Consider the following 49,021-nt stretch of genomic DNA (forward strand, 5'->3'; position numbering starts at 1 on the left):
CTGGCCAGCGTGGCTCGATTTTGTCAGCGCACTTCAGAGACAGGACACTAGGCGGTAGTAACAAAAAAGGCGGCGGTCGTCCTTGCCGACCGCCGCCCCAGTGTCGAAACGATTCCGTCGTCGTCTTATTTCGTGCGCAACTTTCTCCAGGCTGCCAGACCCGCCAAGCCGGACCCCAAGAGCAGCCACGTGCTCGGCTCGGGAACGGCAGGAGTGTCGCTCAGTGGAAGGCTAATCTGAAGGACGGCCGGACCCCCGCAGCACTCTCCATACACCAACTGAAAGGGGAAATTCCCCGTTGGGCCGGTATACGTCAGGGTCGTTGTCGTGGGCGAAGTGGGCCCCGGGCTAAACCCAAGGTTCACGCCACCGATGATCAGCGTCAGTCCATCATCATGGGTCACGGTAAACGTCTGGCCGTTCGTCACGGAGACGAAGCCGGTGAAATTGAGCAGAGTCCCATAGGTGCCGTTGTCCATGAGCGAGGCCAGCGTGCCGGGCGTATTCTCCACGATGCTGAACGCGGCACTGCTCGCAAGCCAGGCCCCGACCGTCGTGCTGGTTCCGTTAAAGTTGAATGGCGAATTGACTGAGAAGGTCACGTCCGGCGTTGTCCCCGGCACGTTCGCCGGGATAGCGTTCTGTGAGATCGCCTCAGGCACGTGCCACAAGCTCCCGCTGATGGTGTTCGCGTGTGCTGTGCCTCCCATAAGCAACAGCGCAAAGGCCAATGCAACTACCTGCCTCATTACGTGTCTCCTTTCGATCAAGACGTTGATGTACAGAAACAATGGCTTTGTTCGTGCCTTAAACCAGCAGATTCAATGCCAGTTAAAATATCTAGATAGTATCGGTAGTTGGCCTTCTGATCGCCTGGCCAATTTGTAAAGATAGCCGACACCTTGGGAAAGGAGGATGATGGGACATCAAAAGAGTTGAAACACCATGGAGAAATAGGTCTTTACATCCTCGTCGAGTGTTAAAGAAATTGACACCTGCTTAGTAGCCTGGGCTCAGACCAGCCTTTTGCTTGCATCTGCAGTCAACGTGAAACGATCGGGCGAGAAAGAAGATCAATCCGGAGGGCGATCGGTCCGCGGGAGAGCTGCCTTTTGGGGGCGCGTGGAGCAGGCCTGCTCCCTAGAATTACACTAAATTGTTCGCTCTCGTGCGCAGCTCGTCTTCGAGCATGGCACCGTGCGCTTCTCGAAGTAGATAGGGCAGGAGGACGATAATAAAGACCCGGCCATACGCCGGAGGACCTGAGATCGAAAACACTTCATTGGCTAGCGTATCAGACACATCTTCCCACAGTGCCAGGTCGAACGGTTTGATGACCGGCAGCATGTCGTGTAGGAAAGCCCGCGCCTCGATGGAAAGCGGCTGGAGCCAGCCTTCACGTTTCCCGACCTCACAGTAGAGACGCTTGAAAAGCATGTCGTGGTCACCGTCAGGTGCCAGCCCCAGCTCGAGGCACAGTTCTTGGAGCGTTTCGTGGCTGTACTCGGTCAGATAAAACAGTGTTTGCCGATGAAGACTTTCGGCAGGCAGGGTGATGCGGTGCCGGTTGTGACGAATACGCGCAACCTTCTCCTCGATGCTGCCCGTGAAGGGCAACCCGAGATCTCCGAGCCATTCGGACAGTTCTTTGGAAACGAGGAAGTTCAGGTAAGAGCTCAACACGATGTCCCGAATCTCTGCCCGCCGGCGGTCGCTCCCGGATGGCGCCGGTACCCGAGGTGCGGCTTCGTTTCCGACTGCGGAGTGGAGACGGTCCAACGTATCACTCAATGAAGCGGCCCTCTTCGATCCCTCGTTAATTCACGATCCATACCGTCACCCCTTTGGCCTCATGCAAGAGTTGGTCGGTGACGTCGCCGCCCAGTATCCGTTTGAGCCCCGATGTGCTATGCCGGCTCACCACGATCGTCCCATAGCCGCCGCTGCGCGCTTCATCGATGATGTTCTGGACCACGTCCTCTTCGTGGCCGAACTTCAATGTGACCCGGTCAAGCGGAAAGCCGACCTTCCCGAGCGTTTCCAGCGCCTGAAGCAGGATTGGATATTCAACCGCGGTCTCAGCCCGGATCCACTCTTCCTGTTCGGCTCGCAACTGCCTGCCCAAGGTCTCTTCGACCTTTGGATTCTCCGACCCCCCATGCTCCAGCAGTTCGCGGGGGAGCGGTTTAAGCACATGGAACAACGTCACTTGTACGTCGCGGGCTTCACGCAGCAGTGAGCCGACGTATTTCACGGCTCGCTGTGAATGCTCGGACCCGTCAACCGCGACCAAAATCCGTGTCACAAGCTCCTCGGGAGATGGTGAGAGAACTCGCCATCCAAAGGGCGACTGCAAGGATCGAGCACGGGCTACCGAGAAGGTACCCCGTGCTCCACGTGCTGAGAATCTTTGGTTGTTCAGCCCGATCGTGCGGTGTGCGGCACCCGGTTATGGGAGTACCGGCATTCCCACTTCGTGAACCTCGAACGCACCCCTCATTTTTGCCGATGGCGTGCAGCCTTGCTGCTGAGGGTGACCAACGAGGCTATTGAACGGGAACCCACCCGCCGGCGAGCGGGCCATTGTGACGTGGTGGAGTCAGGTCATGCATCCGGACCTCCTCCTGTGATGGCTCAGAAGAGGAAGCAACGACGAATCGCCTCTGCTCTTCATGAACCGATGACGATCAGTGTTCTCACCCTAGTCCCGCTAGAGCATCCCTGTCAATCTGGTGCTTTTCTGGACTCCATCACATGGCCGAGCGATCGTCTGTTGCCGTTAGCCCGGCGAGCAGACGAAGCGTCGGGATCGTCTCAGAGTAATAGCGAACGACGTCGGAGACCGAGAGAATGCCGATGACCATCTCGTCTTTCGTGACGCCCAAATGACGAATCGCGTGGTCCTTCATGAGCCCGATCGCGGTCGTGATCGGCTCGCTGCCCTCGATCGTCATGACCGGTTTGGTCATGCATCGATTCACGGTCGTCGACGAAGGGTCCCAGCCTTGCGCCACCGCTTTGCGGGATAAATCGGTATCCGTGATGATGCCGACGTAGTGCGATCCGTTCGCGACGAGCAGCGACCCAACTTTCCAGCTCTTCAGCAGCGTCGCCGCTTCCTTGAGGGTCGCATCGAGCGCGACATGGCGAAGGTCGGTCGACATGTAGTCGGCGACGCGTGGCTGACGACGGCCTTTGAACGCCTGCAGCGCTTCGAGTTCCGAGATACAGCTGTCGAGGACCCGTTTGCGCTGCTGCAGGCTTTCCCGTTCCACATCGTGCGCCCCGTACTCCTGGGCCTCTTCGGGAAGATTCACCAAGCTCGCGGCTTCAGCGAGCTTGGCGTATTGATAGGCCTCCAATAATTCCGATGTCTCTCCAAAGACGTCGCTGATCAGCTCTTCCGTGCCCAGATCGAAGTCACTCAGCGACGCGGCCGCCCCTGCGCTTCGCCTGGACAGAAACGACTGGAGCGAGGCGAGCTGCTGTCGAAATCGTTCGATGTCCCGTTCAAGAAACAGCCCACGAGCCAGTCGGCTCTTGATCTTGGCCTGCATCATGATCCTCCCCGCTAACTCTCCATCATTTCGAGCCTAGCATCAAACTCATGGCCGCACGCCAGGCAGCGAATACAATCGCGTTCGACGGTCACCTCCTCCGTCCGGACCCCCATGCCGCCACAGTCGGGACAGCGCGCGAGGTGCGGTTGGTGGTCATGCAGCGTCTCATACCGTGACCCGCGCAAGCAGTAGACGGCCTCGCCATTGAGTTCCCACGGCCGACCCGCCTTGTCGATCTCGGGCAACACCAGGTAATGACGCCGGGCATAGTCCGCCTGTGCTTCGCGTGTCGGGAGCCCCGCCTGGATCAACTTCCCGGTCCGCGCATCGTACAGTGCATCTCCCTTCACAACCGCCTTCGTTGGTCCCATGTGTCCCTCCTGATCAACCAGTGAACAAACCGTACCGTTTTCAAATGATGAAAATTCCGTGCCCCGCGTGATTCACGGCTATTGTCGAACTCGCTTGGAGTGAGCGGCTTCTCATTCGTCGGAAACGATCGAAAGACAAGACACATTGGTGATGACGCGACAGCGATGCGTTCGGCGAGAGAGGTAGTGATGCTGTCTTGTCTCGACGAAGCACCGCTGACATGGTGGAATTCAGCAATCGAATGGTGGTCTTGAGCCAAGGAGATGCGGGTTGCTGAGAGAGCGGGCTTCATGCAAGCCCCGCACCATGCAAGTCAGATTACCTGACAGGAGAGGAATGCTTGCCACGGCCTCCTGCTACGCATTTGTGTTCAGCCGCGTCGAATGATATGAATAGCAAGAAGCTGGAGGCGTTCGATGCCACAGCGCGGGTCCGCTCCCTGTTCCTCCCTCCCTGTTCGTGCCATCCGTGCGTTGGCGTTCTGCTTCATGCTCACGTTCATCACGTCTCTTCCTGTCGCTCGCGCGACGCCGCAGCTCGTGACTGCGGATGGCGAGTACCGCATGGGCGATCGCGATACCAAGGAAGAGGCGATGCGACTCGCGGTGGAGGCGGCCAAACGACACGCGCTCGAGCAGGTCGCGACGTATGTCGAAAGCGTGACGGTGGCGCATGGACTCGACCTGACGCGCGATGAGATTCGGTCCTATACGGCCGGCGTGGTCGTCGTGACGCAGCAATCCGTCACCACCCGGCTGGAAGGCGAGGCGATCGTGTTTCATGCCGAGATCACGGCGCAGCTCGATCCCGATGAGGTCATGCAGGCCGCGCACGCCTTGCGGCAGAACGATGAGGCGCGGCAACAGGTGACCTTGCTGCAAGCGGAGGTGGAGCAGTTGCAGCAGCAGTTGGGGGAGGCGAACCAGAAGCTCGCGGCCGCGACGACTCCGGAACAGGCGCACTTCGCGAGCCTCGAACGAGAGGAACTCTTAAATCGCGTGCAGTCTGACGAGATGCTCACCCGCGCGTGGACGAGCGTCGCATATGGGCCGGCGGTACCGTGGCCGTACGTGCAGGGGTTGTGGGGGCAGGCGTGGATGCTCTACCCCGCGAACCCGCATCTCGTCGTGCTGCAACGGGTGCTGCCCGTCGCGGCGCCGGCCGCCACCGCCCCGCGCGCCGTTGCCTCTGCCCCCGCGCCGAGCTTCATGAGGGCTTCACCGGCTCCGCCGCCCCGTGTTGTGCCGACCCCGCCGCTCTCCACCTTCCGCGGCCCACACCGTCTCCCGACGCCGCATGGATCGGCGCCAGGGCCACCGTCCGTATCGCGGCAGCCCTATGTGCCTCACACCGTCGTCCCTCACCACAGCGCCCCCCGCATGGCGCCCCGCGGATTCAGTGGAGGCGGACGCGGCGGAGGTCGACGATGAACATGCGATGGCGAACGACGGTGACGCTTGTCTCGTTGTTCCTCGTCTGCATTGTCATCGATGCTTTTGTTGCCGCTGCGGGCGTCGACTCCTCCGACGACCACTACATCATTGGGGTCGGCCGAGGCGATCTCTCCAAAGGATCGATCGTGTGTCAGCGTGTGGCGGAGCTCGCCGCGCGTGCCGATGTGGCAAAGCAGATCCGCGTCTCGATCACGGAGCGGATGGTCGATCGGCTGCGCGAGCGAAGCGGCAAGCCCGCCGAACAAGACATCGAGCTGATCCAAGAAGAAGAGGTCCGCGAAGTCCTGCGCGATGTGCGCATCATCGAGCATGTCGTCGACACGTCAGCAGGGATCTGCACCGCTCGCGCCGCGTTGCGCCGAATCTCCACGAACGAGCTTCCGCCGGATAGCTCGTCGCAACCAAACGAGCACCCGCTGGAATCCAAGAAATAGAATTCGGCTTCTGACACAGCCCTGCCGTCGTCCCGACTTGTTCTTCGGGGCAGACCTCCATATATGGAAGACGATCGTTGAGGAGCTTTGAGAAGCCAAGGAGGACGTGTGTCGCGATTCTCGCTCGTGTTGCTCGTTGCGATGGCCGGATGTTCGCAAGCCGTGACGATTCCACCGGCGGGGCAAGATACGGCGCCGAACATCACGATCAATGCGTTTGTCGTGCAGCAACCGCAGGGCTACAGCGGTGATGTCGAGCCGGGCAAAGAGAATGTCGGAATGACGACATCGGTCAGCGTCACGGAAGGCGCGAAGGTTCAGTTCAGCGGCAGCGCGAAGAATCCCGGCGGTGCGCAGCAGTTCACCATCACGGTCAAGCAGGCGGGAGAAACGCTGTATATGGCGACCACAACGGCCGCTCCCGACGCAAGTGGTCAAGTACCGAATCTTCTGAGCATCGTCGGCACGGATGGCGCTGGAGGGTCGGGGGGGCAGCCGATGGTCGTCACGCTCAGCACGCCCGTGATTCTGACGGCCTCGGCAACGAATTTTCATGCGATGAGCCAAACGATCACGGTGACGTACAACCCGGCGGCCACCAATGTGGTGGTCGGCGGCGGGGGAACCGGTGGGCAGCCGCCGCCTCCGACAACCGGTCAGCTCTTCCTCACCGCGAATCATGACCTCGGCCCGTTCCAAACGACGACGGCCCCGCCAGGCTTTTGCCAAGCCACGTTGACATGGACGCTGATGCCGATCACATTGACGGGGACGACGGGTACCGCCACTCCGTACAGCAATACGGTGACCGCCGATCCCGCTATTACCTGGCTGCACGATGCCGCCTCCAATCTGTACACCGCGCGCTGTGGATACGGGCAGATGGTGGGCAACTTGCGAACCGGAACGTGGACGGCGGCGGTGACCGGCAATGGCGCGGGAGGCACCTGGCAGGCCCAGTGTCAGGCCATCGTGTCGACCGGCATGAACAACCAGATGTTCCGATGGGGACAAAGCGGCTGTCAGTGACGAGCCGTCCCCATACAGGACAGGGACGTGAAATATGGGACAGATGAAGGGTGTCCAGGTATCCAGGCCCGGTGCTGCGTTTGAGGTGGTGGCGCGAGAGGTGCCGGTGCCGGGAACAGGGGAGGTGCGGATCAAAGTTCAGGCCTGCGGCATTTGCCACAGCGATGTGTTCGTGAAAGAAGGTCAGTGGCCCGGCCTTCAGTATCCGCGGATCATGGGTCACGAGGTGGCTGGTGTGATCGACGAGATCGGGCCCGCCGTGCCGATGTGGAAAAAAGGGGATCGCGTGGGGGTGGGGTGGCACGGACGTCACTGCGGCTATTGCTCGTCCTGTCGTCGCGGCGATTTTATCACGTGCGCAAATTTGCGGATCACCGGATTCCACGATGATGGAGGCTACGCGCAGTATATGCTTGCGCGAGCGGATGCGCTCGCGAGAATTCCCGACTCGTTGGCGCCCGCGGAGGCGGCCCCGCTGCTCTGTGCCGGCATCACGACATTTAACAGCCTTCGACATAGCGGCGCACTGCCGGCGTCGGTCGTTGCAGTTCAAGGTCTTGGCGGGCTCGGCCATCTCGGCATTCAGTTCGCCAGCAAGATGGGTTACTACACGGTCGCCGTCGGTCGGGGGCAGGACAAGGAAAGCTTGACGAGGCAGCTCGGGGCGCACCGCTATCTGGATACGGCGAAGGTGAATGCGGCCGAGGAGTTGAGCAAGCTGGGCGGGGCGGCGGCGGTTCTCGCGACAGCGCCGAGTGGCCGTGCGATGTCTGATCTCATCGGCAGACTGGGAGTGAACGGCCGACTGATCGTCGTCGGGGCGTCAGCCGATCCCATCACCGTCATGCCGAGTCAGCTCATCGGCAACCGATCGGGAATCCACGGCTGGCCGTCCGGCACCGCCCGCGACTCCGAAGACACGCTCAACTTTTGCGCATTGACGGGAATCAGGCCGATGATCGAGACATTTCCGTTGGAGCAGGCGGCTGCCGGCTACGAGCGTATGTTGAGCGGGAAAGCGCGGTTTCGCGTCGTGCTCACGATGGCCTGAGGGCGGCGCGGGACGCGCGTGACGAAGCAAGGAGTGTGTCATGAGGGTTGTGGTCATCGGGGCGACAGGGACGATCGGCAAAGAAGTGGTGAAGCAGTTGTCGGGGCGCCATGAGGTCGTCCGTGTCGGGCACACGAGCGGCGACTATCAGGTCGATCTCGCATCCGTCGGGTCCATCAAGAAGCTGTTCGAAGCCATGGGACCGATCAATGCCGTCGTCTCAACCGCCGGTGCGGCGGTGTTCAAACCTTTTGATGAGTTGACCGATGCCGACTATGCGCTCGGGCTGTCGAACAAACTGTGATGGGTCAAGTCAACCTCGTCCGCACGGGGCTTCACGTCATGCGCGATGGCGGGTCGTTCACCCTCACGAGCGGCGTCTTGAGCCTATGCGGACAGCGTCGAAGGCAAGAAGACGGGAGCCGTCATCGAGCAGAAAGGATGAGCGGGGGCGATCCAGAGCCCACGCAATAAGCTCGCTTTAAAGAGAATACGTGTATTTCTGGCTGATTCGGTGTCGCATACCTAGACTTGACTTCGAACAGGCCGTGATTATCTCAACCACGCCTTGAAATGAGCGAGGTGTAGGATGAGAACTCGATACTATGCCCGCGCCCGGGCGGAATTGCGCGAGATCGCGCGGTGGTCGAGGCTGCTACAGGAAGAGGATCAGCTTTTCGAATTCTTCAGTCCAAAGCGCCGGGCCGAGGAGGCCGAGGGAGTTGGAGCCCAACCCGCAGACGCTGAGTAAGCAGATCGGTCGGCGTCCGCTTGTGGTCTAGGAGGGAAAGTCGGTCACTGTCTCCTCTTTACCCCATCATGATGGGTGGCCCATGTCCGTTACGCTGCCCTCCCTCTCTATGGCGTGAATCTCTTCATTCCGAGTCGTTACGCCTTTACCGCGATTCCTCACGAGGCCGGTCTTTCCAATTCTGATACTTAGGTGGGAGGCGGCGCGCCATAGTTGCCTGGCTCGCCTGGTCGGCCTAGAATAGCGCGGTCTGAGTGCGACCGCTCTCATTTGTAACCGAAGGAGGCAGCATGTTGTCTCGAATGCTCGTGGCTGTGGTCCTGATCAGTGCCGGTCTTGCTGTGCCGGCGGTCGAGGCCGGTGATGGACTCTTCGACCGGCTGATGGACCGTGCAACGGAGAGCGCCAAGCGCAAAGCGCAGGACCGGGTCGATCAGCACATCGATCAAACGATCGACAAGGCGATCAACAAGACCGAAGATGCCGTCAAATGTGTCGCCACTGATCAGGAGTGTATGCGGCGCGCGAAGGAACAGGGGAAGAACGTCGTTGTCGTGGATACCGCCGCCTCGGCAGACACGATGAAGTGCGTCGCGACCGATGGCGACTGCTTGAAGCGCGCGAAGGAGCTGCGCAAGAAGGTCGAGCTCGTCGACGAAGAGGAACTGGGCGATACGATGCGCTGTGCCGCAACCGATGCGGCTTGTCTGAAGCGCGCAAAGTCGATGGGGAAGAAGGTCGAACTTATCGACTGAGCGCGACATGCCTGACAATGGTCGCTTCCTAGCCCTTGACTCTCGCCCCGTTGCCCTGTATGGTGTAGCGGATCACATCGGAACGGTCCGACGATGATGATCGTGAATCAAAGCGGACCTCGCGATCGCATCGCGACCAGGTCCAGTTCGGAGCGGACTCCCTCCTGATTCTGTCTCCCCTCGGTTCTCTGATCCCGTGACAATGCGATCAAACTGAAAGGATAGTACTGTGCAGACGACTGCCATCAACGATTTTCACGCCCTTGGTTTATCCGAATCCCTGTTGCGGAATCTCACCAAGGCCGGATTTTTTCAGCCCACGTCGATTCAGGCGCAAGCCATCCCCTACGGTGCGGCGGGACGCGACGTCATCGGATGCGCGCAGACGGGGACGGGGAAGACAGCCGCCTTCGTCATCCCGATGATCGAGCGCTTGGCCCTTCTCCCCAAGGGGCACCCGCATGGCTTGATTCTCGTGCCGACGCGTGAACTCGCCATGCAGGTTCAGGAGACGATCGACAAGTTGACGTCCCAGACGCGCATGTCCGCGACGACGATTGTCGGAGGGGCCGATATGCAAGCGCAAGTGCGTGGGCTCCGGCAGCGCCCGGATATTCTCGTCGCCACACCGGGCCGGCTGCTCGATCACATGTGGAACGGGACGATCAACGTCGCCGCCATTCAGATCCTGGTGCTCGATGAAGCCGACCGCATGCTCGACATGGGGTTTGCAGCCCAGATCAACCAGATTCTGGACGCCTTGCCCGAAGAGCGACAAACATTGTTGTTCTCCGCGACAATGCCGAACGATTTGACCCGCCTCGCGCAAACCAATCTTAAGAATCCCGTCCACGTGATGGTCGCGCCGCCCGCGACGACGGCGGACGGCATTGCGCAAGGGGTGCACCATACGAACCACCACGAGAAGACCGATCTTCTGCTGTCGCTCTTAGGACAGGATCGAGAGACGGTCCTGGTCTTTACCCGCACGAAGCATCGGGCCGACCGGGTGGGCGAGGTGCTGATCAAGGCCGGGCACAAGGCTACGGTGCTTCATGGAAATCTGTCTCTCTCCCAAAGACGGCGCGCGCTGGACGGGTTCAAGCGCGGAACGTTTCGCGTCCTCGTGGCGACGGATATCGCAGCGCGTGGGATCGATGTGGCGAACATTGGGCACGTGATCAACTATGATATGCCGAATTGCGCAGAGGACTATGTGCATCGCATCGGACGAACCGGGCGCATGAAGGCCATGGGGCGCGCGACGAGTTTCGTCACGGCAGAAGACCACGGACAGCTTCACGCCATCGAAAAGTTATTGGGATCCCGTGTGCCGTTGGCCAAAGGCAGCCGGGAGCCGGTGGCCTCCCATCATCTCAACGTTCGGCGAGACGTGCGACCGAGCCATCCCTCGAGGAGATCTTCGAGATCGAGAGGGGCGGGTCCGAGGCCGGGGGCGCCTTCCGGTCATCACGCCCGTCCTCGGCACGATCATCCACACGGGGCGCCAACGTCGTCCCGGTGACTCTGAAAGTCGCGGGTATCGGCGTTTCCGTCGATGCCCGCGGCCGTCTGCTGCACGCCTGCCATTGTCACTCCGCCGTCCTTACCACGTGATTTGCACGGTGAACTGGAAGCGCTGGTCGCATCCGGTATGGAGCAGAAACCATCGCTCCGTGATCGTCGGCGGGACGCGAGAGCCGTCCAGAAGGTTCTGAAAGCGGAACACCATGTCGTCATAGCCGAGGCCGATGTTGAAGCCCGTAGCGCCCGGCATGGGACTTCGCGTGACTGTGGCGAGCTGAAGGCCGGCCGCGCCTCGGTAGCTGAACAACGACAACATGAGCGTCGGGGCGGGAAGGGCGGGATCGGACAGGATCACCGTCCAGAAGCTGTCATGTTCGCCGGTGACTCCGTCTTCGGCCGAGCCGAGGCTCAAGGCCAGGAGGAGGATGATCGCGAATCGAAAGGGGCAGGACATGAAAGCCCCGGCGATGTTGAATAATGGAAATCACCAAGGGCAATTTCATTGCCATCCTTGCTTCCCATTGAACCATCAAGACTTCGCCAGCTCCATCAGGCAGCGGTGTCAAGTTTTCCGCTAGCAGCGCTCACGACTCTCGCCCAGGAGTCCTGAGGCAAAGACTCACAAAATCAGCGGGTGGATGGATCTTGCCGCTGAAGCTGCTGTCAAATTTTCCAGCGACGACGAACGACGTAACGGCCTGTCCATTATTCTCCTACATTTGCTTCCCGGTTGCGGGAGTAGGGTGGGCTTCCCGACCAAAGGAACGATGTATCGGAGTGATGGGCCGGCTCTTTTTGCGCGGCGAGCAGATAACGGTGCGTGCGCATGGCAGAGATCACAGCGGCTGCCAATGCTACATCGGCAGCCGCTGTGATCAAGTTTCTATCGTCTGGCGCCGCGGCGCACCAAGACGCTCACACCGATGAGGCCGGATCCCAGGAGGAGCAGGGTCGCCGGTTCAGGGACCGGGGTGACCGAGGGAAAGAAATTTCCCGATCCTTCGATCTGGGCTCCCGTAATCGTGCCCCGCGTCATGCCGCTCGCGTTCGTGTTGTTGCCGTTGAAGTCGGCTTGGTTGAGTCCCAATACGAACGGCCCGGTGAAGAACCCGCCGACCTGATTGAAGTTCACGCGGACGTGAAAATCGCCCTTCGCCAGATCGGGCCCGAAGAAGTGAGCCTGGCCGTCGATCAGTCCGGCTGATTGACCGACCAATTGTCCGTTGGCGAACAACTGCATATTGAAATTCGTGAACGTCGCGTCCAGTCCCGTAGTATCCAGAGGGACGACCGTCCCGTTCCCGCTGAACGTACCGGTGAGCGTGTACCCCGGGGTCGTGTTCAGGCCGCTGTTGATGACGGGTGTCGTGAAACCGGTTTTGAAATTGCTGAACGAGGCGGTGCCGGTCTCCTGAAAATTGCACGGATTCGCGACGGTGCAGGTCGCTGCCCCACCCGTCGTCTGCTGATTGAGCGTCGCGTGATAGCTAAAGTCGATGATTTCGGCGGTAAACGACGATTGCGGCGCCGGTGGTGAGAGCGCGCCGGGATTGACTTGAAACGGCGCTCCCATGGCGACCGCTGTTGTCAACACCACACTGCCCACCACACCAAGGGTCAGAGTCCCGCGATGGTTCATCATCATGATCATGCCTTCCCTCCTTTCCATGGCGTAAGGGAAAAGCAGTGGCCATGCCAACAGCTAAGGCATTGAAACTAGTCGCGCACCTCAGCGGAAGGTGCGCGAGCTGTCAAGGATGCCGTCACCATTCGCCCCCGCGCCGCCTCCTTGGCGAGTAAAGTCTCGATCCGATTCCCGCGTGATCAAAGGGATGTCTGTATCAGAGCGCATCCTAGTCCTAGGTACAACAACGATAGCAGTTCTCGTTGACACTCTCGCGGGTCGGGAACTCCGGCTGTTCTTCTTCGCTGCCCTCGCGGGCTAAGGTGGTCAGCGTAGGGACATAGGCGGCAGACAGGCGCCGAGGGTCTGCTCTACAATCCCTCAGACTTCTCAACCTTCGATGAAGGAGCGTGGCATGGAAGCAAGCGCGGCCGTCGCGCGGAAGACCGAGGCGCCACACCCGCGCCCGGTCCGGACATTGGCGATCGATATTGGGGCGACCGGGATCAAGGCCGTCATGCTGAACGAAAAGGGCGATCCGATTTCCGAGCGCCAGCGGATCAAGACACCGGGCAACGGGATGCCGGGAGCGGTGCTCGACGCCGTGACGGCGTTGGCACAGGAGCAGGGCGAGTTCGATCGGGTGTCGGTTGGATTCCCGGGTGTGGTGCACGAGGGCATCGTGAAGGAAGCACCGAATCTTGCCGAGGAGTGGAAGGACTTCAACATCGCCAGCGTGCTCGAAGCTCGCTTGAACCGGCCGGTCCGAGTCGCGAACGATGCGGACATCCAAGGCTTCGGGGCGATTTCAGGCGTCGGCGTCGAATTGGTCCTCACGGTCGGAACGGGGGTCGGCTCCGCGCTGTTCGTGGATGGGCGCCTCGTGCCCAACGTCGAAGTGGGACGGCGTAAACTCTCCGATGCCGAATTACAAAAGGTCGGGAAGAAGAAGTGGAACAAACGCCTGAAGAAAGCGATCGCCAAGCTCGAGGCGATGTTTCATTTCGATCGGCTCTATATCGGCGGGGGCAACAGCCGCCATGTCGACGTGGCTGAACTGCCGGCCAACGTCACGCTCGTCTCGAACTTGAACGGCTTGATCGGCGGCATCGGACTGTGGGAGCGGCCATTTCGTGCCGCCTCGGCGGTTCCCGACACCGCCTCGGCTCGCGCTAATCGGGCCGTGTCAGCATGAGATGGTAGTCCGCCGCCTGCCGGTAGAGGGCGGCGCGATATTCGATCAACGCTTCCATCGACGGCAGATCGGCGGGGAGCCAGATGAGCCCCCGCGGTTCTCGCTGGCGGTGCCGTTCGATAATGTCCGAGGTTGGCGCATCCAGCCAAAGCACGATGCCGAAGCGTTGCAGGTGCGCAATGGCGCGCGGGCGATAGATGATCGAACCTCCGGTGGCGATGACGGCGGGCTTGGATTGAACCGACAGCACGGTCGACTCTTCCAGATCGCAGAACGATTCCGGTCCCTGCTTTGCAAGTAAGTCTTCCAGCGAACACCCGACCGTTTCACATAACAACGCGTCCGTATCGATGAACGGCAGTGCCAGTTCCGCCGCCAGTCGGCGACCGTATGTGGTTTTGCCGACGGCCGCCATACCGACGAGGACATAGGCGGCGGGAGTGGGCAAGATCCGCGAGGAAAGGCGAGTGGCACCGTACCGAGTGAGGACCTGCTTCATGATGGCGGCATGGTACTCGATGAGCCGCGCCAGTTCCAGGCCATCGTGTCGAGGGAAGGGCCGAGGGATTGATAGACAGCTATATAGACGGGTAGCAGATCGCAGACTCGATCGAAGGAGTACAGGGGAAGAGCTTAAGACATCCGCTGACAATCGGCACCGACTACGGCCTCTCTTTTTCTCGTCTACGCAAAAGTACAATACAATTTGATGCGAGTGCGGGAACGCATGATCGTGGCGGCGGAAGATCCGGTGCTGGTGCGCCTACTGCCGGAGACCGTCAGCCTGCAGCTACCGTACGTGCACGCCGAAACGCATCGCTCCACCGCGTCCGCATTGGACCGCCTCCGGGAGTGTCCCACTAGCCTCGTGCTCGCCGATCTTTCGATGGCGGATGCCGGATCGGCCTTGCTCCGTGAAGCCGCGCGCTGCGCACCGGAAACACCGGTGATCGGATTGGCCCCAGTCGGCGAACGGACGTCAGCCGAGCAGGCGGTCAACGATGGTGCGTTTGACATTGTGTGGAAGCCGATCGATCGGGTTGACCTGCTCCACAGTGTCCGAGCCGCACTCATGACATATCGCCTCCGGCAACGGCTCGCGAGCGCCGAACAGAGCGTCCAGCGCCTTCAAGGCTTGCTGCGAGCCGTCGAGGACCGGTTCCGCGAGGTGGATCAACTTCAGCGCGCGTCCTTCGAAAAGGCGAAATGGGCGGCAACCCAAAGCTGCGTGTTGTCGCAACAGGCGCTTGAACTGATCAAGCGACGTCTTCAGTATCGCGAGCAGGTCTTACAGAAGCACCAGGCCGAGCTCGAGGCGCGAGTGCTCGCGGCGCGTGAGCGTGCAGCTTCCCGCATTCACGCCGTCTCTCCGATGCGACCTCCCAGCGGCCGCACTTCTTCAGGCGCAGTCCCTACATCTTTCAGCGGTCCGAGCCGATAGCCGGACGCCCACCGGGTCATCCAGAATTTCGGAACAGGGACGTCGTACGAACACGATGTTCGCGATCGCGGCAGGGTTTGCTCACGCACGCCGGGTGCCTTGTTTGGCAGGTACATGAGAGTCAAAACCTCCCGATGACCTCGAGGAACAGCGACACGGCGACGCCGGATGCGCCCATTCGTACGAACATTCCGCAGCGGCTCGATCGCCTTCCGTGGTCACGCTGGCATTGGCTCATCGTTGCCGCCTTGGGGATCACCTGGATCCTCGATGGCCTGGAGGTCACGATCGTCGGCGCCCTCGGCGCCGTCCTGACCCATCCGACGACGCTCAATCTTACCGAATCCGAAGTCGGGCTCACCGCCTCCGCCTATCTCGCCGGCACGGTCATCGGCGCCATCGTGTTCTCCTATCTCACCGACCGTCAGGGGCGAAAGCGATGGTTCATGATCACGCTCCTCCTCTATCTCGGCGCAACGGTGCTCACGGCGTTGTCGTGGGACCTATGGAGTTTCCTGTTTTGGCGTCTGCTGGCCGGCGCCGGTATCGGCGGCGAATATGCGGCGATCAATTCGGCCATCGACGAGCTGATCCCCGCACGCGTCCGCGGTCATGTGGATTTGGCGATCAACGGCAGCTGGTGGATGGGCACGGCGATGGGGGCGCTGTTGACGATCCCCTTGTTGAATCCGCAGTTCATCGCCGAGACGGTGGGGTGGCGACTCTGCTTCGCGTTGGGGGGCGTGCTCGGCATCTCGATCCTCTTGATCCGCCGGATCGTTCCGGAAAGCCCGCGTTGGTTGATGACGCACGGGCGCGTTCAGGAGGCCGAGGCCGTGGTGGCCTCCATCGAACACGAGATCGCGGGGCGAGAAGGCAGGACATTGCCCGAGCCGCGCGGCAGCCTCACGATTCATAGGGCCGCACATGCCACGTTCGGGACGGTGGCCCGCGAACTGTTGCGGAAGTACCCGACACGCACGTTGCTCGGGGTCACCTTGATGGTGACTCAGTCGTTTCTCTACAACGCCATCTTCTTTACCTATGCCCTGGTGCTCACGAAGTTCTATGGCGTGCCCTCGCATCGCATCGGGTTATACGTGCTGCCGTTTGCAGTCGGGAACTTCTTTGGGCCGCTGCTCCTCGGCCGACTCTTCGACACCGTCGGGCGAAAGCCGATGATCGCCTTCACCTACGGCTTCTCGGGGCTCCTGCTTGCGCTGACCGGCTATCTCTTTTCCGAAGGGATGCTGACCTCGACGACCCAAACCCTCGCCTGGTCGGCGATCTTCTTCTTCGCCTCTGCCGGCGCGAGCGCGGCGTATCTGACGGTGAGCGAGGTGTTCCCGATGGAGATTCGCGCGATGGCGATTGCCGTGTTCTTCGTGATCGCGCAAGGTGCCGCTGTGACGGCCCCGTGGCTCTTCGGCCTGTTGATCCAAACCTCGGCCCACAGCGTCTTCGTCGGCGACCTCGTCGGCTCGGCGTTCATGATGGTCGGCTCGGTCGTCGCGCTGCTCTTCGGCGTCAATGCTGAACGACGCTCTCTTGAGCACATTGCGACGCCGCTCTCGGCTCAGCCGGCCATGACGGCACCGACCGCTCCAGCCCCCGCCCAATCGTCGGAGCCTTATCGCGACACGATGGGATGATGCGGCGTTCGTCGGACACTCGCTCACCGGCGGAGATGACAGTCGGCGTCCCTGTGTGCCGCTATCATAAACAGCAGGAACTGAAGGGAGGACTGCATGGCGCTATTTTCAACAGAGGGATCCAACGAGCCGACGGTCGTCGATCTCCTCAGAAAGGATCATGAGACCGTCAAACAACTATTCCGAGACTTCGAGGCGGCGGAGGGGATCGGCGAGCAGGGCATGATTGCTCAGCAGATCTTGAAGGAGCTGGAGGTGCATGCGGCGGCCGAGGAAAAGGTGTTCTATCCCGCGGTGCGCGAAGATTCTCCGGATGCGGGCAGCAAGCTCGACGAGTCGCGCGAAGAACACCATCTTGCCAGACTCCTGATCCGTGAGTTGACGAAGATGACGCCCGAAGACGAACGATTTTCCGCCAAACTGCGGGTGTTGGCGGAAAGCGTACGGCACCACATCAAGGAGGAGGAAGCGGAAATTTTCGCGCGCGCGCGAACCGGCAAGCTCGATTTGATCGATTTGGGCCGGCGGCTGCAGACGGAAAAACGGACGGTAGAAGCCGCGCTCGACGCGCAACCGAAAGCCGAGAAGGCCAAGCCGCGGCGAAAGAAGACGCCGACGACCTCGGCTCGATCGCGGTCACCTCGGTCGAAAAGTTCCGGGCGGAAGTCGAAACGACGAGCCGCCTAACAGCCTTGTACGCGTGCATGTGCTGCGTCCCGTGACGCCGTCATTGGTGACGGACGGATTCGCCTTTGACGCACACCGGCCGTTGGGGGAGGGCTCATCGTCAAGCGGTTGGACTCGCCGGACCTGTGGGGCGAGCGCCATGAGTCTGGACCCGATGCATCCGCGGTAGCGATCGTTGGAAATCCAAGACCGCTCTTTCGCGAACCGGCCAAGTCCCGGTGGCCGCCGCGCTCGCCTAATGATGTCGTGGTCGTCAAGTTTCAGAACTGGACGGCCGGCGGATACTGCGAGAGCCACGGCGAGCGGGTTGACATAGCGCGAACTACCGTGCGGCGCGAACAGCCCCTCACCCTTCAGGCGGCATCGCCCGGCCTTCGTCCACACCGGCCCGGCCCGATGAATCATCCTCGCATTTGCTCCGTGGGCCCCCCGGCGATCCCGAGCGGGATGTGCTGCTCGATCAAATCGATCGGCGCGAGGATCGGGCCACATTGGGCATCCTTCAACTGCGTGGTCCGCAGTTCACCGTCGATCAGCTCGATCGGATGATATGGCCGGCAATAGGACTCATAAAAGGCGATCTCATGCGCTACTACATTCACGTGGCGCCCCGCCTGCTCCCGTTTCTTCAGGATCGACCGCTGTCCTGGCGTCCGTTTCCCAAGGGATTGGACCGGCCGAGCCGATTTCATCAGCGGGTGAAATGGGCGACGCCACCCGGCGTGCGTGGAGGTCTTCGAGGGAAAAGACAAGGCATTCGAACGGCGATTCGTGGGCGGCTCGCTGGCGACGCTCCTCTACATGGTCGAGCACCACGTGATTTCGATGGATCCATGGCTCTCGCATGTGCAGTCTTCGGATCAGCCGGACCTTGCCGTGATCGACCTCGATCCCATGCCCGGTGTGCCTTACAAGACCGTGCGAACGATCGCCTGCCGTCTCCATGACTTGCTTGACGAGGCGCGAGTGCCGCATCTCGTGAAGACGTCCGGTCTCTCGGGATTGCATGTGTATATTCCGCTGGCCGAAGGGACCGACTATGAGAACGCGCGAATCGTCTGCGAGGTCTTTGCGACGCGGATTGCGCGGGATGATCCTGAGCAGGCGACGGTGGCGCGCGCGATCCGGGATCGGGGGAGGCGCGTCTATCTCGATTGTCTGCAGAATATGCGGGCCAAGACCGTGGCAGCGCCGTATTCGGCGAGACCAGGCCAGCGGGCAACCGTTTCCGCTCCGGTGACGTGGAAGGAGCTTCAAGAAGGCGCCGAGCTGGAGGATTTCACGATGATGACGATGATGTCACGGCTGGAAGCGGGGATCGATCCATGGCGGTCCTGGCGGACGATGAGGCGGGTCGACGTCCAGGCGCTCGCGCGGCAGCCCGGTACCAGGGATGGCAAGGGGGGACGCTGAGGGCTTACCGTTTCGGCGGAAAGACGTACTCGGCCAGCTCGAGCTGCTCGAGGCCCTGCTTGATGAGCGCCCCGACGTCGAACGTCCGCTCGATCCTTCGCACATGGTCGAGGTCGGCACGGGTAGTCGGGTGCGGCGGCACGAAGAGCCGGCAGCAATCCTGGTCCGGTTCGATGGAGGTCTCAAACGACCCAATCCGGTTCGCCTGCTCGGTAATTTCTACCTTATCCATGCCGATGAGCGGCCGGAGAACCGGCAGGCCCGCCGCCTCCTCCACCACGCTGAGGTTCTGCGGCGTCTGCGAGGCCACCTGCCCCAAGCTGTCACCGGTCACGAGCGCCCAGCACCGCTCCCGACGCGCGATCTCCTCGGCGATCCTGATCATCATCCGGCGGTAGAGGACGACGCGATACGCCGCGGGGGCGGCGAGGACGATCTGCCGCTGGAGATCGCCGAACGGCACGAGATAGAGCCGGGCGTGCAGTTGGTACGCCGTGAGGAGCTCGACGAGCTCACGAACTTTTTCCTCCGATGCGCGCGAGACGTACGGCCGGCCGTGGAAGTGCACGAACACGACCTTGCAGCCGCGCTTCATCATCCGGTATGCCGCGACCGGTGAATCAATACCGCCTGAGAGCAGGCAGGCGACCTTTCCGCTCGCACCAATGGGGAGCCCGCCCGGTCCCGGTTCGTGCTCGAATGAGAGATAGGCCTCTTTGTGCAAGGCTTCGATTGCAATGGTCAGCTCTGGATCGCGCAGCTTCACCTTCCGCCCGGTGATGGCGCAGACATGCGCGCCGATCTCGCGGTCGATGTCCATACTGGTCATCGGCAGGCGCTTGTCGGAACGCTTCGTCGAGACTCGGAATGTCGCGAAGGTCTGGGCGCGAACGGCATCCGCCACCGCTTGCTTCAATGCATCGAGGCGATGGGCGGGATCGTCGCCAAATGGGACCGATTCACTTAGCGCAAAGTTCGCCACGCCGAACACGCGACCCAAACGATCGCGCACAGCCGGCCACGAGGCGTCGGGCGCAAGGTTGACGCGAATGCGGCCTTGGAGCACGTCCACCTGCTTGCCACCGACATCGCGCAGCGCCAGCCGCAGCTGCCGCACCAACCGCTGCTCAAAGAACGGCCGGTTCCGTCCCTTCAGCGCCAGTTCATGATAGTGAACGATCGCGCAACGCATAGTCGAAAAGACGTTCGAAGTCTAGGTTCGAGGTTCGAAGTTGAAGAATGGTCCTTTTTCAGAACCTCGAACCTTTTACTCCGCCTCCAGCCCTTCCAAATACCGTTCCGCATCCATGGCCGCCATGCAGCCGGACCCGGCGGCGGTAATGGCTTGCCGATAGCGGGCGTCCTGAACATCGCCGGCGGCGAAGACGCCCGGAACGTTCGTCGCCATTCCGTGTTTGGTCAAGATGTAGCCCTGCGCATCCATATGGAGCTGGCCGGCAAAGAGGTGAGTGTTCGGCCGGTGCCCGATCGCGACGAAGACCCCGGCACATTTGACTTCCGACACTTCGCCGGTCACGACGTTGCGCAGTCGGACGGCGGTGACGTTCTGGTCGCCGAGAATTTCATCGACCACCGAATTCCAGATGAAATGGATTTTCTCGTGCTTGAACGCGCGGTCCTGCATGATCTTAGAGGCCCGCAGCTTGTCACGGCGGTGGACGACCGAGACCTTCGAGGCAAAACGTGTGAGGAAGATCGCCTCCTCCATGGCCGTATCGCCGCCGCCGACGACGATCAATTCTTGTCCTCTGAAGAAAAAGCCGTCGCACGTGGCGCAGCTCGACACACCGTGGCCCATCAATTTGCTTTCACCCGGCACGCCCAACCACAGGGCGGAGGCGCCGGTCGCGATGATCAGTGTCTTCGTGGGGATGTGCTCCTCCCCATTCAGCGTCAGCGTCAGCGGCTTGCTGGTGAGATCGACGGCCGTGATGTCGCCGGAGAGAAATTGGGTTCCGAACCGCGTCGCTTGTGCCCGCATGTCGCGAATGAGGTCCGGACCGAGGATGGCATGTTGAAATCCGGGGTAGTTTTCGACCTCGGTCGTCAAGGTCAGTTGACCGCCCGCCTGCGTCCCCTCAATCAATAAGGGCCGCAAGTTCGCTCTGCCCGTGTAAATGGCGGCCGTCAGTCCGGCCGGTCCGGAGCCGATGATCACCACGTTGTGCATGCCGGCACTCTAACATAGTAGAATGAAGCGTTGCATCGGCGGCCGTTGTGAGACGATCGGTCGGGGCTGCTTGACAAGGGTGGCGGCGGCGTTATCTTTTGAACATGCCCGGCAGGGAACTCACCTACGACGAGAAGAAAGCCGCGGAAGCGGCGTTTCGCGGTTTGCCCGTCGATCCTTCGTGGTCATCGGCCGCGCGGAGCGTCTATCAAGGCATCGTCAACGCGCTGCACGGGCAGCCTTCGACGGCGGTAATGTCGTCGCAATCTGCCGGTGAGCCGGCGAGCGACGCCAGTGGCCATCTCGATGAGATTCGCGAGGCGAATGAGAATCAGGAGCCGGCGCGTCGAATGTTGAACCGTCAGGAGGCGATCGAGGCGGGGATTTTGGTCGACGTGTCGTCGATTGCCGAGCAGATCGGCCTCCGGCTCTCCGTCGGCATTACCAAACCGTTATGGGATCATGGCATCACGGCAGCCGGGCAGGTGAGCGAGGAAGAATGCCGCTCGCGCGTCCGTGACGTGCTGATCGCCTTTCGGCTTTACATTGAGCATGCCGAGATTACCGCACCGTGGATCAAGTTCCCCGCGCTGCTTTCGATCCCGCCCGACGCCGAGCCGCAAGTCTGCTCGCTCGTCGCGATCGCGCATCGCGACTCGACGGCGCCGCGCGCGGTGACGTTGCTGTTCCCCGACGAAATGTCCGGCCTGTCGATCGCCGAGTAGGTCTGCTCGAACCCTCTTCCCGCGCGTTCCTGTTGCCAGTTCGACGAGCTCCGCATAGATCTGTTTCACGTTCCGGCGTACGGTCTGGATCGGCTGTGTGCCGTCGATGACATAATCCGCGCGTGCAATCTTCTCTCGAAGCGGCATCTGGCTTCGAATGCGCTGCACGGCTTCCGCGTGACTCAGGCCGTTCCGTTCCGCGAGGCGCCGGAGCTGTGTGAGGCGGTCCGCCGTCACGACGACGATGCGATCAACCCGCTCATCGACGCCGGCCTCGAACAACAGGGGCACATCGTAGATCACCACGGCATCCGGTCGTGTCCGGAGAATCGCCCGGGTCCGCCGTGCCTGTTCGCGAGCGACGCGTGGATGGATGATGCGGTTCAAGGCCTTGAGCCGATCTGGCTTTGCGAAGACGATGGCGGCCAGGCGCTTGCGATCGACCGCGCCTCCGGGAAGGAGGACGTCCTTGCCGTACCGCCGAACGATGTCGCGCCAGGCCGGTTTGCCGGGCTGCACGACGTCGCGTGCGAGTTGGTCTGCGTCGATGAGCGAGGCGCCGTGTTCTTTGAAAAGACGAGCGACGGTGCTCTTGCCAGTCGCGACACCGCCCGTCAGGCCGACGAGGATCATGCACGCGAGGATAACACGGGCTTTCCCCCGTCACAACGACAACCGCGGGCTTGACTTCGTTCCGATCCAGCCTGTATCACGCAGCATGCTTCAGCTCGCGAGAACCGTCATCGTGTGCCTTGCGACTGCATATTGTGTCGCCAATTCCGTTTGCGGCGCATCGGATCGTGAGCCGCGCACGCTCATCGTCGCGCGCGACGGCAGCGGGGAGTATCGATCGATTCAAGAGGCCGTGGATGCGGCGGGTCGCGGAGACACGATTCGGATCAAGGCCGGGGAGTACCAGGAAGACGTGACCATCCACAGCAAGGACGGCCTGCACCTCATCGGCGATGGCGTGGATCAGGTGAAGATCCTCGGACTCAACCGAGTGGGGTCGTTCCATATCGGGAAGTGGCCGTACGGCGCGACCAACATCGAGATCAGCGGCATGACGATTCAAGAACGCGGCGGCCTGGCCGTCGGGATCTTCAACGGCCGCGACATCGTGCTGCACGACATGACGATCCACGGCATGGTGTTCGGACAACAGGTCCAACGCGTTCGCATCGAGGACTCGAGGATCGGTGGAAGCGAAACGACCGGAATTCAGTTCGCCGATTCAGACGCGGTATTGAGCGGCAACGTCATTCACGACAACGATCACGGGGTGACAGTCGCGGGGAAATCGACCGTCCGGGTGGAGCGGAACGTCATCGTGCACCATCTGTTCGAGGCGGTGGTCATCACCGATTCCGCCAAGGCACTAGTGGTGAGCAATACCATCGTCAAAAACGGAGGCGGCATTGCGTTTCTCCAGCGAGCAGAAGGCGAGGTGACGGGCAATGTCATCGGCTTGAACAAGATCGGGGTACTGATCGCTCCGACGAGTCGTCCGATGCTCTCGTACAACGCGCTTGATAATAGTGAGCAGAACTATGCGTTCACTGGATCTCCGCCGATCCCGGCGCCTCAGCTCAAAGGGGAAACAGATTTGACCGTCGAGCCCCGGTTTGTCGATTCGGGGCGTGATGATTTCCGGCTCCGCGCCGACAGCGCGCTCCTTGGCGTTGGGCGATTCCCGTACTTGGGCGCACTGCCGCCGGCCGCCCTCCACTAATGGTATCGGCCTCCGCGCCTACAGCCTTTACCTCGTTCCCTCGCCTTTGACATCGTGTGGTATGATGATTTCAGAAGGCGGCGAGAGGAGTCGCCGCCGAGGAGGTGTCGATGGCCAGCTTCCGGTCGGAGTTCGAAAAAATCGATCCCGAGGGCATGCCGCCGCTCGATGAGATGGAGGCAGGACGACCGGTCGGTGCGATTCTCCCCATGTCCGAAGACGCCCAAGTGGCCTTGCGCGACGGGATCGAACTCGTCGACTTCTTGCTCCATGAAGAGGAGGTGACGTGGAATTAGCGTATTGCTCCGCCATGTAAGATCCGTTTTCCCCCAGATTCCGTTCTTGCTCGCCCGCCTGTCACAATCCATCGAAACCTGACACAATAGCTCGGACAGCGTTCCCCTGGCCGTACACTTGCGATTGCCATGGACGTACAGGCTCTGTTGAAGCAGGAGTGGTTGGAGGCCGATGGAAACGGCGGCTTTGCCTCCGGGACCGCCGCCGGCATTCGGACCCGGCGCTATCATGCCTGGCTGCTCGTTGCGACCACGCCGCCGTCCGGCCGTATGGTGCTCGTCAACGGTGCTGAGGTCTGGGCCCGTACTGCCGCCGGCACGTTTGCCCTGTCCTCTCAGCAGTACGCGCCCGATGTCGTTCACCCCGACGGTATCCAGCGGCTCATCGCCTTTGATAGCGAGCCATGGCCTCAATGGCGCTTTCGAATCGACGATGAGATCGTGGTGGAGCAGCAGTTGTTCGTGCCGCACGGACAGCCAACTGTTGTGGTCGGTTGGCGTCTCGTGACCCGGCATCCTGCCATCGATCTTTTCGTTCGTCCGCTCGTATCGGGCCGCGATTACCACGCGCTTCACCACGAAAATCCGGTCTTTCGGTTCGATGGCGAACCAGCCGGAAACCGCATCATCTGGCGCCCGTACCCCGGAGTCCCGGCGATGACTGCCATCGCAAACGGCTCGTACGCGCACGACCCCGTGTGGTATCGCAACTTTCTGTACGAGCAAGAGCGAGAACGCGGCCTGGACCATTCGGAGGATTTGGCGTCGCCCGGGCTCTTCCACTGGGAGCTGTCCGCAGGCGATGCGTGGCTGATCCTGTCTGCCGAGTGTACCGGGGCTAGCGTGCCGAAGCCGACTGACGTCGGCCTTCTAGCGACCGACCTCCAACAGAACGAAGCGCGGCGGCGACGGGCGTTTCCCACGGCGCTACACCGCGCTGCCGAGGCCTATATCGTCCAGAGTCGACGGCAGTCCAGCGAGTCAACTGACGAGGCCGAACACGGGCTCACGATCATCGCCGGGTATCCGTGGTTCACCGATTGGGGGCGCGATACGTTCATTGCGCTCCGTGGGCTGTGTCTTGCTACGGGGCGTTTCGATGTCACGCGCGCAATTTTATTGGAATGGGCGGGTGCGGTGTCCGAGGGGATGCTGCCGAACCGGTTTCCGGATGCGGGGATTGCGCCGGAATACAACGCCGTAGATGCCTCCCTTTGGTTCATTGTCGCCGTCTATGAATTGCTGAAGAAGCCCGTCGGTCGCATCACTCCAATCGACCGCCGCCGTCTCGTGGACGCCATCGATGCAATCTTGACCGGGTATACCAAAGGCACGCGCTATCGGATTCATGTTGATCGTGATGGCCTCTTGGCCGCCGGCGAACCGGGCGTCCAGCTCACATGGATGGATGCGAAGGTCGGTGATCGCGTCGTCACGCCCCGCGTGGGGAAGCCGGTCGAGGTGGAAGCGCTGTGGATCAACGCCCTGTGGATTGCCTCGCAGCTCACCGGCGGCCGTCTCGATGAATATGAGCGGGCGATCACCGCCTTCACCGAGCGTTTCTGGAACGACCGCCGCGGCTGCCTCTATGATGTGATCGACTGTGACCATCGCACAGGGATCGTTGATGCGACGATTCGCCCCAACCAGATATTCGCCATCGGCGGCTTACCGATTCATATCATACGAGAAGCGCGTGCGCGTCGCATCGTGGATCTCGTGGAGGAGCGGCTCTGGACGCCTCTCGGGCTCCGCTCATTGGCGCCCGACGAGCCGTGGTACGTGGGGCACTATGATGGCGGAATGCAGGAACGGGACGGGGCGTACCATCAAGGCACCGTCTGGCCGTGGCTGATGGGGCCGTTTGTCGAAGCGTGGGTCCGTACCCGGGGGAACACGGAGGCCGCCCGCCGGGACGCGACGCGGATGTTTTTGCCCGGCTTGCGTCAGCATCTCCATGACGCGGGACTGGGGCACATCTCGGAGATCGCCGATGCAGAGCCGCCGTACACGCCGCGCGGCTGTCCGTTTCAAGCCTGGTCGCTTGGAGAATTCCTGAGACTTCAAGAAGTCGTCTTGCGCGATCCTGGCGCCGCGCCGAGACCGGAGGTCGCTTCGGATGCGAAGGAGGGCTGATGATGAGCGAACGTAGTCCGAGGACGGCTGAAGCGCAGCGCTTGGCCGACAGCGCACGTCGCACCGTGCATTGGAAGCGATGGGGGCCGTATTTGAGTGAGCGGGCGTGGGGGACCGTGCGGGAGGACTATAGCCCCTATGGGACAGCGTGGGAATATTTTCCCCATGACCATGCCCGTTCCCGCGCCTATCGCTGGAACGAAGACGGCTTGGGGGGCATTTGCGATCGGCATCAATTGATCTGTTTTGCGCTCGCGCTTTGGAACGGTCGCGATCCGATCCTCAAGGAGCGACTGTTCGGGCTCACCGGGAACGAGGGCAATCACGGCGAAGACGTGAAAGAATACTATTTCTACCTCGATTCCACGCCGACCCACTCGTACATGAAGTTCCTCTACAAATACCCTCAGGCCGAGTTCCCCTACGCGCGACTCATCGAGGAAAACCGGCGGCGGACGCGGCACGATCTCGAATTCGAATTGCTCGACACCGGCGTCTTCGCCGACGATCGCTACTTTGATGTCCTGGTGGAATACGCGAAGGCGACCGCGGAAGACATCCTGATTCGGATCCACGTCATCAACCGCGGCCCGGACCCGGCCGATGTGACCGTCCTGCCGACGCTCTGGTTTCGGAATACCTGGTCGTGGGGACTCGACGTGCGGCGACCGCGGCTGCGGCGCGGCGAGCCGCTGGCCGCGGGGCGGCGCGCAGCCAGCGTCGTCGAGCTGGATCATGATTACTACGGCTACCGCCGCTTGTTGTGCGAGGGGGTGCCCCCACTGCTGTTTACGGAAAACGAGACGAACGTGCGACGGCTCTTCGGGATCGACGACGGACCGCGTTACGCGAAAAACGGGATCAACGACTATATCGTGCACGGCGACAAAGAGGCGGTGAATCCGGATGGGATCGGCTCCAAGGTATCGGCTCACTACGTCGAGAAGGTGCCGCCAGGAGGCACGTGGACGATCCGTCTTCGCTTTACCAATCAGGCGGAAGCGGGATTCGGCGAAGAGTTCGAACGGGTTTTTCTCGAGCGCGAGCAGGAGGCCGATGCGTATTACGAATCCGTCACGCCTGAGGCGTTGTCGGAGGAAGAGCGACGGGTGCAACGCCAGGCGTTTGCAGGCCTGCTGTGGAGCAAGCAGTTCTATCACTACGAGGTCGGCCGGTGGTTGAAGGGCGATACGGCCGGACCTGAGCCCCCGCCGACCCGATTGCACGGGCGCAACGCCGAGTGGACGCACCTCTACAACGCCGACGTCATCTCGATGCCCGACAAGTGGGAATATCCGTGGTACGCGGCCTGGGATCTCGCCTTCCACTGTATTCCGCTGGCCATGATCGATCCGACGTTTGCCAAGGAACAACTCGTGTTGATGCTTCGCGAGTGGTACATGCATCCGAACGGTCAATTGCCGGCCTATGAGTGGGCGTTGAGCGACGTGAATCCGCCGGTTCATGCGTGGGCGGCATGGCGGGTGTACAAAATCGAAAAGAAGCGGACGGGCGTCGGGGATCGGCTGTTTCTCGAACGGGTCTTTCACAAATTGTTGTTGAATTTCACCTGGTGGGTGAACCGCAAGGACGCCGGAGGGCGCAATATTTTTCAGGGCGGGTTCTTGGGGCTCGACAATATCGGCGTGTTCGATCGCTCGCGGCCGCTCCCCATGGGCGGGAACATCGAGCAGTCCGACGCGACGAGCTGGATGGGCATGTACTGCCTCAACATGCTGCAGATTGCGCTTGAGCTGGCGCGCGAGAACCGCGCGTACGAGGACGTCGCGAGCAAATTCTTCGAGCATTTCGTCTACATTTGCCGCGCGATGAACCACATCGGGGAGGAAAAGATTGAGCTGTGGGACCGGCACGACGGCTTTTATTACGACGTGCTGCGCTTGCCGGACGGGCGGAACTTTCCGATGAAGATTCGGTCGATGGTGGGTCTGATCCCGCTGTTCGCGGTCGAGACGCTCGATTCGGACATCGTCGATGCGCTGCCACGGTTCAAACATCGGATGCAGTGGTTCATCGAAAATCGGCCGGACTTCAGTCTACACGTCGAAACTCAGTCGGTCGACGCGGCCGTGCGACGCTTTCTCTCGCTCGTGAACCGACAGCGGCTCCGGAAAGTGCTGCGGTACATGTTGGATGAGGAGGAATTTCTCGCGCCCTACGGCATTCGCGCGCTGTCGCGGTTCCATCTCGCGCATCCCTATGTTTTGGAATGTAACGGCATGGCGAATCGCGTGGACTACGAACCGGCGGAATCGAAGACCGGGCTGTTCGGCGGCAATTCCAATTGGCGTGGGCCGATCTGGTTTCCCGTGAACTATTTGATCATCGAATCGCTCCAGAAATTTCACTACTACCTGGGTGACACCTTCAAGGTGGAATGCCCGACCGGATCGGGCCGGATGATGACGCTGGCCGACATTTCCATGGAATTGAGCCGGCGGTTGACCGCCATTTTTCTGCCCGACCGCAATGGCCGACGACCGGTCTATGGCGGCACGGAAACGTTTCAGCGCGACCCGCACTGGCGGGATCTGGTGCTGTTCTATGAGTATTTCCATGGTGACAACGGCGCGGGCATCGGTGCCAGTCACCAGACGGGTTGGACCGGTCTGATCGCCAAGTGCCTCGACCTGATCGCTCGCGCACGATCGAATGAGACGCCGAGCGGGACGTGAGCGGCTGTCCCTCGTCCAGGTTCCCGCAGCAGGTACACAACCGTTGTTCATCTCCCGGCTACGTGGGACTGTCTGTTGGCGTCTCATGCCCAACGATCGAGGAGTACGGCGGCCAGCAGGACGATCGAGGCGAGCGCCAGCGTGAGCGCCAACAGCGTGAGGGGCCAGAGCGGCGCGGCGAGATACGGCGGTCCAATTCCCCGTCGCTCGACGAGAAACCGCCAGACACTCAAGGGAATCAGCAGAAAGCCAAGCCACATCAACACAGTGCCGACGATGGGAATCGTCATCGCCGAACCATTGTGCTGTGGAACCCCCGTGAGGCGTTGAAACAACGAGAACCGCTCGATGACCAGACCGAGCGCGAGGATCGAGACGCCGGTTCGCAAATATGCCAGCAGTGTACGCTCGTTCGCCAAATGATCCCGCACTCGGCTCGACGCGCCTCCGGAAGGCGTATCTCCCGCCACCTCCTCGCGTTCGGGATCTTGACCCCACCTCCTTTGGTCGGCCGGGTTCATTCGAATAGATAATTAATGGTTAGAAGTCGGACTGATGGCCGGTCCTCGTCAACCCGACGCGGCTGAACCGCTCTATGATGGTCGAGCGGTGTATTCGCGCGAAATAGGTCATGCTGTCGCCGTCGTGTCGGCAGGCATCCCGAGGGATACTCTCGGCGTCGAGATACCGAACTTCTATCATGAGATAGGCACGAAATGGATTGGGAGCGGTGAGCGAGGGTTGACATACGTAGAATCAAACGTGTAGTTCTCGCTGGCCGTTGCTCGAGCATGTTCAGAAGAAGACCATCGAGCTTCAAGAAGGACACTCTCGTGTCCGGATCGGGAGGAGCATGAGGCGAAGCCGATCGCCGGTGGAGATTGATGTGACGAGGGCTGCTAGCCGCCGAGCCAATGGCCTGGACTTCGTAAACCGTCGTGTCGCACGAGCATCCGACTGCAATGATTTTTGATTTGCCCGTGCTGCTCCTCAACACGATCCTCCTTCGCCCCTACGTCTTCACATTTCTGGCTGCGTTTCTGCTCGCGGGCCGGATGCTCCTTGGCTGGCGTCGCACGTCGCTATTCTTGCTCATCAGTTGGATGACCGCCTTTGTGTGCGAGTTCGCTTCGACGCGGGTCGGGGTGCCGTTCGGCGACTACTACTACACGGGATCGACGGTGGGGCAGGAGCTCTACATTGCCAATGTTCCCTTCATGGACTCCCTCTCGTTCACATTCTTACTCTTTGGCAGTTATTGCGTGGCCCTCGTCTTTGTGCTGCCATCCACAAATGGACGGCGCGAGCATCGCCTCTCCCTCATCTTCGACCCCGTCGTCCGCACCTCCCCGGCCGTCCTCGGGCTTACGGCGCTGTTTCATACCTTCATCGACGTGGTCATCGATCCGGTGGCCTTACGAGGCGATCGCTGGTTTCTCGGCTCGATTTACGGGTACCCGCGGCCCGGCCTCTATTTCGGGATCCCGCTCGCGAATTTCGCCGGGTGGACGACGGTCGCCGTTATCGCGCTCACCGTGTATTTCGCGGTCGACCGCCGGCTCCCGCCGAGGGGTGGCGATCACCGGTGCAGTACGCCTATGAAGGGGCTTCTGTTCGGATGTGCGTTGTACTACGCCGCGCTGATCTTCAGTCTGGGAGTGACGTTCTGGATCGGGGAGGCCTTCCTCGGCATGGTCGGCGTGATGCTCTACATTCCTCCCACGGTGCTGCTGGTCTTGCGGCTCTTGAACCGACTACCGGCTCCTGCCGCGTGACCAGGAGTCTGATTGGACACGCTGTCAGTCGCGTAGTGGCTTCAGGGTAGAAGGATCGGGGACAACGAGAAGAAGGCGAAGGAACTACTGCGGCACCATGCCGTGGGGGATCGCTTGTTCCTCCTGGAGGGCCTTGGCGTCCGCTTCATCGGCTAAGGCCTCCAGGCGGTCCGCCTGTTTGCGCGTTTCAGCAATGGCCGCGGTATCGGGAGATGGCGCGTGCGCCATCAAGGCCGCCTCTTGCCGGCGCTCCGCCGCGAGTTGGCGGAGTTCCACGGCGAGATGCCGATGTTCGGCCCGAGCATTGATCGCCTTTCTGGCCGGCATCGATTTGGGTCCACCCCCCGCGTCTTGCTGTTCCAGCCGTCGCGCTTCGGCATCCAATGCGGCTGCTCGATCGCGCAAGGAATCCGCGGCTACCGCCTTACGCTGCAGGATCGGCTGTCCACCGGGAATTTCGTTTCGGAACGTCCCCGCTTCTTGGTCGAACTGTTGGGCAATGCTGCGGAGGCGGGCGGCGCGTTCGCGCAAGGCCACGGGATCGTCAGACCCCACGGTGGCTTCCGCCGATGGAGTCCGGTCCGCGGCACGCTCGCTACAGCCGGCGACGGCAAGGAGGAACACGAGGAATGCGAAAGTCATAGTCTACTCTACCGCCGGCTTTGTCCCATGCCCGTCGGCCGAGCCCGAAGCGTGACGTCGGCATACAAGCCCTGGACATCCTGAATATGGGCCTGAGGTGAACGGGTCAGCGGGCGAAGGAGGAGGGTTGCCGATCGAGCTGACGGAGATGCTCGTACTCGTAGGGCTGGCATGTCTGCTGGAGGGCCGGGTCCCGGCGCCATCGGCGTGCGCAGATTTCACGCGCATCGTCCTGCAACTGTTGCGAGGAGCGCTCCTCGAGCACGCGAAGTCGGTCGGTGAGATCGATGGTCGGCAGCTCAGCGCGCTTCTCGCCGTTCGCAGTCGCGTGCGGCCATTCAACGGGCGCGGTCCGCGAGGCCGCGGCCGACTGCGGACCATCCAAGTGCCAATGAAGCAAAAATCCTTGCAGGTCCAACGCGAGCGTCAGACCGAAGCGTGGATACTCGTAGTGCACCTCGCCGGTGCCGCGCTTCATCATGACGGCCCGCGGTTGCCCGAATCGCTCCCAGACCGCCTCCCGACTCATGCCGACATGGAGGGAAAGGTCGCGAACGGGTGCCGACGCCGGTGCTGAGATGGTCGATGGTCCTCGGTCCTGCTGCCGTCGCTTGGCCAATGCGTCCAACGGCACCTCGGGAATCCGCAACAACCGCCAGACGGTGAGCGTGCCAGAGGGACAACCGGCGGGCGAGGGGTCTTCGAAGAGCATTTGGGTTTCGATCGGAATACCGTGCAAAGTCCCCCCGCCGGCATAGTTCAGCACTTCCTGCATTGCGGCTTGATACGCGCGTTGGCGGCCTTCCTCGGCCGATCCCGCACACGACGCCACGCCGGTAAAGAACAGCTCGTCTCCGAACCGGAACATCGCTTGTTCGGTCCAAAACGGCCGGGCGGAGGGATCGGCCTGTACTCCGGAGGCCACGAGAAGCAGCACTGTAAAGAGAGCCAACGGGACGCGTCTGAGCATCGTTCCTGACCGATGGTGATTAAGCATACCAAAATTACGTGAAAGTTGATCGCACGGCACTTCGCCTCGCTGGAGGCATGCACGAAAACGCACAGTCGTGCTGTCGAACAAAACCAGGAGCTTAGCCCGTGATGGACTGTCGAGGTCCAAGGTACACTTAGCCTACCGTTGTCTATGCGTGTCTCGTCACTGAAATCCCTGTCCTCTCTGTTCGTTCCCGATGGACTCCTCCTGCTCGCCGCCATTGCCTTCTTGCGTCCCACGGGTCTTCCCAAGTGGACCGCGCCGTGCTGTTGACCTACGATTACCTCGTGTTGGCTCTGGCCATATTGGTCGCCTGGTATGTGGGGTTAAGTCGGGTGGTCTTCGCGACGTTGCTCCTTGCGTTGGCCGATGGTGCCCTCGGATCCTTCTCGCTCGCCAGCCGACTGCCGGCGGTCAGGCATGGCGTCTTCAACACGGTCGGCTTGCTGTTGCCGTTAAATTTTCTGGCGCTTGCCTTGATTCAGGAACGGCACTTGGCAGTCCGCCGCGACATCGCCTGGTTCGTCGTCATTCTCATGCAAGCGCTCTTGGTCGTCGGGCTGTGTCTCGCGCCCTCCTCGGGATGGGCGGCCGTCATCCTTCCTTCGCTCGATGTCACGTTCATCGACCCGCGGTGGTTACGGTGGTCGGTCCTGAATCAAGCATCGTTACTCGCGTTCGCCGCCGCGCTCGTGCTCGTCACGGCACGGTTCATCGTGTCCGGCAGCCGCCTGGATCGCGGATTCTTCTGGTCGCTCCTGGCCGCGTTCATTGCGATGCAGGGCGCGGCGCGCGGCTGGTCGCCGACGCACTTCTTGGCCACGGCCGGCTTGATCTTGATGGTCGCGCTCTACGCCGATGAGTATCGGCTGAGTCACTATGACGAGTTGACGAACCTGCCCGATCGCGCGGCGTTCCTTCAGACGTTGAAAGAGGTGAAGGGCCAGTTCACGATCGCGGTCATCGACATCGACAACATGAAGCAGATCAATACGGACTACGGAGAAGCGTTGGGGAACGTCGCATTGCGGTTGCTGGCCGCGAAGCTAAGGCGGCTTCGGCGCGGTCAAGCGTTTCGGTGCGGCGGAGATAAGTTTGCGGTCATTTTTCGCGGTTGGACAGTGAGCGATGTTCTGCCGAGGCTGGAAGCGCTGAAGGCCGGGATGCTGAACTCCGCCATTCGATTGTCGTGGACCCGACGCCTCATCACGCGGCGGGCCGAACGGTACGTCGCCGCCGATCTCGTCGTGACGGTGAGCATTGGAGCGGCTGAAACCGGGCCCCGCGCGTCAACCGGTGAGCAGGTGTTGAGATACGCCGAACAAGCGCTGCTTCAGGCAAAACAGGCCGGCCGGAACGAGGTCCGGGCGCTTGCTTCAGGCGAAGGACGCTGAGACGCCCTCTTCCCGCACGCTTCCTCCAGTCCAACACGTGATCACTCATCTTGACGCGGTCCCTCATGGCCTGCTACCACCCTGTCAGTAAACGTGGTCAGATGAAGCTTATTTCCGTCAACATCTCAACCATCCAGAAGCTGTCCTTTCGCGGGAAGTCCGTCCGCACCGGCATTTTCAAACAACCGATCACCGGACGCGTGAAGGTCGGTCGACTGAGCGTGGAGGGCGACCGGCAGGCGGACCTTGAGAACCACGGCGGAGTCGACCAGGCCGTGTATGCGTATCCCGTCGAACACTACGCGTACTGGCGCGACGTCTTGACTCGCTCGGATCTGTCATTCGGCCAGTTCGGTGAGAACTTTACGCTCGAAGGGATGATGGAAGACGCGGTTTATGTCGGCGACGTCTTTCAGATCGGCTCGGCGGTGGTGCAAATCACACAGGCCCGGACACCATGCTACAAGCTCGGGGCGAAGATGGGCTCCGCGGGCTTTCCGAAACAGTTCCTCGCCAGCCGGCGCTTGGGATTTTATCTCCGAGTGGTGCAAGCAGGTGAGGTCGCCGCCGGTGATCCGGTCATCCGCTTACATCAGGACGGCAATGGCTTGAGCGTCGCCGAGCTGATCGAGGTCATGTATTTCGACCAGCAGAATCCCAAGCTCTTGGCCAGGGCGCTGCGTGTGGAAGGTCTCTCGAACGGCTGGCGTGCCAAGCTGGCAGAGCGGGTCGGGACGGACGCGCTGCCTTAAGGCGCGATCTCGCCCCGCCCACATCTCCCGTGTGAGACTCGCTGCCTACCGGCTCATTGCCGTAACGAGTCGAGATCGATCACGAACCGGTACCGTACCTCACCACGCAACATCCGTTCGTACGCCTCATTCACATCTTGCATCGGGACGAGTTCAATGTCGGGTACGATATTGTGCGCGGCGCAGAAATCGAGCATTGCTTGGGTCTCTGGGATGCCGCCGATCACCGAGCCGGCCAGCCGTCGGCGCCGCATGATCAATGGAAATGGCGACAAAGGAAGCGCCTGGTCCGGCGCCCCGACGAGGATCATGGTCCCGTCGGTCTTCAACAATTCCAAATACGTTCCATAGTCGTGCGCGGCTGAAACCGTGTCGAGGATGAAATCGAACCGGCGCGCAAGCCGAGCGAAAGCGCCGTCTTCAGCGGTGATGACCACGTTGCTGGCTCCGAGTCGCCATGCGTCGTCACGCTTCTTCTCGGAATGCGTGAACACCGTGACCTGCGCGCCGAAGGCCGCACCGAATTTGACCGCCATGTGCCCAAGGCCGCCCAGCCCGACAATGCCGAGCGCGTGTCCCTTCCCGACAGCCCAGTGCCGCAGGGGAGAATAGGTGGTGATGCCGGCACAGAGGAGCGGAGCGGCATGTGCGGGATCGAGCGCCGGCGGAATCCGCAAGACGTACCGTTCATCCACCACAATGCGTTCCGAATAGCCACCATAGGTCGGCGTGCGCGTGTCCATCTCGGTTCCGTTATACGTCAGAACGAGATGCCCTTCGCAATACTGCTCCAGCCCCTTCGTGCACGGTTCGCATCGCCGGCAGGAATCGACGAAGCAACCGACACCGGCGGTCTCTCCAACGCGAAACCGGGTCACTGCCGACCCGACCGTCTCCACCGTGCCGACGATCTCATGTCCCGGCACCATCGGAAAGATCGCGCCGCCCCATTCGTCTCGGACTTGATGGAGATCGGAATGACAAATCCCGCAATAGCGGATGGCGATGCGGATATCATGGGGGCCGGGATCCCGTCGCTCGAAGGCAAACGGCTCGACGGGTCCGCCCGCTTTCATCGCCGCATACCCTCGTGTCGTTTGCATCCGCAACTCCTTGACGCTGCCTCTCTGGTTCCTTACCGGACGGGTGGACGGCGGGTCAAGCTCCTTATAGGTCGCCTCGCACGTGTCAATGAACGCGACAGAGGGCCGGTCTTCGCGGCATATCCTGACCCCTTCAGTGACGTCAGATGGTGATGGAGGAACTGGACGATGTTGAGCAAACCAGGCGTGAGCGGGTAACGTGGGATCCGGCGGTAGAGCCATGCCGGCGAGAGGAGTCACAGAAGACAGACCGACGACGAACGGCGATCCGACCAGAACCTACGCCGATCGAGCCGTCGATTTTCTGCCGGTCTTCTCGCTACGTCGGTATTTCTTGAGCAATTGGCGCAGCGCTTCCTCCGTCAGATCGTTCATCGCACGGCCTTCATCGACGGCGAGATGCTTGACCGCCTGCATCAAACGTCGATCGAGGCGCAGTCCATACATCTTGCGATTCACAGGCTGACCTTCGGCCATAGACTACTATAGCCTTCGCCACTTACGTATTCAACTCCATTCCGTCCGCGGGATGCTGACCAGGGACGGAATGCTAAACAGATAAGCCGATATCTCGAATGCTCGGAATGACCCGCTCAACGGCATGATGGGCCGCTCTCGAGTGGGGTTCGAGCCGGGAGCGAATCGGTGCAGGGCGAAGCAATCCGGCGCCCATCAGTGACCGGGTCGTGCTATGGATTTGGCGCAACGAAAGCCGACCGTCGGCGAGCGCTGATCAGGTGAGGCGCCGTTCCGTGAAGCGGTCCTGAGCAGATTGGGACGGCTCTTCCAGGAACCGCCGCGGACGCTCTTGTAGCGCCCGGTCGTGGGGCCATGCGGGTTGTGGTCGGGGATGATCGAATAGTAATCGAAGCCGAACCAGTCCTGCACCCACTCCGCGACGTTTCCGGCCATGTGGTGAAGCCCATACGGGCTTTGCCCCTCCTCGCCGCTATTCACGGCGGCCACCAGGGGGATCTCATGCACGTGATATTGCCCGAAGACGGCCAGTCCAGGCGCCGGCGATTGATGCCCCCACGGAAACAAGTTCCCCTCGGTTCCGCGTGCGGCCTTTTCCCATTCAGCCTCGGTCGGCAACCGCTTCCCGTGGTGTTGGCAGAACTCAGCGGCCTCGCCCCACGTGACGTAGAGGGCTGGCCAACTCGCCATGACAGCGTCCGGCATGGCGTGCACGGTAATGAGATGCGAGATCAACCGCTGGAGTTCTTCCGGGACGGGCCGATGGCGCGTGCGCACATAGGCGAGATACTCGGCCAGGCTGACTTCATCCCGGTCGATCGCGAAGGCATCCAACCAGATGCGGCGTTGCGGCAGTTCGGTGTCGTCGTACTGCGTCTCCAAGCCATAAGGATCGTCGTCTTTGCGGTTCGTGCCCATCAGGAACCATCCGGCCGGGATCGTCATCATCGGAGAAGCGTGAGCGGAGTCAGCGATGGCGGCGAGGTGCGGATCGAGGTCGCCCGGGCCGGCGGCCTGAGCGGCAGTAGACGCAAGCGTCATGGCGAACGAGAGGAGGAGGGTCGGCACTGCGCCGCCTCGCCTCAACATGTCGCCCCTCTCAGGCACACCGCCGTCACGAAATCTCTATACAGGAACGGAGCGGAGGAGACAACGAGAGTGGTCTACTTCGAAGGCGCGCCCGACTGGGCGGCGCTGGTCTTCGTCGCGGCCGCCAGGCGGTGAGCCTTTTCAGCTTGGGCGGGTGTCATGTCTTTGAGAATGGCCGCTTGCAGTTCTTTCGCTTCCAAGTTGTCCTGCGCCGCCGAAAGGCTCGCCCAAAGGTACGCTTCAATCGGATCGGCCGGAACGCCGAGCCCCATCCAGTAAGCGAAGGCGAGATTCAATTGCCCGCTCGCATCCCCCTGATCCGCGGCGGCCTTGAACCAGCGGATCGCCTCACGTCCATCTTGCGGAACGCCGTCACCACGCGCATACAGCAATCCCAACGTCACCTGGCCGCCGGGATGGCCTTGGTTGGCGGCGAGGCGTGACCAATGCAGCGCTTCGGTATGATCGACCTGCACGTCTTCGCCGTTCAGATAGATCCGGCCCAGCACGTATTGCGACTCGGCGAGCCCGCGCTCCGCCGCTTGCTGGAACAGCCGCAACGCGGTCGCCGTATCCTTTTCGACACCGTTCCCGAGGAAGTACTTGAGCGCGAGGTTGTGCGACGCTGCCGGGTGATATTGCTCGGCCGCTCGTCGATACCAGGCGAGGGCCACGTTGTCGTCCTGGGCCACACCCTGGCCGAGGGAATACATCATGGCGAGACTGTACTGCGCGTGCGCCTTGCCTTGCATCGCCGCACGCTCGAACCAGAGGCGCGCCTGGCCGAAGTCGCGCTTGGCACCCTGACCGTTGTAGTAGAGGACACCGAGTAGCGTCTGCGAGTCGGCATAACCTTGCTCGGCAGCCCGATGGAACAACCGAATCGCTTCGCCATAATTCTGGGAAACGCCCCGACCAGCGACGTACAGCAACGCGAGCGAGTGCTGCGCGACCGCGAGGCCACGGTTCGCGGCTTTCCGATACAGCCGTGCCGCTTCGGCATAGTCCTGGCGCTCTTCAGAGGCTCTGGCCAACATGACGTCGGTCAAACCGTCGGCCAGATCGTTGCCGACTATTCTGTCAGTCTCGACCGCTTGGCGCGACGCCGATGAAGCGCCGGCCCTGGCGACAGCATGGTGAGGAAGGGCGACGCTCAGCGCGAGTAGGAACGAGAGAATCAGGCGGCTTGGATTGCGGGAGGGGGGCACGCGAGTTTTCGTCATGTTCGGGATGGCGCCATCAGCCTTGACGCTCCGCATGATTGATGATCGTGCGTGCGAGCCGCAATTGGCCTTTTGACATAGGACCTTTGTCCTGGGGCCGTCGGCCGACCTTACTTGTGCCCCTTGGCTTTATTGAGGACGTCATTGAGAACGTTGCCGACGTTGAGTTGTGAGACGGACGGCGATGAAGAAGCCGGGGGCGGAGCAATGACAGGCGACGGAGCGGGAGAAGCGGCCGGTGCGGGCGGCGTCGTCGTGACGCCGCTGACCGGTGTGACGGGATGAGAACTGGTGGCGGCCGGGGTCGCTTGGCCGCCTATTGAGGTTCCCGGCGCTGCACTGGCGGCCGTGAGGGCGGCACCTGAAATGACAGCCGGCGGCGTAAACATCGCAGTCGCTGAATCGGGGCGAGCGTTTGCGGACGTCGGCCGCCGATCGTCGTTCAGGCCCGTTCCAACCGTGAGGGTCTGTAGCAACGCTTTGGGTGTCTCTCTACGCACGACCGGCTTCATTTCCGTGGCAAGCAGCGTCTGTCGCACCACGCGCTGCTGACCAATGAGGGCCGGGACATGCGGCGGTCCTTGAAACACCGCCGTGGAAAAGTGACCGGGCGGTACGACCACCTTCTCCTTCGCTGAGGAAAACATCACGTCCCCGGCCATACCGATATTCGCGACGCCGACTGCTCTCGCACCGCTCGGCTCGGTGACGCCATGGTCGTCCGGCGGTGCAGGAACGCGTTCCGCGACCCACGCCGTGAGATAACCGTGGGAGAGAACAATGTCTGATTCGGGGAGTTGGAGTCGCTGGGAGCGAGCATCTCCATACGCGTCGCGGCCGATGAGCAGCCGTACATGACCACGGTCCACTGCGCCGAGGAGGCGTGCCTGCCGTTCCTCAGCCGACCTCGCGTCGCCGAGGACCAAGCGTGTGTCCTCGGCCAGGGTGATCAACGTGTCGTGATCGAGCAGGAGCTGCACGCGCGATCTGGCTTGAGTCTCAATCGCATCTTCCGCGTAGACCGGCTGCTCCGCGACGAGAGGAACGGGCCGCGTCAGGCCGGTCCGAGCGACGTAGACGTTTCCTTCGATGTTGACCACGACGCCGATCCGGGTCGAAGGCTCGGAGGCGGCGATGGCAGCGTGGTCGACGAGCATGACCGCCGTGATGACGAGGGCCCTGTTCCACCATGCCATCATGGCGCCCACGTTAGCTAAAATACCGGAGGTAAAAAATAGGGCGAACGATGACACGACCGTCGGGAACCGCCTTACCGACAACTGCCGTTGGCGTGATCGTGATGGTGTATGATGAAGCGACGGAGGTTCATCATGGCCCGCGCGTCAAAACGATTACCGGCGAATGTCGCCGGCGATTTCTTTGTCGATCGGACGTGCATCAATTGTGATGCGTGTCGAGAACTGGCCCCGGCGATCTTCTGCGAGCGGGACGACGCTTCGGCGGTGTATCATCAGCCCGATACCGCGGAGGAGCGGCATCAGGCCTACCTGGCGCTCGTGACCTGCCCGGTTGGGGCGATTGGGAGTCAGCGTCCCGACCGTGATGAGTTGCACGCCGCTGTGCGTGCTTTTCCTCAGCCCATCGACGGATCGGTCTTCTACAACGGGTTCAATTCTGAAAAATCGTTCGGCGCACACAGTTACTTTGTTCAACACGAGGCCGGGAACTGGCTCATCGATGCGCCGCGCTATACCGGGCGCTTGGTCGAGGCATTCGAACGGATGGGCGGCGTGCGGTACATCTTTCTGAGCCACGCGGACGACGTCGGTGATGCGGGGCGCTATGCCAAGCGCTTTGGTGCCGTGCGCCTGATTCACGAGGCGGACGCCGAGGCGATGCCGGACGCGGAACGGATCCTGCGCGGAGACAAGCCCGTTGGTCTGGACGATCAGGTAGAGATCATTCCGGTCCCCGGTCATACCATGGGGAGTCTTGCGCTGCTGTATGCACGGCGGTACCTCTTTACTGGCGATCATCTCTGGTGGGACCCCGAGGACTGCCGGCTCGACGTCCCGTCAGTCTATGTGTGTTCTCATCGTCATCTCCTCACCTCCACTGAACGGCTTCTCACCTATCCCTTCGAATGGGTCCTCCCGGGACATGGCCATCGCATACACCTACCCTTCACGGAGATGCGCGCGGCGTTGCAGGACGTCATTCGACGCTGCCGTGGGCGCGCCGTTGCGGCCGGATCGACGTCCTGTCGGTAGAAGTACGACACCTCTGCCGTCCACCCGACGGTCCCGTTTGTCTAGGCGCGCAGGATAAAATCGCCCCAAGAAGGAGGCGCCATGCAGCTCGTGATGATGGTGTTTCGGACGTCGTTCGAGCATGAGGTGCTGCCGCTGGTCGAGCACGAGCAGCTTCCGTACACGCGGTTCGACAGTGTGCAGGGGAAGGGCGATACCGGCAGCGTGCCGGGCTCGGTCACGTGGGTGGATCCAATACGGTGTTACTGGTCGCCGTTCCTGACGACCGGCTGAATGGCTTTCGCGAACGAGTGAGGAAGTTCGAAGCGGAGCTCGAGGTGCAGCGCCAAAACGTCGGCGTTCCGTTCCATGTCTTTGTCTTGCCTTGTCTGCAGTGGTTCTAATCGTTTTCTGAAACCCGTCAGATATTACGGTCCAACGGCTCAGGACTTGTGGATGCGGAAAGCCGTTGCTTGGGTCCGTATCGCGTTGCGTCGACCATAGGTGACTGACCTACGTCTCTGGCCGATGTGTCTGCGGTAAGGCCGAGGCGACTATGGGGAGTGGGAGGTCGTCACGATGAATTCGATTCGACCTCCCGCTCCTCTCCTTGCCGTGAAGGGATTCGGCCGACAGTGACGTAAAGAAGAGCGAGGGAACCGTTATGCGGATTTTGCTTGTCTGACCGTGGTGGCCCGCTGGGGGAAGATTTTGAGGTGCTCGGGGTAGAGGAATGTATCTTTCCCTTGCGCGTTGGCGCGGCTTGCGCACAAAACTGCCCCGCGAAATGTCCGGTAAAGGAAGCGGTCATCGTTTACCCAGACAACGTACCGAATGCGCTTCATGGCACTGCTCCTTGTTAAGCTCCCGGCCGCCTCTCCTTCACGACGGCACGATCCCAAAAATCTACGGAGAGCGATATTGGAAAATGGAACATCACGATGAAGGCATTTGTCCGACATGAGCTCCATGAGTAGGCCTTGCTCCTACGTCCGCACGGCATAGTGCTGATAGTAGACCGGGCTGCAATGTTCGAACGAGATGAGGTAAAGAACGAAGGCCGAAACTATGGCGACAGGCAGATGAAGCCGACGCCATCGTCGTCGACACGATGGATCGGGCAGATGAAGCGGTAGCATTCGGTGGGGCAGTCGGACGCTTCAACGTTGGCGGGACGACCCTGCCACCTCAATCGTCTCTTCAGGCGCAATGATCATGCGCACGGCTGGAGCTGATCCTCGTGAGAGCCGCTGCGGCTCTCTGTAACTTCCTGGAACAGGCCTGCGCTTCGAACCCATGAGTGCGGGCCTTGGATTTTCTACAGCCTGTACTTGGTATCAACCGCCTCATCAAATCTCTTCATGCAACGGCACAGTGCGTAAGAAGGCGGCGAGATCCGCGTTGGCGTATGGACCGTAAGCATCGGCAATCAGCCCCCGCGTGCCGTCATTGGTTTCGATCGCGTAGAGAATCGACAGGTCATCGGGATCGCTCATTCCTTCGAACCGATAGTGCGCCACGATCGTCAGATCGCTGGGCTCGAATGTCGTTCCGGTCTCCACCGCTCTGAATCGGCCTCCCAATAACTCGAAGTTCGCGGTAAACCCGCGCTGCTTCAAATCCTGAACGGCTTCCGTCATCGTGCGATAGGCTTTCACGTTCATGGCCGCCTCCTTGTCTTTGCTTCATCGTATCAAGATGCCGCGAGGAATCGGTATCGGCTGCGGCGGATCAGGCGGATGCGAGGCGTCCGACACGCGGGACGGAAAAGTGACTCGTCTTGAACGGCCGCATGAAAAGCTGCTAGCTTCGACCTCCCATGGCGGTGACGCCACAACGGACACGTCCCCCGCTCGTCGATGTGCCAAACGGGCGATGGCTTCTCGGGCATCTTCCGGAGTTCCATCGTCGGCCGTTAGAGACCATGACGGTGTGGCGTGAGCGGTATGGCGACTTCGTCAGGTTTCGGCTCGGCCCGCGGACGTTTTATCTGCTCAGTGGTCCGTCGTTGGCGGAGGAGGTGCTGCACCACAAACCGGATGTGTTCGTAAAGGTCTATGACGCGCGAAAACCGACCGGGTTGGCGCTGGTGCTGGGCAATGGCCTGTTGACGAGCAGTGGCGAGACGTGGCGGCGCCATCGACGGATGATCCAGCCGATGTTTCAGCGGAGTCATGTGACGATGATGGCGGAGCGTATGGTCGACGTTGGAGAGCGCTTGCTGGAGCGCTGGGCAAGGCGGAATCCCGAGGAGCCCTTCGACATCGCGTTCGAGATGATGCAGACGACGCTGGAGATCATCGCGCAGACGATGGCAAGCACGAGCCTCGCACGCCATGTGCCGGCCCTGGAGCCCAGCCTGCGCGTCTTGCTTCGTTATGCGTTCAACGCGTTTCACAATCCCCTTCGGCTCCCGACGTGGGTGCCGACGCGAACGAACCGTGAATTCGGCGGGCGAAGGCGCATATCGATGATCTGGTCTATGCCCTGATCGAAGAGCGGCGGAAGGAAGGTGGCCACCGTAACGATTTGTTGGATGTACTGCTGTGCGCCAACGATACTGAGACCGGTCTCTCGCTGAGCGATGAACAAATACGAGACGAACTGGTCACGATCTTTAGCGCGGGGCATGAAACGACAGCGAACGCCCTCTCATGGACCTGGTACTTGCTGGCCACGCATCCGGCGGCCTGTGTAAAGATGCGACAGGAGGTCGACGGCGTGCTTGCCGATCGCCGCGCAACGGTCGGCGACATCCCGCGGCTGACGTATACACGCGCCGTCTTCGAAGAGGCGTTGCGCCTCTACCCACCTGCGCCCGCGGTGCAGCGGCGCGCGGCGACCGCGACGACGCTGGCGGGCCAGCCGATTCCCGCGGGCTCGATCGTGGTAATCAGTATCCGCAACCTCCATCGTCACCCCGAGTGTTGGCACCAGCCCGATCAGTTCGAGCCGGACCGATTCACGACCGGCACTCAGCCGGCTGCGCACCGACTGGCGTACATGCCGTTCGGGGCCGGCCCACGGACCTGTGTCGGCAATCAATCCGCGGTGGTCGAGGCGGTTCTCTTGTTGGCCATGATCGCGCAACGTTACGACCTCATGCTCGTGTCTGGTCAATCGGTCGAGTCCGAGTTAGCTATCACGCTGCGACCCCGCAACGCCATCCTGATGCGCGCGTATCCGCGGTCGCCCTCGGCCACGCATGCGACGGATCGACGCCCGATGCGTTGACGTCCCATCATTCGTGGATCGGCAACTGATGGAACGATGCCGGAATTGACGTTCATCGACAGCGTGAAAGCCGACCTCGTCATCGCGCTCGGCACCATCCTGCAAGCCTCGACCGGTGTCGGGACTGGGATGTTCGTGGTGCCGCTGCTCGCGCTCATCAATATGGAGCTGGTGCCGGGCCCGGTCATGTTCGCCAGCCTTGCACTGTCCGGCGTCATGACCATCCAAGGTCTGCCCGACATCAAGCGGGACCATCTGCATACCGTCAGCTTCGGCTTGGTGTTGGGCCTGCTCATCGGAATGGCGGGGCTCGCGACGCTGGCGCCATCGCGTCTGGGCATGTTGTTCGGCGTCTTGATTTTGGCGGCCGTCGTCCTCACCGCCCTGGGCCTGAAGGTTCGCTTTACGGGCGTGAGCTCGCTTCTCACCGGTGCCTTGGCGGGATTCATGGGAATGACCGTGGCGGTCGGCGCGCCGGTGCTGGCGCTGTTGTATCAACACGAGGAGGGAAAGACGCTGCGGGCCACCTTGGCATTTCTCTATCTCTTCTCCTCCGTCGGCGCGTTACTGCTGCTCCATGTGGTCGGCCGTTTTGACTGGCATCATGTCTTGCTCGGTCTGTACTTGATTCCCGGGATTCTCGCCGGGTACTTCGTGGCCGGAACAATCGCACCGCTACTCGATCGCGGCTACGTTCGGCCGGTCGTCCTGGTGATCTCCGCTGTTAGCGCAGTGGTGTTGATTGTCAAGAGCGTGTCGTGATGGGGATACGGGCAGCATTCGCTACGAATGCCTACGGTCTTGACGGAGCCGCGAAAAGAGACTACGTTGAGCACGGGGAGGAGCTGAACGCCCCGAGGGAATATGGTGAGACAGGGGGTCGAGCGCATGAGGACGGTGAGCAAGCCCAGCACGTACTGGGAAGCCTAAAGTCCTCCCGAGACCTCCGCCCTAGTCAACGCTCTCGCAAGGAGCGTTCTCCTCCCTTCTCTCATCCTTCTCATCTTCGTTGGTTCCCGCCGGTCCTGCTGCATCCCGGGTTTCAGCCATGCTACACTTTTGCCTCGCCTGACAGGGGAAGTGCCATGACGCTTGATGAAGCGCGCGAGCGGATTCAATCGGCGATCGATCAATACGGCGTCCATGCCGCCATGCCGATCGACCTCATCATCAAAGAGGTCCGTGACGGCTATGGGCGCGAGGCGGCGAACGAGCTGATCGAAGAGTACGATCTCGAGCTGTGCTACAACATTTCGCCGATTGAGTCGCTGGGATCAGGGGATTGAGACATGCGACCCGGTGATGTGAGCAGTGGCGTGCTCGGGCGGGTGGGCGTCCTTGCAGCCCTGGTCGCTCTCGTGGCTCTCCTCTGCGGAGCGGAGCCGGCCGCGGCCGACGTGCTGACCTTCGAGTGCAAGGGCCAGGTGAATTTTACTGCCCGGTTCGATCTCGAGGCGAAAACCATGACCTATGTCGGCAAGGGCGGGCGCTCCTATGAGCTCGACCGCGCCGACGAAACGACGTTGGAGTGGACCGAGGCGGATGATTATGGCATTTCCACCAACACGCTTCAGCGACAGACCGGCTACTACACCGAAGTCTTCGTCCACTACAAAGACCGCAGGCGAGACCAGACGAAGGCGGTCTGTAAGCCGGTCGGGTAAGGTCACGTTCACATATTGATCTCATCCTCACCGTCGGCCCTGGCGCTTCCTTCACTCGGATACCTACCAAGAGGCGGCAAACCATCCAGCCACTCCTGCCGGCCGGTCTCTCCAAATCCTACACCGCGCGCACGCTCACACAACAAGCAACGAGTTGACGAATGAATGCCCACGCCCGCATCATACGGGCCGGGCCGATTCGAACGGTATGGCATATCAGTTCCGACAGCTCATTTTTGAGGCACTCACGGCGATCGTGATCGCGGCGTTCGTCGGCTGCTCATCGACGTCCCTGCCGAAGAAATACGTCCGGGAAGCAGAGCCTGGCGTGACCCTGAGCAGCCTTGCCGCCGATCCGGCCGCTTACCGAGGCAAGGTGGTGATCCTCGGGGGGGTTGTGAAAGAGGAGCAGCGTGACGGCGGTCGTCTGTGGCTGTACATGAAGAATCGACCGCTGGATCGCGATTATCACCCGCATCGTCCGCCAACCCAAGACGGCCCCGAGGTTGGACATTATTGGTTGATTGTCACACCAGAGCGGCTACCACCCTCCTATCGACAGTGGGCTCGCGTGACGGTCGTGGGTCGGGTGGTGGGCGCCAAGGAAACCACGGCGACGAACGCTGGTCCCGCCGAGCCGGTGATTGCGGTCCTGTACCTCCGTGGTTGGGCGTTGGGCGAGAATCACGAAGGATGGGAAGAGTTCGAGGATCCGCAGTATCAGGTCGGAGCCCCGCGCGGCATCCACGGGGAATTTATCGGACAATAAGAGCAGAGCACTCGGGCTTGTCACATCAGCAATTCCACCAGCCCGTACACCGGCCACCGCCGGCCGGCGTAGCGCAACTCGCCTTTGGCAATGCCCATCGAAAAGCCGCCGATAATCCAATTCTTCACCGTCTTCCGGCTCGTCAACTCGATTGTCAGTGAGGCCGCGCCTCGTGCGCCGCGCCACGTAACATGCCAGGCCGTCGGCCATCGATACAGGCCCATGGCGACTTCGCGATCGAGGATCTCCGCCCTGACATCGTCCATACCCTCCGTCGTGCCGTTCAGAATGGCAAACCCGAGGACCCGGCCTACCAGCGGCGCCAGTCGGTCGCTATGCTAACTGTGAAGGTACACGTCGTTCTCCCCGTCGGCGGTCAAGTACAGACCCTGATAGTCCTTCCACAGCCCGGGATAGCTGTGGGTCAACCGGTTGAAGTTCGGCATCGCGAGATATTCGTAGATGACGCGCCCGTGAATCGTGCGTCCCTGCCACGTCAGCACGCCCGGCGCCGTACCCATCCAGACAATCGACTCATCGTGACGTCGGCGCATCCGTTCAGGAATCGGATCGATGCGAAGCGTCACGGAATTCGAATCACTGGACATCGTCAGTCCACTTGTCGGCGTCCCGGTAAACCGAAAGTCCTTCGAGTCCGGAATACCGATCAGCTCTTTCTCTGCGTTCACGTATGGTCCGCTCCCGACAAGTCCGATCCAACCTTGCCGCTCGTCGTGTAGAATCGCGAAATGTTCCGCCTGATACGCCTCGCCATCGCGCCCCCGGTTGTTGTCCAGTGCAAACGCGACATGCCCCTGCTCATCGGCGCCGACGAATGAGAAGTAGTCCGACACATAGGCCAGTGAAGCGGTGGTCAGCGGGTTTAGTTGCACCGCAGTATCACCGGGCACCGTCATGAGCAAGATACAGAGGAAGACTGTCGCTCGCGTGAATGAGTGAAAGCGGTCCACGGTCTTGTTCTACGGAACGCGTCTCCGTCCGCCAAACGCTGACGGTTTGGCCGAAGACGGCATGATACGATGAGGCATGACGGAGTGGATATCGAAAGACGTTCTCGTCTGGGTGTCGGTGTTCTCAGGCATTGCACTCGTCCTGACTGCCATTTTGGTCCCGGTCGTCATCGTTCGTTTGCCGGTCGATTACTTCGTGAGCGAACGGCAAGGGTGGCTCGACCGACAGCCTCCGGTGCTTCGAGTCAGCTTGCGGGTGCTAAAGAATCTGCTCGGGCTGGTGATTCTCGTGCTCGGCGTCCTGATGTTGGTCCTACCGGGGCAAGGCGTCTTGGCCATTCTCCTCGGCCTCACCCTCGTCGATTTTCCAGGAAAACACGCGCTGCAATGCAGACTGGTGCGAAAGCCGGCCGTCGTGAACGGCATGAACTGGATTCGCGGGAAGTTTCACGCGCCCCCGCTGAAGGTGCCCGCGGCCTGTGAGAGTCACCAAGGCCGCCATTGACGGCGAAGAGCAGCACCAGCGAGACGCTGCTTTACGCTCGCGGTCTACCGATCAGTGACGGGTCCGACCTAATCCGACGGTCGCGCTCCTTGTTCCAGGTGTTGGAGTCGCGCGCGGGCGTCCTTGGCATAATCACTCTTCGGATATTTCGTCACGATCTCCTGGTACAACTCTTTCGCGTGCTGAATGTTGTTTTGGCGCTCCTCGAACTGGGCCGTCATGTACAGTTCTTGCGCCTGCTTGTCCGAGCATGCGAACAGCAGGCAGCCGGCCGCGAGCACGAGAAGGCGGACGACCTGCATCATGGCGCCATCCGATCTTTGAAGGTGAGTTCGGCCACCGCGGACTTGTCGAGTTCGCCCTTGCCCACTGTCACCAGCCGTCGGTATTGCTCGTACGTCGCGGTGGCCAACGGTAACGTCAGGCCGACCGCCCGTGCTAACGCTAATGCGATTCCGGAGTCCTTGGCCGCATGCGCCGCTGAAAAATAGCAGTCGTGTGCGCGATGCTGCATGTCCTCGCCATCGGTCTCGAGAACCCGGGAGGCGGCCCCGGTCTGCGAAAAGACATCCCGCAGCATGGCGAGATCGAGTCCCAGGGCCGCTCCTAGTCCCAGGCCTTCGGCGAGGCCGGCCGTGTTGATGTTCATCACCATGTTGACCAGCGCCTTGACTTTTGCCGCTTGGCCGGCTGGGCCGATGTACCGAAGGTTGGCGCTCAATGACTTGAGCAGAGGCTCGGCCCGTTCAAACGCCGCGCGCTTCCCGCCGCACATCAAATACAAGGTTCCCTGGCGGGCCTGAGGAATGCTGCTCGCCATACACGCCTCCAAGCTCTGTCCACCGTGTCCTTCCACCAACGATTCGATTTCGACATGAATCTGTGGGGACAGCGTCGCGCAATTGATGAACAGCCGTCCACGGGCGTGTGTCAGGAGGCTGGACGGCTGGCCGCTGAAAATCTCGCGCATGGCGGCGTCATCCGTGATGACGGTGAAGATCGTGTCGGCGGACGCAGCGACCTCGGCCGGTGTCGCGGCGGCGAGGCAGTGCACTTCACGGGCGAGGGATTCGGCCTTCGTACGGTCTACGTCGTACACCGCGGTCAGGCGGTAACCTTGTTCGTGCAACCGAAGCGCCATGTTCGCGCCCATTCGTCCCACGCCGACGAACCCGATCGCTGGTGCGTGCGTATTCATCGATCACCCCGCAGCTCTCTTCTCGACTTCTGCGCGAGGCAGTCTAGCACACTGCGGCGGAGAGCAGAATCAATCATGAGGCGGAAGCAGTAGAGTGATGGAACCGGACACCGATGGGGAGGAGGGACGTGGAGACAAAACAGGCTGAACTGTTCGTCTACATTGCTGCCTCAATCTTGCGCTTCGGCTTTCGCCGTCTCGCTTTCTTGAAGCTGCCATCTAGTGACAGTTCAGCCTTGAATCCACTCTAGTGTCCTGTCTCTGAAGTGCGCTGACAAAATCGAGCCACGCTGGCCAGGA

Annotated in this window: 53 protein-coding genes and 2 pseudogenes; 30 read left to right on the forward strand and 25 right to left on the reverse strand. The window is 61.3% G+C overall.

What is annotated here, in order from left to right; translation table 11 throughout:
* Positions 1 to 125 precede the first annotated feature (125 nt).
* The 5 genes from AC1U7K_RS08710 to AC1U7K_RS08730 form a co-directional block, all read right to left on the reverse strand.
* A complete protein-coding gene (locus AC1U7K_RS08710; protein WP_480250734.1) occupies positions 126 to 749 on the reverse strand; it encodes a PEP-CTERM sorting domain-containing protein in 624 nt (207 codons plus the stop codon).
* A 397-nt stretch (positions 750 to 1,146) separates the two neighbouring features.
* Positions 1,147 to 1,779: a hypothetical protein gene (locus AC1U7K_RS08715; RefSeq protein ID WP_480250736.1), complete on the reverse strand. Its 633-nt coding sequence runs from the start codon at positions 1,777 to 1,779 to the stop codon at positions 1,147 to 1,149.
* A 37-nt stretch (positions 1,780 to 1,816) separates the two neighbouring features.
* Entirely contained in the window at positions 1,817 to 2,305 is a 489-nt protein-coding gene (locus tag AC1U7K_RS08720) for a universal stress protein (RefSeq protein WP_480250737.1), read from the reverse strand.
* 445 nt (positions 2,306 to 2,750) lie between these two features.
* A complete protein-coding gene (locus tag AC1U7K_RS08725; protein ID WP_480250738.1) occupies positions 2,751 to 3,560 on the reverse strand; it encodes a CBS domain-containing protein in 810 nt (269 codons plus the stop codon).
* An 11-nt stretch (positions 3,561 to 3,571) separates the two neighbouring features.
* Positions 3,572 to 3,931 carry a hypothetical protein gene (locus tag AC1U7K_RS08730; RefSeq protein ID WP_480250740.1) on the reverse strand — a complete coding sequence of 120 codons (360 nt, stop codon included), beginning with the start codon at positions 3,929 to 3,931 and terminating at the stop codon, positions 3,572 to 3,574.
* A gap of 417 nt (positions 3,932 to 4,348) precedes the next feature.
* On the opposite strand from AC1U7K_RS08730, the gene AC1U7K_RS08735 reads away from it, so the two are divergent.
* The 7 genes from AC1U7K_RS08735 to AC1U7K_RS08765 all read left to right on the forward strand — a co-directional run bounded on the left by AC1U7K_RS08735 (position 4,349) and on the right by AC1U7K_RS08765 (position 10,931).
* Positions 4,349 to 5,362: a hypothetical protein gene (locus AC1U7K_RS08735; protein ID WP_480250741.1), complete on the forward strand. Its 1,014-nt coding sequence runs from the start codon at positions 4,349 to 4,351 to the stop codon at positions 5,360 to 5,362.
* Complete coding sequence (locus AC1U7K_RS08740; RefSeq protein ID WP_480250742.1) at positions 5,359 to 5,820, forward strand: hypothetical protein; 462 nt, start codon at positions 5,359 to 5,361, stop codon at positions 5,818 to 5,820. The genes AC1U7K_RS08735 and AC1U7K_RS08740 overlap by 4 nt, the downstream gene beginning before the upstream one ends.
* Before the next feature lie 108 nt (positions 5,821 to 5,928).
* Complete coding sequence (locus tag AC1U7K_RS08745) at positions 5,929 to 6,849, forward strand: hypothetical protein (protein WP_480250743.1); 921 nt, start codon at positions 5,929 to 5,931, stop codon at positions 6,847 to 6,849.
* Between the two features lie 34 nt (positions 6,850 to 6,883).
* Complete coding sequence (locus AC1U7K_RS08750; RefSeq protein ID WP_480250744.1) at positions 6,884 to 7,900, forward strand: alcohol dehydrogenase; 1,017 nt, start codon at positions 6,884 to 6,886, stop codon at positions 7,898 to 7,900.
* A 40-nt stretch (positions 7,901 to 7,940) separates the two neighbouring features.
* Positions 7,941 to 8,204 (forward strand): NAD-dependent epimerase/dehydratase family protein, encoded by a 264-nt coding sequence (locus AC1U7K_RS08755; RefSeq protein WP_480250745.1) that lies wholly within the window; start codon positions 7,941 to 7,943, stop codon positions 8,202 to 8,204.
* 737 nt (positions 8,205 to 8,941) lie between these two features.
* Entirely contained in the window at positions 8,942 to 9,406 is a 465-nt protein-coding gene (locus AC1U7K_RS08760) for a hypothetical protein (RefSeq protein ID WP_480250746.1), read from the forward strand.
* Between the two features lie 229 nt (positions 9,407 to 9,635).
* A complete protein-coding gene (locus tag AC1U7K_RS08765) occupies positions 9,636 to 10,931 on the forward strand; it encodes a DEAD/DEAH box helicase (RefSeq protein ID WP_480250747.1) in 1,296 nt (431 codons plus the stop codon).
* Between the two features lie 81 nt (positions 10,932 to 11,012).
* On the opposite strand, the gene AC1U7K_RS08770 is transcribed toward AC1U7K_RS08765, so the two are convergent.
* Both AC1U7K_RS08770 and AC1U7K_RS08775 read right to left on the reverse strand, forming a co-directional pair.
* Positions 11,013 to 11,387: a hypothetical protein gene (locus AC1U7K_RS08770; RefSeq protein ID WP_480250748.1), complete on the reverse strand. Its 375-nt coding sequence runs from the start codon at positions 11,385 to 11,387 to the stop codon at positions 11,013 to 11,015.
* Between the two features lie 429 nt (positions 11,388 to 11,816).
* A complete protein-coding gene (locus AC1U7K_RS08775; protein ID WP_480250749.1) occupies positions 11,817 to 12,584 on the reverse strand; it encodes a PEP-CTERM sorting domain-containing protein in 768 nt (255 codons plus the stop codon).
* A gap of 388 nt (positions 12,585 to 12,972) precedes the next feature.
* Here AC1U7K_RS08775 and AC1U7K_RS08780 point away from each other — a divergent pair, with 388 nt between their 5' ends.
* Positions 12,973 to 13,752: an ROK family protein gene (locus AC1U7K_RS08780; RefSeq protein WP_480250750.1), complete on the forward strand. Its 780-nt coding sequence runs from the start codon at positions 12,973 to 12,975 to the stop codon at positions 13,750 to 13,752.
* On the opposite strand, the gene AC1U7K_RS08785 is transcribed toward AC1U7K_RS08780, so the two are convergent.
* Positions 13,730 to 14,251: a shikimate kinase gene (locus AC1U7K_RS08785; RefSeq protein ID WP_480250751.1), complete on the reverse strand. Its 522-nt coding sequence runs from the start codon at positions 14,249 to 14,251 to the stop codon at positions 13,730 to 13,732. The two genes, AC1U7K_RS08780 and AC1U7K_RS08785, sit on opposite strands and share 23 nt — an antisense overlap.
* A 210-nt stretch (positions 14,252 to 14,461) precedes the next feature.
* Between AC1U7K_RS08785 and AC1U7K_RS08790 the strand changes: the two genes are divergently transcribed.
* From AC1U7K_RS08790 to ligD, 5 genes and pseudogenes are all read left to right on the forward strand, one after another.
* Positions 14,462 to 15,193, forward strand: coding sequence for a response regulator (locus tag AC1U7K_RS08790; RefSeq protein WP_480250753.1), 732 nt, complete (start codon positions 14,462 to 14,464; stop codon positions 15,191 to 15,193).
* 134 nt (positions 15,194 to 15,327) lie between these two features.
* Entirely contained in the window at positions 15,328 to 16,845 is a 1,518-nt protein-coding gene (locus tag AC1U7K_RS08795) for an MFS transporter (RefSeq protein WP_480250754.1), read from the forward strand.
* A 96-nt stretch (positions 16,846 to 16,941) separates the two neighbouring features.
* On the forward strand, positions 16,942 to 17,532 hold the full coding sequence (locus AC1U7K_RS08800) for a hemerythrin domain-containing protein (protein ID WP_480250755.1): 591 nt from the start codon (positions 16,942 to 16,944) through the stop codon (positions 17,530 to 17,532).
* 584 nt (positions 17,533 to 18,116) lie between these two features.
* Positions 18,117 to 18,200: pseudogene (locus AC1U7K_RS08805) on the forward strand (hypothetical protein); the annotation flags it as partial.
* 58 nt (positions 18,201 to 18,258) lie between these two features.
* Positions 18,259 to 18,945, forward strand: a complete 687-nt coding sequence (ligD, locus tag AC1U7K_RS08810) for a non-homologous end-joining DNA ligase LigD (protein ID WP_480250757.1) — start codon at positions 18,259 to 18,261, stop codon at positions 18,943 to 18,945.
* Positions 18,946 to 18,949: 4 nt separating this feature from the next.
* On the opposite strand, the gene thiI is transcribed toward ligD, so the two are convergent.
* Positions 18,950 to 20,137, reverse strand: a complete 1,188-nt coding sequence (gene thiI, locus AC1U7K_RS08815) for a tRNA uracil 4-sulfurtransferase ThiI (protein WP_480250758.1) — start codon at positions 20,135 to 20,137, stop codon at positions 18,950 to 18,952.
* A gap of 75 nt (positions 20,138 to 20,212) precedes the next feature.
* A complete protein-coding gene (gene trxB / locus AC1U7K_RS08820) occupies positions 20,213 to 21,136 on the reverse strand; it encodes a thioredoxin-disulfide reductase (RefSeq protein ID WP_480250759.1) in 924 nt (307 codons plus the stop codon).
* A gap of 104 nt (positions 21,137 to 21,240) precedes the next feature.
* On the opposite strand from trxB, the gene AC1U7K_RS08825 reads away from it, so the two are divergent.
* A complete protein-coding gene (locus tag AC1U7K_RS08825; protein ID WP_480250805.1) occupies positions 21,241 to 21,861 on the forward strand; it encodes a hypothetical protein in 621 nt (206 codons plus the stop codon).
* 117 nt (positions 21,862 to 21,978) lie between these two features.
* Here AC1U7K_RS08825 and coaE read toward each other — a convergent pair.
* Positions 21,979 to 22,494: pseudogene (gene coaE, locus AC1U7K_RS08830) on the reverse strand (dephospho-CoA kinase); the annotation flags it as partial.
* Between the two features lie 85 nt (positions 22,495 to 22,579).
* Between coaE and AC1U7K_RS08835 the strand changes: the two are divergent.
* The 4 genes from AC1U7K_RS08835 (at position 22,580) to AC1U7K_RS08850 (ending at position 28,721) form a co-directional block, all read left to right on the forward strand.
* Positions 22,580 to 23,593: a right-handed parallel beta-helix repeat-containing protein gene (locus AC1U7K_RS08835; protein WP_480250803.1), complete on the forward strand. Its 1,014-nt coding sequence runs from the start codon at positions 22,580 to 22,582 to the stop codon at positions 23,591 to 23,593.
* A 110-nt stretch (positions 23,594 to 23,703) separates the two neighbouring features.
* On the forward strand, positions 23,704 to 23,889 hold the full coding sequence (locus AC1U7K_RS08840; protein ID WP_480250760.1) for a hypothetical protein: 186 nt from the start codon (positions 23,704 to 23,706) through the stop codon (positions 23,887 to 23,889).
* A gap of 129 nt (positions 23,890 to 24,018) precedes the next feature.
* Entirely contained in the window at positions 24,019 to 26,025 is a 2,007-nt protein-coding gene (locus AC1U7K_RS08845; RefSeq protein WP_480250761.1) for an amylo-alpha-1,6-glucosidase, read from the forward strand.
* Positions 26,025 to 28,721: an MGH1-like glycoside hydrolase domain-containing protein gene (locus tag AC1U7K_RS08850; RefSeq protein ID WP_480250762.1), complete on the forward strand. Its 2,697-nt coding sequence runs from the start codon at positions 26,025 to 26,027 to the stop codon at positions 28,719 to 28,721. The genes AC1U7K_RS08845 and AC1U7K_RS08850 overlap by 1 nt, the downstream gene beginning before the upstream one ends.
* A gap of 83 nt (positions 28,722 to 28,804) precedes the next feature.
* On the opposite strand, the gene AC1U7K_RS08855 is transcribed toward AC1U7K_RS08850, so the two are convergent.
* Complete coding sequence (locus tag AC1U7K_RS08855) at positions 28,805 to 29,152, reverse strand: YidH family protein (RefSeq protein WP_480250763.1); 348 nt, start codon at positions 29,150 to 29,152, stop codon at positions 28,805 to 28,807.
* Between the two features lie 531 nt (positions 29,153 to 29,683).
* Here AC1U7K_RS08855 and AC1U7K_RS08860 point away from each other — a divergent pair.
* A complete protein-coding gene (locus tag AC1U7K_RS08860) occupies positions 29,684 to 30,496 on the forward strand; it encodes a carotenoid biosynthesis protein (RefSeq protein ID WP_480250764.1) in 813 nt (270 codons plus the stop codon).
* Between the two features lie 84 nt (positions 30,497 to 30,580).
* On the opposite strand, the gene AC1U7K_RS08865 is transcribed toward AC1U7K_RS08860, so the two are convergent.
* A complete protein-coding gene (locus tag AC1U7K_RS08865) occupies positions 30,581 to 31,138 on the reverse strand; it encodes a hypothetical protein (protein WP_480250766.1) in 558 nt (185 codons plus the stop codon).
* A 106-nt stretch (positions 31,139 to 31,244) separates the two neighbouring features.
* Positions 31,245 to 32,108 carry a hypothetical protein gene (locus AC1U7K_RS08870; RefSeq protein ID WP_480250768.1) on the reverse strand — a complete coding sequence of 288 codons (864 nt, stop codon included), beginning with the start codon at positions 32,106 to 32,108 and terminating at the stop codon, positions 31,245 to 31,247.
* 287 nt (positions 32,109 to 32,395) lie between these two features.
* Here AC1U7K_RS08870 and AC1U7K_RS08875 point away from each other — a divergent pair, with 287 nt between their 5' ends.
* A complete protein-coding gene (locus AC1U7K_RS08875) occupies positions 32,396 to 33,526 on the forward strand; it encodes a GGDEF domain-containing protein (RefSeq protein WP_480250770.1) in 1,131 nt (376 codons plus the stop codon).
* 101 nt (positions 33,527 to 33,627) lie between these two features.
* Positions 33,628 to 34,278, forward strand: coding sequence for an MOSC domain-containing protein (locus tag AC1U7K_RS08880; RefSeq protein WP_480250771.1), 651 nt, complete (start codon positions 33,628 to 33,630; stop codon positions 34,276 to 34,278).
* A gap of 53 nt (positions 34,279 to 34,331) precedes the next feature.
* On the opposite strand, the gene AC1U7K_RS08885 is transcribed toward AC1U7K_RS08880, so the two are convergent.
* The 5 genes from AC1U7K_RS08885 to AC1U7K_RS08905 form a co-directional block, all read right to left on the reverse strand.
* Entirely contained in the window at positions 34,332 to 35,381 is a 1,050-nt protein-coding gene (locus AC1U7K_RS08885) for an NAD(P)-dependent alcohol dehydrogenase (protein ID WP_480250772.1), read from the reverse strand.
* A 279-nt stretch (positions 35,382 to 35,660) separates the two neighbouring features.
* Positions 35,661 to 35,840, reverse strand: a complete 180-nt coding sequence (locus tag AC1U7K_RS08890; protein WP_480250773.1) for a hypothetical protein — start codon at positions 35,838 to 35,840, stop codon at positions 35,661 to 35,663.
* Between the two features lie 213 nt (positions 35,841 to 36,053).
* Positions 36,054 to 36,926 carry a formylglycine-generating enzyme family protein gene (locus tag AC1U7K_RS08895; RefSeq protein WP_480250775.1) on the reverse strand — a complete coding sequence of 291 codons (873 nt, stop codon included), beginning with the start codon at positions 36,924 to 36,926 and terminating at the stop codon, positions 36,054 to 36,056.
* 95 nt (positions 36,927 to 37,021) lie between these two features.
* Positions 37,022 to 38,206 (reverse strand): SEL1-like repeat protein, encoded by a 1,185-nt coding sequence (locus AC1U7K_RS08900; RefSeq protein ID WP_480250777.1) that lies wholly within the window; start codon positions 38,204 to 38,206, stop codon positions 37,022 to 37,024.
* 74 nt (positions 38,207 to 38,280) lie between these two features.
* On the reverse strand, positions 38,281 to 39,369 hold the full coding sequence (locus tag AC1U7K_RS08905; RefSeq protein WP_480250779.1) for a FecR family protein: 1,089 nt from the start codon (positions 39,367 to 39,369) through the stop codon (positions 38,281 to 38,283).
* 132 nt (positions 39,370 to 39,501) lie between these two features.
* Between AC1U7K_RS08905 and AC1U7K_RS08910 the strand changes: the two genes are divergently transcribed.
* A complete protein-coding gene (locus tag AC1U7K_RS08910) occupies positions 39,502 to 40,401 on the forward strand; it encodes an MBL fold metallo-hydrolase (RefSeq protein WP_480250781.1) in 900 nt (299 codons plus the stop codon).
* Between the two features lie 81 nt (positions 40,402 to 40,482).
* Positions 40,483 to 40,674, forward strand: coding sequence for a hypothetical protein (locus AC1U7K_RS08915; RefSeq protein ID WP_480250782.1), 192 nt, complete (start codon positions 40,483 to 40,485; stop codon positions 40,672 to 40,674).
* A gap of 368 nt (positions 40,675 to 41,042) precedes the next feature.
* Here the strand turns inward: AC1U7K_RS08915 and AC1U7K_RS08920 are convergent, their stop codons facing one another.
* Together AC1U7K_RS08920 and AC1U7K_RS08925 are read right to left on the reverse strand one after the other, a co-directional pair.
* The gene (locus AC1U7K_RS08920) at positions 41,043 to 41,225 is read right to left on the reverse strand and encodes a hypothetical protein (protein ID WP_480250784.1); all 183 of its coding nucleotides are present in this window, start codon (positions 41,223 to 41,225) and stop codon (positions 41,043 to 41,045) included.
* Positions 41,226 to 41,729: 504 nt separating this feature from the next.
* A complete protein-coding gene (locus tag AC1U7K_RS08925; protein WP_480250786.1) occupies positions 41,730 to 42,044 on the reverse strand; it encodes a phosphoribosylpyrophosphate synthetase in 315 nt (104 codons plus the stop codon).
* A 155-nt stretch (positions 42,045 to 42,199) separates the two neighbouring features.
* Here AC1U7K_RS08925 and AC1U7K_RS08930 point away from each other — a divergent pair, with 155 nt between their 5' ends.
* The 6 genes from AC1U7K_RS08930 to AC1U7K_RS08955 all read left to right on the forward strand — a co-directional run bounded on the left by AC1U7K_RS08930 (position 42,200) and on the right by AC1U7K_RS08955 (position 46,047).
* Positions 42,200 to 42,871: a cytochrome P450 gene (locus tag AC1U7K_RS08930; protein ID WP_480250788.1), complete on the forward strand. Its 672-nt coding sequence runs from the start codon at positions 42,200 to 42,202 to the stop codon at positions 42,869 to 42,871.
* Entirely contained in the window at positions 42,871 to 43,614 is a 744-nt protein-coding gene (locus AC1U7K_RS08935; RefSeq protein WP_480250804.1) for a cytochrome P450, read from the forward strand. Before AC1U7K_RS08930 ends, AC1U7K_RS08935 begins: the two co-directional genes overlap by 1 nt.
* 36 nt (positions 43,615 to 43,650) lie before the next feature.
* A complete protein-coding gene (locus tag AC1U7K_RS08940) occupies positions 43,651 to 44,376 on the forward strand; it encodes a TSUP family transporter (RefSeq protein WP_480250790.1) in 726 nt (241 codons plus the stop codon).
* A gap of 323 nt (positions 44,377 to 44,699) precedes the next feature.
* Positions 44,700 to 44,900: a hypothetical protein gene (locus tag AC1U7K_RS08945; protein WP_480250791.1), complete on the forward strand. Its 201-nt coding sequence runs from the start codon at positions 44,700 to 44,702 to the stop codon at positions 44,898 to 44,900.
* Between the two features lie 3 nt (positions 44,901 to 44,903).
* Positions 44,904 to 45,278: a hypothetical protein gene (locus AC1U7K_RS08950; RefSeq protein ID WP_480250793.1), complete on the forward strand. Its 375-nt coding sequence runs from the start codon at positions 44,904 to 44,906 to the stop codon at positions 45,276 to 45,278.
* Between the two features lie 208 nt (positions 45,279 to 45,486).
* Positions 45,487 to 46,047, forward strand: coding sequence for a Slp family lipoprotein (locus AC1U7K_RS08955; protein ID WP_480250794.1), 561 nt, complete (start codon positions 45,487 to 45,489; stop codon positions 46,045 to 46,047).
* Positions 46,048 to 46,067: 20 nt separating this feature from the next.
* Here the strand turns inward: AC1U7K_RS08955 and AC1U7K_RS08960 are convergent, their stop codons facing one another.
* Complete coding sequence (locus AC1U7K_RS08960) at positions 46,068 to 46,313, reverse strand: hypothetical protein (RefSeq protein WP_480250795.1); 246 nt, start codon at positions 46,311 to 46,313, stop codon at positions 46,068 to 46,070.
* A 72-nt stretch (positions 46,314 to 46,385) separates the two neighbouring features.
* Complete coding sequence (locus AC1U7K_RS08965; RefSeq protein ID WP_480250797.1) at positions 46,386 to 46,964, reverse strand: hypothetical protein; 579 nt, start codon at positions 46,962 to 46,964, stop codon at positions 46,386 to 46,388.
* A gap of 130 nt (positions 46,965 to 47,094) precedes the next feature.
* Here AC1U7K_RS08965 and AC1U7K_RS08970 point away from each other — a divergent pair, with 130 nt between their 5' ends.
* Positions 47,095 to 47,523: a PGPGW domain-containing protein gene (locus tag AC1U7K_RS08970; protein WP_480250798.1), complete on the forward strand. Its 429-nt coding sequence runs from the start codon at positions 47,095 to 47,097 to the stop codon at positions 47,521 to 47,523.
* Positions 47,524 to 47,591: 68 nt separating this feature from the next.
* Here the strand turns inward: AC1U7K_RS08970 and AC1U7K_RS08975 are convergent, their stop codons facing one another.
* Together AC1U7K_RS08975 and AC1U7K_RS08980 are read right to left on the reverse strand one after the other, a co-directional pair.
* Entirely contained in the window at positions 47,592 to 47,828 is a 237-nt protein-coding gene (locus AC1U7K_RS08975; RefSeq protein WP_480250799.1) for a tetratricopeptide repeat protein, read from the reverse strand.
* The gene (locus tag AC1U7K_RS08980; protein ID WP_480250801.1) at positions 47,825 to 48,721 is read right to left on the reverse strand and encodes an NAD(P)-dependent oxidoreductase; all 897 of its coding nucleotides are present in this window, start codon (positions 48,719 to 48,721) and stop codon (positions 47,825 to 47,827) included. Before AC1U7K_RS08980 ends, AC1U7K_RS08975 begins: the two co-directional genes overlap by 4 nt.
* Between the last annotated feature and the right edge of the window lie 300 nt (positions 48,722 to 49,021).

This window comes from Nitrospira sp. Vd2, from assembly GCF_979581665.1.

What these genes read in the sequence shown, in the direction of transcription:
- AC1U7K_RS08845 (WP_480250761.1), top strand. Translation starts at nt 24,019, where the DNA reads ATGGACGTACAGGCTCTGTTGAAGCAGGAGTGGTTGGAGGCCGATGGA.
- AC1U7K_RS08965 (WP_480250797.1), bottom strand. Translation starts at nt 46,964, where the DNA reads ATGACGGTGCCCGGTGATACTGCGGTGCAACTAAACCCGCTGACCACC.
- AC1U7K_RS08835 (WP_480250803.1), top strand. Translation starts at nt 22,580, where the DNA reads ATGCTTCAGCTCGCGAGAACCGTCATCGTGTGCCTTGCGACTGCATAT.
- AC1U7K_RS08970 (WP_480250798.1), top strand. Translation starts at nt 47,095, where the DNA reads ATGACGGAGTGGATATCGAAAGACGTTCTCGTCTGGGTGTCGGTGTTC.
- AC1U7K_RS08980 (WP_480250801.1), bottom strand. Translation starts at nt 48,721, where the DNA reads ATGAATACGCACGCACCAGCGATCGGGTTCGTCGGCGTGGGACGAATG.
- AC1U7K_RS08950 (WP_480250793.1), top strand. Translation starts at nt 44,904, where the DNA reads ATGCGACCCGGTGATGTGAGCAGTGGCGTGCTCGGGCGGGTGGGCGTC.
- AC1U7K_RS08850 (WP_480250762.1), top strand. Translation starts at nt 26,025, where the DNA reads ATGATGAGCGAACGTAGTCCGAGGACGGCTGAAGCGCAGCGCTTGGCC.
- AC1U7K_RS08880 (WP_480250771.1), top strand. Translation starts at nt 33,628, where the DNA reads ATGAAGCTTATTTCCGTCAACATCTCAACCATCCAGAAGCTGTCCTTT.
- AC1U7K_RS08780 (WP_480250750.1), top strand. Translation starts at nt 12,973, where the DNA reads ATGGAAGCAAGCGCGGCCGTCGCGCGGAAGACCGAGGCGCCACACCCG.
- AC1U7K_RS08785 (WP_480250751.1), bottom strand. Translation starts at nt 14,251, where the DNA reads ATGAAGCAGGTCCTCACTCGGTACGGTGCCACTCGCCTTTCCTCGCGG.
- AC1U7K_RS08725 (WP_480250738.1), bottom strand. Translation starts at nt 3,560, where the DNA reads ATGATGCAGGCCAAGATCAAGAGCCGACTGGCTCGTGGGCTGTTTCTT.
- AC1U7K_RS08750 (WP_480250744.1), top strand. Translation starts at nt 6,884, where the DNA reads ATGGGACAGATGAAGGGTGTCCAGGTATCCAGGCCCGGTGCTGCGTTT.
- AC1U7K_RS08925 (WP_480250786.1), bottom strand. Translation starts at nt 42,044, where the DNA reads ATGAACGTGAAAGCCTATCGCACGATGACGGAAGCCGTTCAGGATTTG.
- AC1U7K_RS08840 (WP_480250760.1), top strand. Translation starts at nt 23,704, where the DNA reads ATGGCCAGCTTCCGGTCGGAGTTCGAAAAAATCGATCCCGAGGGCATG.
- AC1U7K_RS08900 (WP_480250777.1), bottom strand. Translation starts at nt 38,206, where the DNA reads ATGCGGAGCGTCAAGGCTGATGGCGCCATCCCGAACATGACGAAAACT.
- AC1U7K_RS08755 (WP_480250745.1), top strand. Translation starts at nt 7,941, where the DNA reads ATGAGGGTTGTGGTCATCGGGGCGACAGGGACGATCGGCAAAGAAGTG.
- AC1U7K_RS08775 (WP_480250749.1), bottom strand. Translation starts at nt 12,584, where the DNA reads ATGATCATGATGATGAACCATCGCGGGACTCTGACCCTTGGTGTGGTG.
- AC1U7K_RS08915 (WP_480250782.1), top strand. Translation starts at nt 40,483, where the DNA reads ATGCAGCTCGTGATGATGGTGTTTCGGACGTCGTTCGAGCATGAGGTG.
- AC1U7K_RS08905 (WP_480250779.1), bottom strand. Translation starts at nt 39,369, where the DNA reads ATGATGGCATGGTGGAACAGGGCCCTCGTCATCACGGCGGTCATGCTC.
- AC1U7K_RS08790 (WP_480250753.1), top strand. Translation starts at nt 14,462, where the DNA reads ATGCGAGTGCGGGAACGCATGATCGTGGCGGCGGAAGATCCGGTGCTG.
- AC1U7K_RS08770 (WP_480250748.1), bottom strand. Translation starts at nt 11,387, where the DNA reads ATGTCCTGCCCCTTTCGATTCGCGATCATCCTCCTCCTGGCCTTGAGC.
- AC1U7K_RS08800 (WP_480250755.1), top strand. Translation starts at nt 16,942, where the DNA reads ATGGCGCTATTTTCAACAGAGGGATCCAACGAGCCGACGGTCGTCGAT.
- AC1U7K_RS08885 (WP_480250772.1), bottom strand. Translation starts at nt 35,381, where the DNA reads ATGCAAACGACACGAGGGTATGCGGCGATGAAAGCGGGCGGACCCGTC.
- AC1U7K_RS08930 (WP_480250788.1), top strand. Translation starts at nt 42,200, where the DNA reads ATGGCGGTGACGCCACAACGGACACGTCCCCCGCTCGTCGATGTGCCA.
- AC1U7K_RS08940 (WP_480250790.1), top strand. Translation starts at nt 43,651, where the DNA reads ATGCCGGAATTGACGTTCATCGACAGCGTGAAAGCCGACCTCGTCATC.
- AC1U7K_RS08760 (WP_480250746.1), top strand. Translation starts at nt 8,942, where the DNA reads ATGTTGTCTCGAATGCTCGTGGCTGTGGTCCTGATCAGTGCCGGTCTT.
- AC1U7K_RS08960 (WP_480250795.1), bottom strand. Translation starts at nt 46,313, where the DNA reads ATGGACGATGTCAGGGCGGAGATCCTCGATCGCGAAGTCGCCATGGGC.
- AC1U7K_RS08795 (WP_480250754.1), top strand. Translation starts at nt 15,328, where the DNA reads ATGACCTCGAGGAACAGCGACACGGCGACGCCGGATGCGCCCATTCGT.
- AC1U7K_RS08730 (WP_480250740.1), bottom strand. Translation starts at nt 3,931, where the DNA reads ATGGGACCAACGAAGGCGGTTGTGAAGGGAGATGCACTGTACGATGCG.
- AC1U7K_RS08710 (WP_480250734.1), bottom strand. Translation starts at nt 749, where the DNA reads ATGAGGCAGGTAGTTGCATTGGCCTTTGCGCTGTTGCTTATGGGAGGC.
- AC1U7K_RS08955 (WP_480250794.1), top strand. Translation starts at nt 45,487, where the DNA reads ATGGCATATCAGTTCCGACAGCTCATTTTTGAGGCACTCACGGCGATC.
- AC1U7K_RS08860 (WP_480250764.1), top strand. Translation starts at nt 29,684, where the DNA reads ATGATTTTTGATTTGCCCGTGCTGCTCCTCAACACGATCCTCCTTCGC.
- AC1U7K_RS08735 (WP_480250741.1), top strand. Translation starts at nt 4,349, where the DNA reads ATGCCACAGCGCGGGTCCGCTCCCTGTTCCTCCCTCCCTGTTCGTGCC.
- AC1U7K_RS08825 (WP_480250805.1), top strand. Translation starts at nt 21,241, where the DNA reads ATGCCCGGCAGGGAACTCACCTACGACGAGAAGAAAGCCGCGGAAGCG.
- AC1U7K_RS08920 (WP_480250784.1), bottom strand. Translation starts at nt 41,225, where the DNA reads ATGAAGCGCATTCGGTACGTTGTCTGGGTAAACGATGACCGCTTCCTT.
- AC1U7K_RS08740 (WP_480250742.1), top strand. Translation starts at nt 5,359, where the DNA reads ATGAACATGCGATGGCGAACGACGGTGACGCTTGTCTCGTTGTTCCTC.
- thiI (WP_480250758.1), bottom strand. Translation starts at nt 20,137, where the DNA reads ATGCGTTGCGCGATCGTTCACTATCATGAACTGGCGCTGAAGGGACGG.
- AC1U7K_RS08975 (WP_480250799.1), bottom strand. Translation starts at nt 47,828, where the DNA reads ATGATGCAGGTCGTCCGCCTTCTCGTGCTCGCGGCCGGCTGCCTGCTG.
- AC1U7K_RS08910 (WP_480250781.1), top strand. Translation starts at nt 39,502, where the DNA reads ATGGCCCGCGCGTCAAAACGATTACCGGCGAATGTCGCCGGCGATTTC.
- AC1U7K_RS08945 (WP_480250791.1), top strand. Translation starts at nt 44,700, where the DNA reads ATGACGCTTGATGAAGCGCGCGAGCGGATTCAATCGGCGATCGATCAA.
- AC1U7K_RS08870 (WP_480250768.1), bottom strand. Translation starts at nt 32,108, where the DNA reads ATGCTCAGACGCGTCCCGTTGGCTCTCTTTACAGTGCTGCTTCTCGTG.
- AC1U7K_RS08865 (WP_480250766.1), bottom strand. Translation starts at nt 31,138, where the DNA reads ATGACTTTCGCATTCCTCGTGTTCCTCCTTGCCGTCGCCGGCTGTAGC.
- trxB (WP_480250759.1), bottom strand. Translation starts at nt 21,136, where the DNA reads ATGCACAACGTGGTGATCATCGGCTCCGGACCGGCCGGACTGACGGCC.